Annotated in this window: 44 protein-coding genes and 2 pseudogenes (1 of these 46 running past the window's edge); 22 read left to right on the forward strand and 24 right to left on the reverse strand. The window is 72.4% G+C overall.

The features are described from left to right. The first annotated feature begins 306 nt into the window (after positions 1-306). Both PSEJ31_RS0113025 and PSEJ31_RS0113030 read left to right on the forward strand, forming a co-directional pair. Positions 307-1,488: a class I SAM-dependent rRNA methyltransferase gene (locus tag PSEJ31_RS0113025; protein WP_028915700.1), complete on the forward strand. Its 1,182-nt coding sequence runs from the start codon at positions 307-309 to the stop codon at positions 1,486-1,488. Between the two features lie 97 nt (positions 1,489-1,585). After that, positions 1,586-2,329 (forward strand): SDR family oxidoreductase, encoded by a 744-nt coding sequence (locus PSEJ31_RS0113030; RefSeq protein WP_028915701.1) that lies wholly within the window; start codon positions 1,586-1,588, stop codon positions 2,327-2,329. Between the two features lie 22 nt (positions 2,330-2,351). Here PSEJ31_RS0113030 and putP read toward each other — a convergent pair whose 3' ends face one another. Both putP and PSEJ31_RS0113040 read right to left on the reverse strand, forming a co-directional pair. Next, a complete protein-coding gene (putP, locus tag PSEJ31_RS0113035) occupies positions 2,352-3,839 on the reverse strand; it encodes a sodium/proline symporter PutP (protein WP_028915702.1) in 1,488 nt (495 codons plus the stop codon). A gap of 96 nt (positions 3,840-3,935) precedes the next feature. After that, complete coding sequence (locus PSEJ31_RS0113040; RefSeq protein ID WP_019397485.1) at positions 3,936-4,307, reverse strand: DUF488 family protein; 372 nt, start codon at positions 4,305-4,307, stop codon at positions 3,936-3,938. A gap of 90 nt (positions 4,308-4,397) precedes the next feature. On the opposite strand from PSEJ31_RS0113040, the gene rmuC reads away from it, so the two are divergent. After that, entirely contained in the window at positions 4,398-5,969 is a 1,572-nt protein-coding gene (gene rmuC / locus PSEJ31_RS0113045) for a DNA recombination protein RmuC (RefSeq protein WP_028915703.1), read from the forward strand. Between the two features lie 102 nt (positions 5,970-6,071). Here the strand turns inward: rmuC and PSEJ31_RS0113050 are convergent, their stop codons facing one another. From PSEJ31_RS0113050 to PSEJ31_RS0113080, 7 genes are all read right to left on the reverse strand, one after another. After that, positions 6,072-7,160, reverse strand: coding sequence for a VacJ family lipoprotein (locus PSEJ31_RS0113050; RefSeq protein WP_028915704.1), 1,089 nt, complete (start codon positions 7,158-7,160; stop codon positions 6,072-6,074). After that, positions 7,157-7,465, reverse strand: coding sequence for an STAS domain-containing protein (locus PSEJ31_RS0113055; RefSeq protein WP_019397488.1), 309 nt, complete (start codon positions 7,463-7,465; stop codon positions 7,157-7,159). The genes PSEJ31_RS0113050 and PSEJ31_RS0113055 overlap by 4 nt, the downstream gene beginning before the upstream one ends. Continuing rightward, a complete protein-coding gene (locus PSEJ31_RS0113060; RefSeq protein ID WP_019397489.1) occupies positions 7,452-8,093 on the reverse strand; it encodes an ABC transporter substrate-binding protein in 642 nt (213 codons plus the stop codon). The genes PSEJ31_RS0113055 and PSEJ31_RS0113060 overlap by 14 nt, the downstream gene beginning before the upstream one ends. Beyond that, positions 8,090-8,626 carry an outer membrane lipid asymmetry maintenance protein MlaD gene (gene mlaD, locus PSEJ31_RS0113065; protein ID WP_019397490.1) on the reverse strand — a complete coding sequence of 179 codons (537 nt, stop codon included), beginning with the start codon at positions 8,624-8,626 and terminating at the stop codon, positions 8,090-8,092. Before mlaD ends, PSEJ31_RS0113060 begins: the two co-directional genes overlap by 4 nt. 91 nt (positions 8,627-8,717) lie before the next feature. Then, positions 8,718-9,467: an MlaE family lipid ABC transporter permease subunit gene (locus tag PSEJ31_RS0113070; RefSeq protein ID WP_019397491.1), complete on the reverse strand. Its 750-nt coding sequence runs from the start codon at positions 9,465-9,467 to the stop codon at positions 8,718-8,720. Next, positions 9,467-10,267, reverse strand: coding sequence for an ATP-binding cassette domain-containing protein (locus tag PSEJ31_RS0113075; RefSeq protein ID WP_019397492.1), 801 nt, complete (start codon positions 10,265-10,267; stop codon positions 9,467-9,469). Before PSEJ31_RS0113075 ends, PSEJ31_RS0113070 begins: the two co-directional genes overlap by 1 nt. A 166-nt stretch (positions 10,268-10,433) precedes the next feature. Continuing rightward, a complete protein-coding gene (locus PSEJ31_RS0113080) occupies positions 10,434-12,248 on the reverse strand; it encodes a Na/Pi symporter (RefSeq protein ID WP_028915705.1) in 1,815 nt (604 codons plus the stop codon). A gap of 102 nt (positions 12,249-12,350) precedes the next feature. Here PSEJ31_RS0113080 and recC point away from each other — a divergent pair, with 102 nt between their 5' ends. The 4 genes from recC to PSEJ31_RS0113100 all read left to right on the forward strand — a co-directional run bounded on the left by recC (position 12,351) and on the right by PSEJ31_RS0113100 (position 21,592). Beyond that, positions 12,351-15,758 (forward strand): exodeoxyribonuclease V subunit gamma, encoded by a 3,408-nt coding sequence (gene recC, locus PSEJ31_RS16075; RefSeq protein WP_037035187.1) that lies wholly within the window; start codon positions 12,351-12,353, stop codon positions 15,756-15,758. Next, the gene (gene recB, locus PSEJ31_RS0113090; protein WP_028915706.1) at positions 15,755-19,372 is read left to right on the forward strand and encodes an exodeoxyribonuclease V subunit beta; all 3,618 of its coding nucleotides are present in this window, start codon (positions 15,755-15,757) and stop codon (positions 19,370-19,372) included. The genes recC and recB overlap by 4 nt, the downstream gene beginning before the upstream one ends. Next, a complete protein-coding gene (gene recD, locus PSEJ31_RS16080) occupies positions 19,369-21,237 on the forward strand; it encodes an exodeoxyribonuclease V subunit alpha (protein ID WP_037035190.1) in 1,869 nt (622 codons plus the stop codon). Before recB ends, recD begins: the two co-directional genes overlap by 4 nt. A gap of 118 nt (positions 21,238-21,355) precedes the next feature. Continuing rightward, a complete protein-coding gene (locus tag PSEJ31_RS0113100) occupies positions 21,356-21,592 on the forward strand; it encodes a hypothetical protein (protein ID WP_019398379.1) in 237 nt (78 codons plus the stop codon). A 610-nt stretch (positions 21,593-22,202) separates the two neighbouring features. Here the strand turns inward: PSEJ31_RS0113100 and PSEJ31_RS0113115 are convergent. From PSEJ31_RS0113115 to PSEJ31_RS0113125, 3 genes and pseudogenes are all read right to left on the reverse strand, one after another. After that, positions 22,203-22,697, reverse strand: coding sequence for a nuclear transport factor 2 family protein (locus PSEJ31_RS0113115; protein ID WP_028915707.1), 495 nt, complete (start codon positions 22,695-22,697; stop codon positions 22,203-22,205). 24 nt (positions 22,698-22,721) lie between these two features. Beyond that, positions 22,722-23,459: an SDR family oxidoreductase gene (locus tag PSEJ31_RS0113120; RefSeq protein ID WP_028915708.1), complete on the reverse strand. Its 738-nt coding sequence runs from the start codon at positions 23,457-23,459 to the stop codon at positions 22,722-22,724. A gap of 23 nt (positions 23,460-23,482) precedes the next feature. Further along, positions 23,483-23,737: pseudogene (locus PSEJ31_RS0113125) on the reverse strand (Atu4866 domain-containing protein); the annotation flags it as partial. A 183-nt stretch (positions 23,738-23,920) separates the two neighbouring features. Here PSEJ31_RS0113125 and PSEJ31_RS0113130 point away from each other — a divergent pair. The 3 genes from PSEJ31_RS0113130 (at position 23,921) to PSEJ31_RS0113140 (ending at position 29,008) form a co-directional block, all read left to right on the forward strand. Further along, positions 23,921-24,826, forward strand: coding sequence for a LysR family transcriptional regulator (locus PSEJ31_RS0113130; RefSeq protein ID WP_028915710.1), 906 nt, complete (start codon positions 23,921-23,923; stop codon positions 24,824-24,826). Positions 24,827-24,899: 73 nt separating this feature from the next. Continuing rightward, positions 24,900-27,011, forward strand: coding sequence for a M13-type metalloendopeptidase (locus PSEJ31_RS0113135; RefSeq protein ID WP_028915711.1), 2,112 nt, complete (start codon positions 24,900-24,902; stop codon positions 27,009-27,011). Positions 27,012-27,397: 386 nt separating this feature from the next. Further along, positions 27,398-29,008, forward strand: coding sequence for a DUF4041 domain-containing protein (locus PSEJ31_RS0113140; RefSeq protein ID WP_028915712.1), 1,611 nt, complete (start codon positions 27,398-27,400; stop codon positions 29,006-29,008). A gap of 3 nt (positions 29,009-29,011) precedes the next feature. On the opposite strand, the gene yjjJ is transcribed toward PSEJ31_RS0113140, so the two are convergent. Beyond that, positions 29,012-30,412: a type II toxin-antitoxin system HipA family toxin YjjJ gene (yjjJ, locus tag PSEJ31_RS0113145; protein ID WP_084220868.1), complete on the reverse strand. Its 1,401-nt coding sequence runs from the start codon at positions 30,410-30,412 to the stop codon at positions 29,012-29,014. A gap of 393 nt (positions 30,413-30,805) precedes the next feature. Here yjjJ and PSEJ31_RS0113150 point away from each other — a divergent pair, with 393 nt between their 5' ends. Continuing rightward, entirely contained in the window at positions 30,806-31,024 is a 219-nt protein-coding gene (locus PSEJ31_RS0113150) for a polyprenyl synthetase (RefSeq protein WP_232211023.1), read from the forward strand. Positions 31,025-31,224: 200 nt separating this feature from the next. Here PSEJ31_RS0113150 and dcp read toward each other — a convergent pair whose 3' ends face one another. The 6 genes from dcp to PSEJ31_RS16085 form a co-directional block, all read right to left on the reverse strand. Beyond that, positions 31,225-33,378 carry a peptidyl-dipeptidase Dcp gene (gene dcp, locus PSEJ31_RS0113155; RefSeq protein ID WP_019398368.1) on the reverse strand — a complete coding sequence of 718 codons (2,154 nt, stop codon included), beginning with the start codon at positions 33,376-33,378 and terminating at the stop codon, positions 31,225-31,227. A 295-nt stretch (positions 33,379-33,673) separates the two neighbouring features. Next, positions 33,674-35,575 carry a molecular chaperone HtpG gene (htpG, locus tag PSEJ31_RS0113160; protein ID WP_028915715.1) on the reverse strand — a complete coding sequence of 634 codons (1,902 nt, stop codon included), beginning with the start codon at positions 35,573-35,575 and terminating at the stop codon, positions 33,674-33,676. Positions 35,576-35,689: 114 nt separating this feature from the next. Next, positions 35,690-36,784, reverse strand: a complete 1,095-nt coding sequence (locus PSEJ31_RS0113165) for an ABC transporter permease (RefSeq protein WP_028915716.1) — start codon at positions 36,782-36,784, stop codon at positions 35,690-35,692. Beyond that, complete coding sequence (locus PSEJ31_RS0113170) at positions 36,781-37,743, reverse strand: ABC transporter ATP-binding protein (RefSeq protein ID WP_232211024.1); 963 nt, start codon at positions 37,741-37,743, stop codon at positions 36,781-36,783. Before PSEJ31_RS0113170 ends, PSEJ31_RS0113165 begins: the two co-directional genes overlap by 4 nt. Further along, a complete protein-coding gene (locus PSEJ31_RS0113175; RefSeq protein WP_051403750.1) occupies positions 37,733-38,713 on the reverse strand; it encodes an HlyD family efflux transporter periplasmic adaptor subunit in 981 nt (326 codons plus the stop codon). Before PSEJ31_RS0113175 ends, PSEJ31_RS0113170 begins: the two co-directional genes overlap by 11 nt. Continuing rightward, positions 38,710-39,423 carry a TetR/AcrR family transcriptional regulator gene (locus PSEJ31_RS16085; protein ID WP_232211025.1) on the reverse strand — a complete coding sequence of 238 codons (714 nt, stop codon included), beginning with the start codon at positions 39,421-39,423 and terminating at the stop codon, positions 38,710-38,712. The genes PSEJ31_RS0113175 and PSEJ31_RS16085 overlap by 4 nt, the downstream gene beginning before the upstream one ends. Before the next feature lie 543 nt (positions 39,424-39,966). Between PSEJ31_RS16085 and PSEJ31_RS0113185 the strand changes: the two genes are divergently transcribed. Both PSEJ31_RS0113185 and PSEJ31_RS0113195 read left to right on the forward strand, forming a co-directional pair. Continuing rightward, positions 39,967-40,530 (forward strand): YdeI/OmpD-associated family protein, encoded by a 564-nt coding sequence (locus PSEJ31_RS0113185; RefSeq protein WP_019399302.1) that lies wholly within the window; start codon positions 39,967-39,969, stop codon positions 40,528-40,530. Positions 40,531-40,662: 132 nt separating this feature from the next. Further along, positions 40,663-40,890 carry a hypothetical protein gene (locus PSEJ31_RS0113195; protein WP_019399301.1) on the forward strand — a complete coding sequence of 76 codons (228 nt, stop codon included), beginning with the start codon at positions 40,663-40,665 and terminating at the stop codon, positions 40,888-40,890. A gap of 85 nt (positions 40,891-40,975) precedes the next feature. On the opposite strand, the gene PSEJ31_RS0113200 is transcribed toward PSEJ31_RS0113195, so the two are convergent. Continuing rightward, positions 40,976-42,862 (reverse strand): DUF885 domain-containing protein, encoded by a 1,887-nt coding sequence (locus PSEJ31_RS0113200; RefSeq protein ID WP_028915719.1) that lies wholly within the window; start codon positions 42,860-42,862, stop codon positions 40,976-40,978. Positions 42,863-43,042: 180 nt separating this feature from the next. Here PSEJ31_RS0113200 and PSEJ31_RS0113205 point away from each other — a divergent pair, with 180 nt between their 5' ends. After that, positions 43,043-44,188 (forward strand): alpha/beta hydrolase, encoded by a 1,146-nt coding sequence (locus PSEJ31_RS0113205; RefSeq protein ID WP_028915720.1) that lies wholly within the window; start codon positions 43,043-43,045, stop codon positions 44,186-44,188. 3 nt (positions 44,189-44,191) lie between these two features. Here the strand turns inward: PSEJ31_RS0113205 and PSEJ31_RS0113210 are convergent, their stop codons facing one another. Further along, entirely contained in the window at positions 44,192-46,102 is a 1,911-nt protein-coding gene (locus PSEJ31_RS0113210) for an EAL domain-containing protein (RefSeq protein ID WP_232211026.1), read from the reverse strand. 198 nt (positions 46,103-46,300) lie between these two features. Here PSEJ31_RS0113210 and folE point away from each other — a divergent pair, with 198 nt between their 5' ends. From folE to PSEJ31_RS0113240, 6 genes and pseudogenes are all read left to right on the forward strand, one after another. Then, positions 46,301-46,894, forward strand: coding sequence for a GTP cyclohydrolase I FolE (folE, locus tag PSEJ31_RS0113215; protein WP_019399297.1), 594 nt, complete (start codon positions 46,301-46,303; stop codon positions 46,892-46,894). A gap of 4 nt (positions 46,895-46,898) precedes the next feature. Next, the gene (locus PSEJ31_RS0113220; RefSeq protein WP_028915722.1) at positions 46,899-47,294 is read left to right on the forward strand and encodes a YchJ family protein; all 396 of its coding nucleotides are present in this window, start codon (positions 46,899-46,901) and stop codon (positions 47,292-47,294) included. A 78-nt stretch (positions 47,295-47,372) separates the two neighbouring features. Beyond that, positions 47,373-48,671, forward strand: coding sequence for an ergothioneine biosynthesis protein EgtB (gene egtB, locus PSEJ31_RS0113225; protein ID WP_028915723.1), 1,299 nt, complete (start codon positions 47,373-47,375; stop codon positions 48,669-48,671). A gap of 11 nt (positions 48,672-48,682) precedes the next feature. Continuing rightward, positions 48,683-49,650, forward strand: a pseudogene (egtD, locus tag PSEJ31_RS16090) (L-histidine N(alpha)-methyltransferase). Between the two features lie 187 nt (positions 49,651-49,837). After that, positions 49,838-50,779: a D-hexose-6-phosphate mutarotase gene (locus PSEJ31_RS0113235; protein ID WP_232207930.1), complete on the forward strand. Its 942-nt coding sequence runs from the start codon at positions 49,838-49,840 to the stop codon at positions 50,777-50,779. Positions 50,780-50,885: 106 nt separating this feature from the next. Continuing rightward, entirely contained in the window at positions 50,886-52,115 is a 1,230-nt protein-coding gene (locus PSEJ31_RS0113240; RefSeq protein ID WP_028915724.1) for a tetracycline resistance MFS efflux pump, read from the forward strand. Between the two features lie 36 nt (positions 52,116-52,151). Here the strand turns inward: PSEJ31_RS0113240 and PSEJ31_RS0113245 are convergent, their stop codons facing one another. Next, positions 52,152-52,637 (reverse strand): PepSY domain-containing protein, encoded by a 486-nt coding sequence (locus PSEJ31_RS0113245; protein ID WP_037035195.1) that lies wholly within the window; start codon positions 52,635-52,637, stop codon positions 52,152-52,154. Positions 52,638-52,776: 139 nt separating this feature from the next. Between PSEJ31_RS0113245 and PSEJ31_RS0113250 the strand changes: the two genes are divergently transcribed. Both PSEJ31_RS0113250 and bphP read left to right on the forward strand, forming a co-directional pair. Further along, positions 52,777-53,418: a biliverdin-producing heme oxygenase gene (locus PSEJ31_RS0113250; RefSeq protein WP_028915725.1), complete on the forward strand. Its 642-nt coding sequence runs from the start codon at positions 52,777-52,779 to the stop codon at positions 53,416-53,418. Then, positions 53,415-55,307: a bacteriophytochrome BphP gene (gene bphP / locus PSEJ31_RS0113255; RefSeq protein ID WP_028915726.1), complete on the forward strand. Its 1,893-nt coding sequence runs from the start codon at positions 53,415-53,417 to the stop codon at positions 55,305-55,307. The genes PSEJ31_RS0113250 and bphP overlap by 4 nt, the downstream gene beginning before the upstream one ends. A 198-nt stretch (positions 55,308-55,505) precedes the next feature. Here bphP and PSEJ31_RS0113260 read toward each other — a convergent pair whose 3' ends face one another. Continuing rightward, positions 55,506-56,273, reverse strand: a complete 768-nt coding sequence (locus tag PSEJ31_RS0113260; RefSeq protein ID WP_028915727.1) for an NRDE family protein — start codon at positions 56,271-56,273, stop codon at positions 55,506-55,508. Further along, positions 56,273-56,936, reverse strand: partial view of a methylglyoxal synthase gene (locus PSEJ31_RS0113265; protein ID WP_019399287.1) — the 3' portion only. Its footprint extends 218 nt past the window's final position; the window shows 664 of its 882 coding nt (coding positions 219-882); the start codon falls outside the window, past its right edge; it ends in the stop codon at positions 56,273-56,275. The genes PSEJ31_RS0113260 and PSEJ31_RS0113265 overlap by 1 nt, the downstream gene beginning before the upstream one ends.

Genomic DNA, 56,936 nt, shown 5'->3' on the forward strand with positions numbered 1-56,936 from the left:
AGCATGTGTTCCCCGCGCACGCGGGGATGACCCGGCAGCTAATAACGTTGCTGCGATGACCCGCGCCGCTCTGATGTTGTGCTGTGCGTTGAGTACGTTCCCCGAAAACAAGGGGATAATGACCGCCCGCAATCCGGGGGGGAAGGATGCCTCTTGAGGCCTCGCTTGCGCACCGGATGACTTGCCAGCTCCCGCGGCGATGGTTCCCCCACGCATGGCTCCCCAGGGCTTCTACTTGCCCCTTGAGCCGTCGAAAGCCACGGGTCGGTTGATGTCGGCTCGCGCCAGTACACATACAATTGCGCGATGAATACCCCCTACCCCACCGTGCGGCTGAAGAACGCGTGGCGTTCCAGCCATCCCTGGATCTTCCAGAAGCTCGTCGAGAAGCCGGCCCAGCGGCCGCGCCCGGGCGAGATCGTCGACGCCTACGACGTGGACGGACAGTTCATCGGCTGCGGCTTCTACAACGGCCACTCGCGCATCGCCCTGCGCATCCTGGAGACCGACCCGGCGGTGGCGGTGGACGCGGACTGGTTCGCGCGCCGGATCGGCCAGGCCGTGGCCCTGCGCCGCGAGGTGCTGAAGCTGGACGAGGTGTCCAATGCCTGGCGCGTGGTCCACGCCGAGGGCGACGGCCTCACCGGCCTGGTGGTGGACCGCTACGACGACCTGCTGGTGGTGGAGTTCTTCAGCGCCGGCATGTGGCGCTACCGCGAGTGGATCTACGCCGCGCTGCAGGCGCAGTTCCCCGGCGCGCGCATCTACAGCTTCGCCGAGGACCACGTGCAGAAGCAGGAGAGCTTCGACTACCGCCCGGTGTACAGCGGTGGCGGCTCGCCGGAGCCGGCCATCATCACCGAGCACGGGATCCGCTTCCGCGCCGACCCGGCCGGGGCGCACAAGACCGGCTTCTTCGCCGACCAGCGCGAGAACCGCGAGTGGTTCTCGCGCCAGGTGGCGGGCAAGCGCGTGCTGGACCTGTGCTGCAACACCGGCGGCTTCGCCGTGTACGCAGCGGTGCGCGGCGCCGCCGAGGTCACCGGCATCGACATCGACGAGGCGGTGATCGAGATCGCCAAGGGCAACGCCCGCCTCAACAACGTGCGCCCGCGCTTCGTCCAGGCCGACATCTTCCCCTGGCTGCGCGACGCGGCCGCCCGCGGCGAGCAGTACGACGCGGTGGTGCTCGACCCGGCCAAGATGACCCGCGACCGCGACCAGGTCATCAACGCGCTGAAGAAGTACCTGGACATGAACAAGCTGGCGCTGGGCGTGGTCAGGCCCGGTGGCCTGCTGGCGACGTTCTCCTGCACCGGCCTGGTGGCCGAGGACCAGTTCCTGGACATGCTGCGCCGCGCCGCGTTCTACGCCGGCCGCACCGTGCAGGTGCTGAAGGTGGCCGGCGCCGGCCCGGACCATCCGTTCCTGGCGCACGTGCCGGAGTCGCGCTACCTCAAGGCGGTGTTCTGCCGCGTGCTGGACTGAGCACGCCCCGCCGGTGCGGCCGGCGGGTTGATCGCGATCAAGGTGGCCGCCGCGCCCGGGCCCGAGCATGGGAGCAACCCGCCAGAGGAGCATTGCCATGAACAGGTTCGAAGGACAGGTCGCGATCGTCACCGGCGGCGCATCGGGCATCGGCGAGGCCATCTGCCGCCGCCTGGCGCGCGAGGGCGCGAAGGTCGTCATCGCCGATTACGACGGCGCCGCGGCGCAGGCGCTGGCCGCCGGCCTCGGCAAGGCGGATGCGCTGGCGTTCCAGCTGGACGTGGCCGATGCCGCGGCGGTGGAGCGCATGGTCCAGGCCACGGTGGAGCGCTTCGGCGGCCTGCACCTGGCGGTGAACAACGCCGGGATCGGCGGGCCCAGCCATCCCACCGCCGATTACCCGCTGGCCGACTGGCACCGCGTCATCGACGTCAACCTGCACGGGGTGATGTACTCGATGAAGCATGAGCTGCCGGCGATGCTGGCCAGCGGCGGCGGCTCCATCGTCAACATGGCCTCGATCCTTGGCAGCGTGGGCTGGAGCGGCTCGATCGCCTACGTGGCCGCCAAGCACGCGCTGCTGGGCATGACGAAGACCGCGGCGATGGAATATGCGCCGCAGGGCATCCGGGTGAACGCGGTCGGACCGGCCTTCATCGACACCCCGCTGCTGTCGGGCCTGGAGCCGGCGGTACGCGAGGGCCTGGTCGCCCTGCATCCGGCCGGCCGCCTGGGCACCACGGACGAGGTCGCGGCGCTGACCTGCTTCCTGCTGTCGAAGGAAGCCTCGTTCGTGACCGGCAGCTACCACCTGGTCGACGGCGGCTACACCGCGCGCTGAAGCCGCGCGGCAGCCGCCGCGCTCAGTGGCCCTGCTCGCGCAGCGCCGCGCGCACCTGGGCGTGGCGCGCCTGCACGTCCTGCGCCGGCGCCTTGTCCAGCAGGCTGGCCACCACGATCGCGACGGTGCCGGCGATGAAGCCGGGCACCATCTCGTACAGCGCGCTGCCGGTGTGCTTCCACGCGATCACCGTGATCGCGCCGGCCAGCATGCCCGCCAGCGCGCCGTTGCGGGTCATGCGCTTCCAGAACAGCGACAGCACCACCACCGGACCGAACGCGGCGCCGAACCCGGCCCAGGCGTAGGAGACCAGGCCCAGCACCCGGCTGTCGGGATCGCGCGCGATCCACATCGCCAGCGCGGCCACCGCCAGCACCATGCCGCGACCGAACCAGACCAGTTCGCGGTGGCCGGCGTTGGGCCGCAGCAGGCCGCGGTAGAAGTCCTCGGTCAGCGCGCTGGAGCACACCAGCAGCTGCGCCGACAGGGTGCTCATGATCGCCGCCAGGATCGCCGACAGCAGCACGCCGGCGATCCACGGGTTGAACAGCTGCTCGCCCAGGGCGATGAACACCCGCTCCGGATTGGCGTTCACCGGGCCGGCGACCGCGGGGTGGGCGGCGAACCAGGCCACCCCGGACAGGCCAGTGGCGACCGCGCCGCCCAGGCACAGCACCATCCAGCCCATGGCGATGCGGCGCGCGCGCGGGATGGTGGCCAGGCTCTCGGCGGCCATGAACCGGGCCAGGATGTGCGGCTGCCCGCAGTAGCCCAGGCCCCAGGCCAGCGCCGAGACCACCGCCACCACGCCGCCGGCGCCGACCCAGTGCAGCCGGGTGGGGTCCACCTGCTCGACCAGGGCCACCGCTTCGGTCGGGCCGCCGGCGCCGAGCACCGCGAACACCGGTACCAGCAGCAGGGCGAAGATCATCAGCGTGGCCTGCACGGTGTCGGTCCAGCTCACCGCCAGGAAGCCGCCGACGAAGGTGTAGGCGATGGTCGCCGCCGCGCCCCACAGCATGGCCTGGCCGTAGGGCAGGCCGAACATGGCTTCGAACAGGCGCGCGCCGGCGACGATGCCGGAGGCGCAGTAGATGGCGAAGAACACCAGGATCACCAGCGCCGAGAGGATCCGCAGCAGGCGGCTGCGGTCCTCGAAGCGGTGGCTGAAGTAGTCCGGCAGGGTCAGCGCGTTGCGGGTGCGCTCGGTGTACAGGCGCAGCGGCCCGGCCACCCAGCGCCAGTTGGCCCAGGCGCCCAGCAGCAGGCCGACCGCGATCCAGGCCTCCGACAGCCCGGCCAGGTACAGCGCGCCGGGCAGGCCCATCATCAGCCAGCCGCTCATGTCCGAGGCGCCGGCCGCCAGCGCCGTCACCAGCCCGCCCAGCGAGCGGCCGCCGAGGATGTAGTCGTCGAAGGTACGGGTGCGCCGCCAGGCGACGAAGCCGATGCCCACCATCAGCAGCAGGTAGGCGCAGAAGGTCACGAGCAACGGGGTACTGGCGGTCATGCAGGATCCGGTTGGCGGGTGGCCGCGGGGGCACGAAACCACACAGGCTAATTGCCGCGCCAGCATGGTTGCAATCGCAACCGAAACCCCGAAGGCTTAGCCCGAGCCCTGCAGGATGTAGTCGCGCAGCGCCACCGCGTTGTTGTGTTCCTCGTCCGCCGCGGCGTACACGAAGGTTACCGGCCCCCGCACAAGATAGCTGCGCAATCGCGCCAGTCCCGCCTCGTTGGCGGCGAGTTCGGCGAAGTAGCGCGCGCGGAACGCCTCCCAGCGGGCCGGGTCGTGGCCGTACCAGCGGCGCAGCGCGGTGCTGGGCGCGATGATCCGCAGCCAGGCCTCCAGTTCCAGCGTGTCCTTGCGCATCCCGCGCGGCCAGACCCCGTCCACCAGCAGGCGCAGCCCGTCCTCCGCGTCCGGCGGCTCGTACACGCGCTTCAGGCGCACCGGATAGCGGGCGGGGCGGGCCATGGCCGGCACTGTGTGGGCGCGCGGATTCCCCCGGCGTGAAGCCGCCGCGCGGTCGCAGGGCCTGAGACCGCCGGCCGCTACACTTCGCGCATGACCGAATCCCTGCTCCTGATCGTCATCGCCGGCCTGCTGCTGGCGATCCTGGCCTGCGTGGTCGCCCTGCTGCTGCGTCGCCCCGACGCCGCCTTCGAGCGCCTGCGCGCGCAGCTGGAGGAAGCCCTGCGCGCCGAACAGCGCGATGGCCGCCTGGAGCTGCGCCAGCAGCTGGATGGCCTGGCCACCACCCAGGGCGCGCGCATCGATGGCTTCGCCCGCCACCTGGCCGACCTGGGCACCCGCACCGACGCCCGCCTGGACCAGCTGCGCGACTCCCTCACCGAGGACGCGCGCAAGGGCCGGGCCGAGGGCATCGAGGCGCAGGCCAGGCTGGGCGAGCTGCTGTCGCAGCGGCTGGGCGACATGCGCGCGCAGCTGGACCTGTTCGGCCGCCAGCAGGACACCCGCATCCAGGCCTTCGGCGAGCAGCTGGCGGCGCTGCGCGCCAGCCTGACCGAGGACGCCCGCGTCACCCGCCAGGAGGCGCTGGAATCGCAGCAGCGCTTCGCCGAGGGCCTCAACCAGCGCCTGCAGGAGCTGACCGCGCGCAACGAGCTGCGCATCGGCGAGATGCGCGCCACCCTGGAGCAGCAGCTGCGCGCGCTGCAGCAGGACAACGCCGCCAAGCTGGAGAAGATGCGCGAGACGGTGGACGAGAAGCTGCAGAGCACCCTCGCCACCCGCCTGGATTCGTCCTTCAAGCTGGTGTCCGAGCGCCTGGAGCAGGTGCAGCGCGGGCTGGGCGAGATGCAGCAGCTGGCCACCGGCGTGGGCGACCTCAAGCGCGTGCTGACCAACGTCAAGACCCGCGGCACCTGGGGCGAGGTGCAGCTGGACGCGATCCTGGAGCAGACCCTCACCCCCGAGCAGTACGCGCGCAGCGTGCGCCTGCGCCCGGACAGCGCCGAGGCGGTGGACTTCGCCGTGCGCCTGCCCGGCCGCGGCAACGACGAGGCGCCGCTGTGGCTGCCGATCGACTGCAAGTTCCCGCGCGAGGACTACGAGCGCCTGGTCGACGCCCAGGAACAGGGCGACCCGGAGCTGGTACGCAGCTGCGGCGCGCAGCTGGAGAAGGCGATCCGGATCCAGGCCAAGTCGATCTGCGAGAAGTACATCGTGCCGCCGCACACCACCGACTTCGCGGTGATGTTCCTGCCCACCGAGGGCCTGTACGCCGAGGTGATCCGCCGCGCCGGGCTGACCGACGCCCTGCAGCGCGAGCACCGCATCGTGGTCGCCGGCCCGACCACCGTCACCGCCCTGCTCGGCAGCCTGCAGATGGGCTTCCGCACCCTGGCCATCGAGAAGCGCTCCAGCGAGGTGTGGCAGCTGCTGGGTGCGGTGAAGAGCGAGTTCGGCAAGTTCGCCGGCATCCTCGAGCGCGCGGAGAAGCAGATCAGCACCGTGGGCAAGAGCCTGGGCGATGCCAGCCGCAAGACCCGCACCATCGAGCGCCGCCTGCGCAGCGTGGAGTCGCTGGGCCAGGAGCAGGCGCAGGCGCTGCTGGGCGACCTGGGCCTGGACGCGGTCGAGGCCGGGCTGGACGGCGAGGACGGCGGGTCCTGAGGCCGGAGGTGCGGCGGCCATCGCCGTCACGCGCGGTCGGTTTGATGGATGGAAGAAGGGCCCGGTCTCCCGGGCCCTTCGTGCGCCTGCGTCGCTTCCGGCTCAGGTGCCGGGGATCGGCATCGCGTCCACCGGCACGGTGGGGTCGCGGTCCTCGCGCAGGTATTCGGGCAGGTCGTCGCCCTCGTGCCTGCGGTTGCCGCGGCGGTCGGCCTCGATCTGGTACTGGCGGCGCTGCATCCACGCGTCGCGGATCATCGCGTACTCGTCCACCGCGTTCTCGCGCATGCTCTCGATCGGCAGCAGCGCGGCGCGGCGGTCCACCAGCTGCGCGCCCTGCAGGGCGATGCGGTAGCGGTCGCGCTCGACCTGGCGGGTCGGCGACAGCGGCATGTCGCCGGCCAGGCCGAACACGTCGCGCACCGTGCGCGGGCCGAAGAACGGCAGCTCCACGTAGCGCGAGTTGCGCCAGCCCCAGATGCCCAGGGTCTGGCCGAAGTCCTCGCTGCGGCGCTTCATCTTCAGGTCGGTGGCCGGGTCGAAGATGCCGCCGATGCCCAGGGTGGTGTTGACCACGAACCGGCCCAGGGTCTGCACCGCGTCGCGCGGGCGGCCCTGCAGCAGCTGGTTGAGGAAGATCACCGGCGAGGCCAGGTTGTCGAAGAAGTTGCCCACGCCCAGGCGCACCGGTTCCGGCACCACCGTCACGTAGGCGCGCGCCACCGGGCGGGCGATGGTGCGGTCGACCACGTTGTTGAAGGCGTGGATGCGCCGGTTCATCGGCTCCCACGGGTCGTAGGCCGGGCGCGCGGACGGATCGCCGTCAGCCGGCGCGCCGTACAGCGCGGCGAAGTCGTCCTCGGCCTCGGTCGGCGCCAGGGCGTCGGTATCGGTGGCGGCGGGATCGACGGGATCGACGGGGTCGACGGGATCGACGGGATCGACGGGATCGGCCGGCACCGCGGCGACTTCCGCGCCTTCCTGCGCCGGCGCCAGGGCGCCGGCTCCGGCCTCAGGCGCCGGCTGGGCGGCGGTCGCCGGATCGGTGGGTTCGCCGGCGGCAGCGACGGCCGCCGTGCCGGCCACGAGCGGGGCCGGCTCCGGACCGGTGTCGGCGGACTTCGGCGCGCTGGCGCAGCCGGCCAGCAACAGCAGCGGCAACAGCAGGGCGCCGGTGGGGGCGGGCTTCATGGGGAGGCTCCGGCGTAGTTCAGTTGGGGGTCCAGCCGGTAGGCGGCGCGCAGCTCGGCCAGGCCGGGCGCGTCGCCCCGGATTTCGACCTGGCCGCCGGCGCGCATGCGCGCGGCGGCCTCGGCCAGCAGCGCCAGGCCGGCGCTGTCCAGGGCCTGGATCGCGCCCAGCTCCAGCGCGCGGGCGCCGTCGGCCAGCGCCTGCAGCGTCGGCCACAGCGCCACCGCGGCCGCCCGGTCCAGGCGGCCTTCCAGGTGCAGCACCTCGCCTTCGCGGCGGGCGCGGGCGCCGTCAGCGGCTGCCATTGGTGTCCGGGCGCAGGCTGCCGCTGCGCAGCTCGGCGGCGACCTGGGCGATCGTCTTCTGCCGCAGCGGGGCGTCGAACTGGGTGCGGAAGGTCTGCACGTAGGACACGCCCTCGACCATCACGTCGAAGATCTTCCAGCCGCCGTTGTTGCGCACCAGGTAGTCGACCGGGATCGGGTCGCCGCCGTCGCGCAGGATCTCGGTGGACACGCGCACACCGCGGTTGTTCGGCAGCGGGGTCTCCGACTTCAGGCGGATGCGCGGGCGGCCTTCGAACGCCAGCAGGGCGTCGCCGTAGCGCTGCATCAGGTTGTCGGTCATGGCATCGGCGAACAGGGCCACGTCGGCCTCGCTGGCGCCGCGGCCGTGCGGGCCCAGCACCAGGCGCGCGGCGTACTCGCGGTCGAAGCCGGTGCGCAGTTCGGACTCGATGTAGGCGCGCAGCGCCTTGCGGTCCTTCTGGAACTCGGGGCGGCGCTGCTGCAGGGTGGTCAGGACGCGGGTGCCGGTTTCGACCACCTGGCGGCCCGGGGTCTGCGCGCTGGCCTGGGCCTGCGCCTGGGCGTGGACCGGGGCGCCCGCCAGCAGCGGCAGGGCCAGGGCGAGGGAGAGGATCAGGGGCTTCATGGCGTTTCTTCCGTGGGGGACGGTTCTTCGGTGGACGACGGGGACAGCACCTTGGCCGGGTCGGCGCCACCGCCGCCGGCACCGCCGAACATGTACTTGCCGACCAGCTGGATCAGGTCGATCGCCGGCTGGGTGTAGACGATCTCGTCGCCGGGGCGCAGCGGTTCCGGATCGCCGCCCGGCTGCAGGCCGATGTAGCTCTCGCCCAGCAGGCCGCTGGTGAGGATCGCCGCCGAGGTGTCGCCCGGCAGGTCCTGGTAGCGCTCGTCGATGGCCAGGGTGACGATCGAGTCGAACCGCACCGGGTCCAGCTCGACCTTCTTCACCCGGCCCACGACCACGCCGCCGATCTTCACCGGCGCCTGCAGCCGCAGCTGGCCGAGGTTGGCGAAGCGCGCGGTCAGCTCGTAGCTGCCGCCGCCGAGGCCGAACTGGCGGTTGGTCGAGGCGAAGGCCAGCACCAGCAGCGAGGCCAGCGCCAGGATGAGGAAGGCGCCGACCGCAAATTCAAGCCTGGGACCGCGGATTGCCATGGGGAGCTACCTGTGGGAAACGGATCGGAACAGGGCACCGGAGGATGCCCGGGGTTTTTCTGCAATGCCGGCACCGGGTGCCGGCGCCGGTTCAACGGAACAGCAGGGCCGACATCACGAAGTTCAGCATCAGCACCAGCAGCGAGGCATTGACCACCGCGCGGGTGGTGGCCACCGAGGTGCCCTCGATGGTCGGCTCGGCGTGGAAGCCCACGTAGGCGGCCACCAGCGCGCTAACCCCGCCGAACACCGCGGACTTCAGCAGCGCCACGCCGAAATCGTCCCAGAAATCGACGCTGCCCTGCAGCGCCGCCCAGAACGTACCGTTGTCCAGGCCCAGCACCTTGACCGCCTCGAACCAGCTGGCGGAGATGGCCAGCGAGCAGAAGAAGCCGGTCAGCAGCGGCACGCACAGCACCGCCGCCCAGAAGCGCGGTGCCACCGCCTTGGCCACCGGGTCGATCGCCATCAGCTCCAGCGCCTTGATCTGGTCGGTGGCGCGCATCAGGCCCAGCTCGGCGGCGATCGAGCTGCCGGCGCGGCCGATGAACAGCAGCGCGGTCAGCACCGGGCCCAGTTCGCGGTACAGGGACAGGCCCAGCAGGGTCGACAGCGCGTCCGCGGCGCCGAAGGTGGTCAGGGTGCGGTAGCCCTGCAGGGTCAGCACCAGGCCCACGAACGCGCCGCCGACGGCGATGATCGGCAGCGAGCGCCCGCCGATCTTGTAGATCTCCCGCGCCAGCTCGGCGAAGAAGTCGCGGCTGGGCAGCGAGGCGCGTAGCACCGACAGCGAGAACAGGCCGGCCCGGCCCAGGGAACGGATCGCGGCGACGGCGGCCATCAGGCAGCCTCCGCGCGCGCGGCGCCCTCGCGGGCGCTCTCGAACGGGATCGGGCCGTCCGGCTGGCCGTCCAGGAACTGGCGGATCAGCGGGTCGGTCGAGGCCTGCAGCTGTGCCGGGGTGCCATCGAACACGATGCCGTGGTTGGCGATCACCACCACCTGGTCGGCGATCGGCAGGGTCTCGTGCACGTGGTGGGACACGATGATGCTGGTCAGGCCCAGGCTGCGCGACAGGCGCTGGATCAGGCTCATGATCACGCCCGAGGCGATCGGATCCAGGCCGGTCAGCGGCTCGTCGTAGAGCATCAGCGGCGGATCCAGCGCCAGCGCCCGGGCCAGGGCCACGCGCCGGGCCATGCCGCCGGACAGCTCGCGCGGATAAAGCTCCGCCGCGCCGCGCAGGCCGACCGCGTTGAGCTTCATCTCCACCAGCCGGCGCAGCAGCGGCTCGGGCAGGCGGGTATGGGTGCGCAGCGGCAGGGCCACGTTCTCGGCCACGCTCAGGTCGGTCAGCAGGCCGTTGCCCTGCAGCAGCACGCCGATGCCCTTGCGCATCTCCAGCAGTTCGCGCGCCCCTCGCGGCACCGGGCGGTCGAACACGCGCACGCTGCCGGCGGCCGGCACCAGTTCGCCGGTCAGCGCGGCCAGCAGGGTCGACTTGCCGGTGCCCGAGGGTCCGAGCACGGCGGTGATGCTGCCGGCGGGAACCGTCAGGTCGAGGTCGCGCAGGATGGTGCGTCCGCCGCGGTCGAGGCGGACTCCCTGCAGGGCGACGGCGTTGGCGGCGGGAGCGGGCATGTGGCGCGCGTTTCCTTCGCGGTTGGGGGAACCACAAACCGGCGCATCATGCGTCGGAAAGACTGAATCTTAACCTATCCATTGAACCGCCCAGTACAGGAATTGTCCCGGACGTGGGCCGGATCGTGCCACCGCGTGCACGTTGTCCGGCCCTGCCGCGCGCGGCTCAGGCGGCGGTGGAAAGCTGGCGCAGCTGCTGCAGCGAGCCCGGCTCGCCGGCGCGGTCGAACAGCTGCCGCAGCTGGCGGTAGACCTGCCCGGCATAGCCCTGGTCGTTGAGCAGCGAGCCGGCGTCCAGGCCGTCGATCGCGCCCTCGCGCACCCGCTCGAACAGCTGCTGGCGGAAGCGTGCCTGGAACGCGTCAGCTTCCGCGTCCAGCCGCGCCAGTTCCGTCGCCAGCGCATCCACGTCGCCCAGGTGGCGCAGCGCATGCAGCGCGCGCAGCTGGCCGAACAGGTGCGCGCGCAGCTCCAGGTAGGCCGCGCGCACCGGGCCATCGGGCCCGGCGAGGTGGCGCTGCAGGTTCTTCTGCAGCTGCCTGGCGCTCTTGACCGCGTTGACCATCTGCATCGCCGCCAGCTGGCTGCCGGCCCAGAAGCGCTGGTGCTCCTCGTCCAGCGGCAGCTCCAGCCGGCTCATGAATGCCAGCAGGTCGCCATACACGCCCTTGACCCGCTGCTGGTACAGCAGTTCGGCGTCCACCGCCTGGCCGGGCGCGCAGGAACCGTCGAGCAGGGCCGGATCGGTCCCGGCAGCGGACAGCGCGCGCGGCGGCAGGCACAGCGCCTGGCAGATCACCTCCATGCTCAGTTCGCCCAGGTGGCGCAGCTCCAGCGCCACCGCGGCCGCGGCCGCATCCACCGATTCCAGCGCCGGGTCGCTGAGGTGGCGCGCATGCACGCGCCCGATCGCCACATCCGCTTCGTGCGCCTCGGGCAACGCTGGATCGGGACGGTCCGGCAGCCAGCGCCGCAGCAGCGCCTCCAGCCGCCGCTGCCAGGGCCAGAACAGGGCCACGCCGCCGGCGTTGAACAGGGTGTGGAACAGGGCCAGCTGCAGCAGCGCGTTGCCGCCGAAGCCGGAGAACCCGGCCACGGCCTTCACCAGCCAGGTCAGCGGCAGCAGCAGGACCAGGGCCGCGCTCGCGGTAACGATGTTGAACAGCGCGTGCGCCAGGGCCAGGCGCTGGCCGCTGCGGTTGCCGCCGAGCATGCCGACGAAGGCGGTGCTGACGCTGCTGCCCACGTTCGAGCCCACCGCGATCGCCAGGCCCTGCTCCAGCTGCAGCTGGCCGCCGGCCAGCGCCGCCAGGGTCAGCATCAGGGTGGCGTGGCTGGACTGCAGGACCACGGTCACCGCCAGCCCGGCCAGCACGAACAGCGCGGTGCCGGCCACGCCGCTGCCCTGCACCGCGGCCAGGTCCAGGCCCGCGCCGAACTGGTCGAAGCCCAGCTTGAGCTGGTCGATGCCCAGGAAGATGAAGGCCACGCCCAGCACCACCCGCCCGGCCGCCTTGCCGCGCGCGCCGGCGAAGCCGCCCAGCACGCCGAACACCAGCAGCGGCAGGGCCAGCGGCGACAGGCTGAGGTCCTGCCCGGCCAGGGCCAGCAGCCAGATGCCGCTGGTCGCACCGAGGTTGGCACCCAGGATCACCGCGATGCCGCCGGCCAGCTGGATCAGCCCCGAGCCGATGAAGGCGATGGTCAGCAGCGAGACCAGGGTGGTGGACTGCAGCAGCGCGGTGCCGGCCATGCCGAACAGCAGCCCGCGCAGCGGGGTGCCGGTGCTGCGCGCCAGCAGCCGCTCCAGGCCGCCACCGGCCAGCTGGCGCAGGCCTTCCTCCAGGCACTGCATGCCGAACAGGAACAGCGCCAGGCCGGCGCACAGCTGCAGCCAGCCGGCGCTGCGCCAGAAGCTCCAGCCCAGCAGCAGCGCCAGTGCAAGCGCAAGCAAAGGTCCCAGCAGCGGCGGCAGCCGCATTGCGCGCATCCAATCCCCCTGCGGCCATCCGCGTCGGCGCGATTCTAGCCAGCGCCGGCCGCCGTCTCGCCTGTTGCGATGGCGCTGCGGCAAGATGGCCGGATGCCCGAGCACCATCCCGACGCCCGCCCCGACTTCCGGCTGTACCACTCCAACTCGCTGGAGATCCTGGCCGGGATCCTGGCCAGGGTGCTGCGCGAGCCGGCGCCCGGCCAGCCGCTGCTGGCGCCGGAGGTGGTGCTGATCCCGCAGGTGGCGATGCGCCGCTGGCTGCAGGCCACCCTGGCCGCCGAGCACGGCGTGGCCGCCAACATCCAGTTCCTCACCCCGGGCGAGTTCGTGGGCCAGGCGCTGGCCGCCAACCTGCCCACCGACCCGGACGGCGACGAGCTCGACGCCGAGACCCTGCGCTGGCACCTGTACGCCGCCCTGTGCGACCACGCCCTGCTGCGGGAGCCGGCCATGGCCCAGATCGCCGCCCACGTCGAAGGGGACGACCCGCTGCGCGCCTGGGCGCTGGCCGGCGAGCTGGCCAACGTGTTCAACAAGTACCAGGCCTGGCGCCGCGAGTGGCTGCTGCGCTGGGAGGACGGCGCCGACCCGGACGACCCGCAGGCCATCCTCTGGCGCCGCGTGGCCCGCGGCCGCCCGCACCGCGCGCGCCGCATCCAGCAGTACCTGGAGCGCTACGCGCCGGCCGGCGGCCCGTTGCCGCAGGGCCTGCCGCCGCGGCTGTCGGCCTTCGCCACGCTCAACGTCTCGCCCGACGTGCTGCGGGTGATCGCCACCCAGGCCCGGGTCGGCACCCTGCACCTGTTCGTGCCCTCGCCGGTGGCCGACTACTGGGGCGACCTGCAGCGCCTGCGCCGCGGCGAGCCGCGCGCCGAGGCGGAGGAGAACCGCCTGCTGCAGCTGTGGGGCGCGGCCGGCGCCGACTTCATGGCCCTGGTCGGCGGCTACGAGGTGGTCCATGCCTCGGCCGAGTTCGAGGTCCACGCCGACCCCGGCGAGGGCGGCGGCGCGCTGCGCGACAGCCTGCTGCGCCGGCTGCAGTCGGACATCTTCCACCGCCGCCCGCGGCCGGGCGCGCCGCTGCGCGCGGAAGTGGACCGCACCGACCCCAGCCTGCAGCTGCACGCCTGCCACACCCGCCTGCGCGAGCTGCAGGTGCTGGCCGACCAGCTGCGCGGGTTGTTCGACGACCCGCGCTTCGATCCGCCGCTGCAGCCGCGCGAGGTCGCGGTGCTGGCGCCGGACATCGATCCCTACCTGCCCTACCTGGAGGCGGTGTTCGGCCGCCGCGGCGAGGCGGACGCCATCCCCTACGCCTTGGCCGATGCCAGCCCGCTGGCCAACGAACCGTTGGCCGGGGTGTTCCTGCGCCTGCTGGCGCTGCCGGTGTCGCGCTTCGGCCTGCACGAGGTACTGGACCTGCTGGCCAGCCCGGCGGTGGCCGAGGCCAATGGCCTGGACGCCCCGGCACTGGACCGCCTGCGCGCCTGGCTGGACGCGGCCGGCGCGCGCTGGGGCCTGGACGCCGCCCACCGCGCGCGCCTGGATGCGCCGGAGGACGACGCCTACACCTGGGCCTTCGCCCTGGACCGCCTGCTGCTGGGCCACGCTTCCGGCAGCGACGCGCCGATCGAACTGGACGACGGCCGCGTGGTGGCGCCGCTGCCGGACCTGGAAGGCAGCGCGCTGGAGGCGCTGGACACCCTGCTGCGGCTGCTGCGGGTGCTGGAACGCAACGCCGGCGCGCTGGCCGGGGCGATGCCGCCGGCGCAGTGGCGCGAACGCCTGCTGGACCTGCTCAAGGCGCTGCTGCCGCGGCCGCCGGCCAGCCCGGCCACCCAGCGCGCGCTGGATCGCCTGCGCAGCCTGGTCGACGCCTTCGCCGACACCGCGCGCCGTGCCGGCTACGAGGCGCCGGTGCCGGCCGAGGCGGTGCGCGCCCACTTCGCCGCCGCCCTGGCCGAAGCCGATACCCGCGCCCCGCTGCTGACCGGCGGCGTCAGCGTCGCGCGCATGGTGCCGATGCGCCTGCTGCCGTTCCGGGTGATCTGCGTGCTGGGCATGAACGACGGCGAGTTCCCGCGCCGCGACCCGGCCGCCGGCCTCAACCGCCTGACCGCCGAGCTGGGCACCGGGAAGCGCCGGGTCGGCGACCGCTCCACCCGCGAGGACGACCGCTTCCTGTTCCTGCAGCTGCTGGCCGCCGCCCAGGACGTGTTCTACGTCAGCTGGATCGGCGCCGACCCGCGCGACGGCAGCGAGCGCGAGCCCTCGGTACTGGTGTCCGAGCTGCTGGAAGCGGCGGTGGAACAGCACGCGCATCCGCCGGGCGAGACCGCCGGCCTGGCGGATGCGCTGGTGGTGCGGCATCCGCTGCAGCCGTTCGCCGCGGCCGCGTTCGGCGCCGGCGGCGAGCCGCGCCGCTTCTCCTACCGCCGCGACTGGCGCGAGGCCGCGGCGCAGCCGGCCGCGCGCCGCAGCGTGCTGGGCCCGTGGTTCCAGGGCCAGGCCCTGCCGCCACCCCCGGATCCGGACGAGCCGGGCGAGCCGGTGCTGCCGCTGGAGGCGCTGCGCCGGTTCCTGCTCAACCCGGCGCGCGAGTTCCTGGCGCGGGTGCGCGTGCGCCTGCCGGAGCTGGAGGAGCACGGCGACGACGTCGAACCGCTGGCCGCGCCGGAAAGCGCGCTGGACCGCAGCCGCATGCAGCGGGCGGTGTTCGAGGCCGCCCTGCGCGGCGAGGAACCGCGGCGCATGCACGCCCTGCTGCGCGCGCGTGGCCTGCTGCCCTCCGGCGAACCGGGGCGGCGCCTGCTGGAACGCCAGGTGGGCGAACTGCAGCCCTGGCTGGAAGCCTTCGCCGGCTGGCGTGGCGACGCCGGTCCGCGGTCGCTGGTGGCCGAGGTGGTGGTCGACGGCGTGCGCCTGCGCGGCCGCATCGACGACGTCTACCCGCAGGGCATCGCCCGGGTGCGCCTGGGCAGGCCCGGCGGCCCGGCCACCATCCGCCACGGCCTGGACTGGCTGCTGGCGCGCGCCGCCGGCCTGCCGCTGGAACTGGTTGAGTTCCACGAGCTCAGGCTCGAGGACGGCGTGCGCCATGGCCCGTTCCCGCGCCCGCCGCTGGCGCCGGAGCAGGCGCGCGCGGTGCTGGCCGCGCTGCTGCGCCTGCGCGCGGCCGGCCTGTGCGAGCCGCTGCCGTTTGCCCCGTACAGCGGCTGGGAGATCTACCAGGGCCAGGGCGACTACCCCCGCAGCGTGCCCAGGGCGCGCACCTGCTGGCATGGCGGCGGACCGCGTCCGCCCGAGTCCGCCGATCCGGCGCTGCGCCTGGCCTTGCGCGGCCGCGATCCGTTCGCCGACCCGGCCCTGCTGCACCGCTTCGTCGAGACCGCCGAGGCGGTGTACACCGCGGTGGCCGACGGCCGCCTGGCGCCGGGCGTGGACCCGGACCTGCTGTTCGGCCTGGCCGGGGTGCACGACGCGGAGGACGCGGCATGAGCGGCGCCCGCGATCCGTTCCTGGAGCTGGACCTGCACGGCGTGCGCTCGATCGAGGCCTCCGCCGGCACCGGCAAGACCTTCACCCTGGCCACCCTGGTGGTGCGCCTGGTGCTGGAGCGCGCGCTGCCGGTGGAGAAGATCCTCGCGGTCACCTTCACCGAGGCCGCCACCCAGGAGCTGCGCGCCCGCGTGCGCCGGCGCCTGGTGCTGGCCGCGGACGTGGCCGCCGGCGTGGTGCCCGGCACCGGTTCGGCCGATGCCGAACTGACCGCGCGCCTGCTGCAAGCCCACCTGGCCCGTAGCGGCGAGGACGCCGCCGCGGTCGCGCGGCGCCTGCGCGCGGCCGCCGACGGCATCGACCAGGCCGCGGTGTTCACCATCCACGGCTTCTGCGCCCGGGTGCTGCGCGAGCACGCGCTGGAAAGCGGCCAGGGCTTCGAGCCGCCGGAGCTGTTGGCCAACGACCAGGGCCTGCGTGAGGCGGTGGCCGCCGACCTGTGGCGTGCCCACGCCACCGATGCGGCAACCGCCGCCGACCTGGAGGAACTGTGGCGCGGTGGCCCGAAGGCGCTGGCCGCCGACCTGCCGGCGCTGGCGCGGCAGCCGCGCCTGCGCCCGCAGCCGCCGGACCCGGCGCAGCCGGATCCGCAACCACGGCTGGAGGCGGCCGCACGCGCGCTGCTGGAGGCCGGCCTGGCCCATGGCGACGAACTGCGCGAGGCGCTGCTGGCCGCGGTGGCGGGCAAGGTGCTCAACAACAACAGCTACCGCGCGGCCTGGATCGGCGAACTGTTCGACCAGCTGCGGCGCTGGTGCCAGGCCGGCCGCCCGGAGGTGCCGTTCCACCACGACAAGCTGGGCCAGCTGCAGCGCGCCACCCTGCTCAAGTGCACCAGCAAGGCCGGTGCCGGCAAGACCCCCGATTCGCCGCTGTGCGACGCGGTGCAGGCCTATGCCGAAGCCATGGAGGCGGTCGAGGCCTGGCGCGAGGCGCGCCGGGTGGCCCTGCTGCACCGCCTGCGCACGGACGCGCGACGCAGGCTGGCCACGCTCAAGCGCCAGCTGCGGGTGCAGACCTACGACGACCTGATCGACGGCGTCGCCGCCGCGCTCGACGGCGCCCACGGCGAGGCCCTGGCCCGGCGCCTGCGCGAGCAGTACGCGATCGCCCTGGTCGACGAGTTCCAGGACACCGACCCGCGCCAATGGCGGATCTTCGACCGCGTGTTCGGTGCCGCCAGCGGCGAGCCGGCGCTGTTCCTGATCGGCGATCCCAAGCAGGCGATCTACCGCTTCCGCGGCGGCGACGTGGAAACCTACCTGGCCGCCTGCGCCACCGCCGAGGCCGCGCCGGCGCTGGACCGCAACTTCCGCTCGCGGCCGAGCGTGCTGGCCGCGATCGAGGCGCTGTACGCGCAGGCCGGCGCCGCCGCCTTCGCCGATCCGCGCATCGCCTTCCACCCGGTGCAGCCGGGCGGGCGCCGCGGCGACGGCGACTTCCTGCGCGACGGCAGTCCGGCCCCGGCCCTGACGGTGTGGCAGGCCCCGCCGCCGCCGGTCGACGCCAAGGGCAAGCGCAAGCCCTGGCCGGCCGGGCGCTCGCGCGAACTGGCCACCGATGCCTGCGTGGCGGCGATCCATGCCGTGCTCAGCGATGCCCGCGCCGGCCGCGCCAGCATCGACGGCCGCCCGGTGCGGCCGGGCGACATCGCGGTGCTGGTGCGCAAGCACCGCGAGGCGACGCAGATCCGCCAGGCCCTGGCCGCGGTCGGCATCCCCGCGGTGGCCGCCGGCAGCCAGAGCCTGTTCGAGACCGGTGAGGCGCTGGAGGTGCTGGTGCTGCTGCAGGCGCTGCTGCACGGCGACGACGACGCCCGCCTGCGCGCCGCCCTGGCCACCGTGCTGGTCGGCCAGGACGCGCACCACGTTGCCGCCCTGGATGGCGACGGCGAGGCCATGCGCCAGTGGCGCCACGCCGCGCTGGGCTGGCGCGAGCGTCTGGACCAGGGCGGCCCGCTGGCCCTGCTGGGCGAACTGTGCGCGGCCCAGGCCACCCGCCTGCTGGCCCTGGTCGACGGCGAACGCCGCCTGACCAACTACCTGCAGCTGGCCGAGCAGCTGCAGGAAGCGCAGCGCCAGGCGCTGGGCCTGCACGGCCTGGTCCACTGGCTGGAACGGGCCATCGCCCAGGCCAGCAGCAACGACGAGACCCAGCTGCTGCGCCTGGAGTCGGACGCGCACCGGGTGCAGATCGTGACCCTGCACAAGAGCAAGGGCCTGGAGTACCCGCTGGTGTTCCTGCCGTTCGTCGGCATCGGCGCCAGGCCGGACACGCCCTCGCGCTGCGTGGTGGTGCACGACGCCGAGGGCCCGCTGCTGCAGTGGCGCCTGCAGGAGCAGGCCAGCGGCTGGGGTGATGCGGTCGCGCGCCACCAGGAAGCCTGCAGGGCCGAGGACGCGCGCCTGCTGTACGTGGGCCTGACCCGCGCGCGCGACGCGCTGTGGCTGGCCAGCGGCGAGTTCTACAACCACCACGCCACCCCCCTGTGGCCGATGCTGCGCGATCCGCAGGTGCTGGCCGCCGCCCTGCCCGGCTCCATCGTGCTCGATGCCACCCCGCCGCCGGCCAGCCTGCCGTGGCTGCCGGCCGAGGCCGAGGGCGAGGTGCCGCCGGCGCGCACGCCCGGCCGCTCCCTGGCCAGCGACTGGTGGGTGTACAGCTTCACCCAGCTGGCCCGCGCCGACGGCGCCGGCGACACCTCCAGCGCCGCTACCCAGCCGCCGCCCGGCGGCCGCGACGAACCCGCCGCGCCCGAGGCCGAGGCCCCGGCCGACGAGGGCCACGATCCGCGCTTTGCCGGCTCGCGCTTCGGCGTGGTCCTGCACGAGGTGCTCGAGTACGCCGACTTCGCCGCCTGGCGCGACTGGCGCCCGGGCGATCCGGCCCCGCCCGGCGAGGAGGCGCGCATTGTCCGCGCGCTGCGCAATGCCGGCTATGCCGAGGCCGAGCTGGACGACGGCATCGCCCTGCTGGCCAGCCTCGCCGGCCACACCCTGACCGTGCCGCTGCCGGAGGGCGTGCGCCTGGCCGAGTTGCCGGAGGCGCAGCGGCGCGCGGAGATCGAGTTCCAGTTCGCCCTGGCCCCGACCCGCAGCGAGCAGCTGCTGGCCCTGCTCCACCGCCACGGCCTGCTGCGCGGGCGCAGCGGCTTCGGCGGCCGGCGCACGCTCGAGGGCCTGATGACCGGCCTGATCGACCTGACCTACCTGCACGACGGACGCTGGTACGTGCTCGACTACAAGTCCAACCGCCTGCGCGGCTACGGCCCGGCGCAGATGGCCGAGGCCATGGAACACAGCGAATACCCGCTGCAGGCGCTGATCTACACCGTGGCCCTGCACCGCTGGCTGCGCTTCCGCCTGGGCGGGGCCTATGACTACGCGTGCGACTTCGGCGGCGTGCGCTACCTGTTCTGCCGCGGCCTGGACGCGGCCGCCGCGGCACCCGACGGTAGCCGCCCGGGCGTGCAGGCCTGGCGCTTCGAGCCAGCACTGGTGGAGGCGGTGGACGCGCTGTTTGCCGGCCGCGAGCCGGCGGGAGCGGCGGCATGAGCCTGCTCGAGCGCCTGCGCAGCGAGGGCCACCTGCGCACCCTGGACCACGCCCTGGCCGTGGGCCTGCGCCGGCTCGACCCGGGCACCGCGGACGAGGTCGTGCTGGCTGCGGCCCTGGCCTCGCTGGCGGTGTCCGCCGGCCACGCCGGCTTCCGCATCGACCAGCCGCGCGCCCTGCTCGACCTGGACCTGGACTGGCCGGACCCGGCGCAGTGGCAGCGCGCGCTGCAGGCCTCGCGCTGGGTGGCCTGCCCCGGCGCGCGTGCGGACGAAGCCCCCGGCGCGGCGCCGCTGGTGCTGGAGCACGGCCTGCTCTACCTGCGCCGCTACCGCGAGTACGAGCGCCGCCTGGCCGCGGGCCTGCAGCGGCTGGGCAGCGGCGCCGCAGAGCCGGAAGGCATCGCCGCCCTGGCGCCGCTGTTCGCGCGGCTGTTCCCTCAGGCGGCCGGCGGCGGCGACCACCAGGCGCGCGCCGCCGCGGTTGCCCTGCTCCACCGCCTGCTGCTGGTCACCGGCGGCCCCGGCACCGGCAAGACCACCACCATCGCCCGCCTGCTGGTGCTGCTGGCCGCGCGCGCCGCCGCCGCCGGCCAGCCGGCGCCGCGCATCGCCCTGGCCGCGCCCACCGGCCGCGCCGCCGAGCGCATGGCCGAGAGCCTGCGCCGCGCCGCGCGGCTGCTGGCCGAGCAGGGCATCGAACCGGAGCTGCTGGCGCCGCTGGCCACCGGCGGCCGCACCCTGCACCGCCTGCTCGGCACCATCCCCGACTCCCCGCGCTTCCGCCACGACGCCGCCAACCCGCTGGACGTGGACATCGTGGTGGTGGACGAGGCCTCGATGATCGACCTGCCGCTGATGGCCAAGCTGGTGGAAGCGGTGCCCGACGGCGCGCGCCTGGTGCTGCTGGGCGACCCCGACCAGCTGCCCTCGGTGGAGGCCGGCGACGTGCTCAGCGGCATCCTCGCCGCCGCCGGCGACGGCATGCGCCTGGCCGCCGCCGACGCGGGCGCGCTGCAGCCGCTGCTGGGCGAGGTCGACCCGGCCGCGATCGCAGCCGATGCCGCCGTGCCCTTCCCTGCCCGCCACGTGCACCTGGTGCGCGGCTGGCGCCAGTCGGCCGCGCTGGACCTGGCGCCGCTGGCCGCCGCGGTGCGCAGCGGCGACGGCGAACGCGCGCTGGCGCTGCTGCGCGAGGGCAGGCTCGACGGCGTGCACTACCACGCCGACGCCGCCGACCTGCTGCAGGACCCGGCCCGGCGCGAGCACTTCCTCGCCCACTGGACCGCCCTGGCCCAGGCGCCCACGCCCGCCGAGGCCCTGGCCCTGGCCGGACGCCTGCGCATCCTCACCGCGGTGCGCGAAGGCCCGCAGGGCGCGCGCGGGCTCAACACCCGGATCGAGGCGTTGCTGGCCGAGCGCCTGGCCCAGCAGCAGCCGCGCACGCGCAGCGACGGTTTCTTCCACGGCCGCCTGCTGCTGGTCACCGAGAACCACTACCGCCACGGCTTGTTCAACGGCGACATCGGCATCTGCCTGCGCGACGACCGCGGCCAGCTGATGGCCTGGTTCCCGGGCGCCACGCCCGACGCTCCGCGCGCGTTCCATCCGGCCACCCTGCCCGCCCACGACAGCGCCTTCGCCATGACCGTGCACAAGGCCCAGGGCTCGGAGTTCGACGAGGTGTGGCTGGTGCTGCCGGGCAAGGACAGCCGCGTGCTCTCGCGCGAACTGGTCTACACCGGCCTGACCCGCGCCCGCGATGCGCTGCACCTGTGCGCCGACCCGGCGATCCTGGCCCTGGCGCTGTCGCGCCACGTCAGCCGCGTGTCCGGGCTGGCCTGGCGCCTGGGCGCCGGGGACTGAACGCGGCGCGCCCCAGGCGCGGCGGCGTGCCATCGCCCGGCGCGTCCTGATCCGGCCTGCACGCGCCACGTGCTGGCATGGGCGCGTGCCCGGGCGGCGGGCGTGCGAGGAGACGGCCATGAAGCCATACCGCGGCAACGACGGGGATTCGGGCGTGGACGCCTACGAATGCGGGCCCGGCTGGATCGAGGTGCGGTTCCGCCGCGGCGGCACCTACCGCTACGACGCGCGCCACCCCGGCAGCGAACACGTGCTGGAGATGCAGCGCCTGGCCGAGGCCGGCGACGGGCTCAACACCTATATCAACCAGTTCGTGCGCGACGACTTCGCGGCCCGCCAGTCGCTGGACCCCTGAGCGGCCCCCCCATTGCGCGGCCCCCGGGACTGGAGGAACATCTGTGAACTACGTCACGGATATGCCCCGGCCGGGGCGACGCATAGCGATCAGGGGGAGATCGTCCATGGAACGCCTGTCCAAGCTGCTGTGCCTGCTGGGGATCCATCGCTACACCAAGCCGACGCATGACGGTGGCCTACGCTGCCGTTGCCGCCGGGTCCGCTACCAGCTGCGCTAGGACGCGCTGCCGCCGCTTCCGCGGCGCGGGCAAATTGAGACAAAGCCGATTCCGTGACGCAGCGGCGGACGCGATGCTCGTCCCATGCACGGCGGTCACCCGTCACGGTCCGGTGGGCCGGGCGGGAGCGTGGCCGGGCGTGCGCCAGGGGATCGCAGCCATGTTGCGCCTGATCTCGACGGTACTTTGCCTGCTGGGTTTCCATCGCTACGAGCTGCCGACCCGCGACGGCGGGATGCGCTGCCGTTGCCGGCGCGTGCGCTACCTGCTGCTTTGACGGCGGCACGCGCGTAGCGGGATCCAGCCGTGGGCGGGGAAGGCCATTGCCGGCGCCCGGCGCCGGCAGGGGCCTTTGCACGCACGCCCATGCGCGCCAGTCACGCCGCGGCCTCAGCGCAACAGTTCCGCCAGCGCCCAGGTGTCGAGGAAGGCGATCACCCGCACGATCCGGCCTTCGCGCAGCTGCATGTGCCAGGCATAGCGATTGCGGTAGGTCCCGCCATCGCGGGTGGTGGCCTGGCCGGACCAGACCACCACCACCATGTCGTCCTGCGCCAGCACCTGTTCCACCGTCGGCACGATCGGCGTGGCCAGGCGCGCGCCGATCGGCGCCACCGCCTGTTCCAGGAACTGCGCGCGCGAGCGGTACACGCCGGAAACCGGGCTGGTGCCGGCCACGGTCCATTCCACGTCCTCGTGCAGCAGGTCGAACACGCTGCCGCGGCCGTCGCGCCAGGCGGCAAAGGCCTCGCGCACCCGCGCGGCATTGGCCGCCGCATCGGAGGCGGGGGGATCGGCCACCGGCGCGGCGGCGGCGGGCACGGCGGACGCCAGGGCAAGCGCGCAGCCGATGGCCAGGCGCCAGGGCAGGGAGCGGATGGGCATGGGGATCCTCCTGTGCATGCATGCTCAGGCCGGGTGCGCCACCGGGCGCACGACGATGTCGCTGGTGTCCACGTCCTCCGGCTGGGCGATGGCGTGGGCAATGGCGTTGGCGATCGCCTCGGGCCGGAGCGCGACCTTGCGGAACTCGGCCATGGCGCGGGCCGCGTCCGCATCGGTGATGGTCGCGGCCAGCTCCGACTCGACCACGCCCGGATAGACGCAGGTGACGCGGATGCGGTCGTTCTCCTGGCGCAGGCCCTCGGAGATCGCGCGCACCGCGAACTTGGTGCCGCAGTACACCGCCGCGGTCGGCATCGCGTACAGCCCGCCGATCGAGGAAACGTTGATGACGTGGCCGCTGCCTTGCGCCTGCATCGTCGGCAGCACCGCGGCGATGCCGTACAGCACGCCGCGCACGTTGACGTCGAGCATGGCGTCCCACTCCTCGACCTTCAGCGCCGCCATCGGCGACAGCGGCATGATGCCGGCGTTGTTGACCAGTACGTCGATGCGGCCGAAGCGCTGCAGCGCGTGTTCGGCGAAGGCCTGCATGCTGGCGCGGTTGGCCACGTCCAGTTCGCGGGCGCTGGCGCTGCCGCCGGTGGCGGCGATCGCCTCGGCCAGCCGTTGCAGGCGGTCCAGGCGGCGCGCGCCCAGCACCACGCGCGCGCCACGCGCGGCGAGCACGCGCGCGGTGGCCTCGCCGATGCCGCTGCTGGCGCCGGTGACCAGCACCACCTTGCCGTGGATGTTGTCGTTCATGGCGGGAACTCCGGTTGGGGGTGTCAGTCCGCGCGGAAGGCGGAGGCGGCCGGCACCCGGCGCAGGACCATGCCGGCGTGGTACAGCACGCCGTCGATGAACTCGCCATCGGCGGAAAAGCCGGTGTCGTCCAGGTAGTCGATGTGGTTGCCGCGGATCGTGTAGCGGCCCTGGTAGGCGCTGCGGCGCAGGCCGCGGGCCTCGTCGTAGCGGCCGTCGGCGCGCAGTTCGTGGCGGATGTAGCCGTCGTCGCTCACCCACATCCCGACGTAGGGGTGGGGCACGGACGGGGCCGTGGAGGCGGACGCAGGGACGCGGTGGGAAGCGGGAGAGGGAGCAGGGGCCATGGGGATTCTCCGTCGGGGGGTGGAACCACCCTAGGCCGGCGCCAGTGTCCACGGAATTCCCCCGGAACTGGACGTGGTGGTTAGATTGGCTAACCAATCCCCCAGGAGCCCGCCATGCAGCCGGACCTCAACCTGTTGCACCTGTTCCGGGCGGTGGCCGAGTCGCGCAATTTCCGCGCCGCCGCCGACCGCCTGGGGGTGACCCGCTCGGCCGTCAGCCAGGGCGTGCGCCGGCTGGAGGATGCGCTGGGCGTGGCCCTGGTGCAGCGCTCCACCCGCAGCGTGCGCCTGACCGAGGCCGGCGAGCGCCTGCACGCCCAGGTGGCCGGGGCGTTGTCCACCCTGGCCACGGCGCTGGAGGAGGCCGGCGGCGACGCCAGTCCGCGCGGCGTGCTCAGGGTGGCGGTCGCCTCGATCGCCGAGCCGTTCCTGTCCGGCCCGCTGGTGGCCTCGTTCGTGCAGGCCTACCCGCACATCACCCTGGACGTGACCGTGACCGACGAGGAGTTCGACATCGTCGCCGCCGGCTTCGATGCCGGCGTACGCCTGGGCGAGGTGATCGAGCAGGACATGGTCGCCGTGCCACTGGGCGGGCCGCAGTGCGAGCTGGCGGTGGCTGCCCCGTCCTACCTGGCCGCGCACGGCGTGCCGGTGCATCCGCGCGAGCTGGTGCGGCACCGCTGCATCGGCTGGCGCGCGCGCCCGGAGCTGGCGCCGTACCGCTGGGAGTTCGTCGAGGACGGGCGCCCGTTCGACGTGCAGGTCGAGCCGCAGCTGACCACCAACGACCTGTCGCTGATGATCCGCGCCGCGCTGGCTGGCGCCGGCATCACCTTCGCCCCGGAGGCCTGCTTCCGCCCCTGGCTGGAGCGCGGCGAACTGGTGCCGCTGCTGCGGGACTACCTGCCGCCGTTCCCCGGTTTCTACCTGTACTTTCCCGCCCGCCGCCACACCCCGCCGCGGCTGCGCGCGCTGGTGGACCACGTGAAGGCCGCCGCGACGCGGCGCGACCCAACCTAAGGCACCCGCGTACGCCCGCCCCGGCCACTATGCTGGGCGATCGCATCCGTGCGACCCCCGAATGGAGACTGCCTTGAAGAAGACCCTGCTTAGCGCCGCGACCCTGGTCGCCCTCGGCCTGGCCGCCACGGCCGGCGCCCATGACGCCCATGCCTGCCTGGACGACGCCTGCACCCTGCAGCTGTTGCAGCCGGCCGGCGACGCCGCCGGCGGTGGCGCGATCGAGACCCCGCGCTTCGGCAGCTGGGGCTTCGACGTGGCCGGCATGGACACCAGCGTGGCCCCGGGCAAGGACTTCTTCGCCTATGCCAGCGGCACCTGGGCCAAGAACACCCGGATCCCCGCCGACCAGTCCAGCTACGGCGCCTTCCGCGCCCTGCGCGACCTGTCCGAGGCGCGCGTGCACCAGCTGGTGGAGAGCTACAAGCTGGGCGACCCGGCCACCGGCGGCGACGCCGCCAAGATTGCCGCGGTCTACCACGGCTTCATGGACGAAGCGACGATCGAGAAGCTCGACGCCGCCCCGCTCAAGCCGCTGCTGGAGCGCGTGCGCAAGGCCGGCTCGCACCTGGAGATCGCGCGCCTGATGGCCGCGTGCGACACCTTCAACGCCACCCTGTTCGGGCTGTCGGTCAGTGACGACCAGCGCGACCCCGAGCACTACACCCTGTACATGAACCAGTCCGGCCTGGGCCTGGGCGACCGCGAGATGTACCTGCGCGACAACTTCGCCCCGCAGCGCGAGCGCTACCTGGCCTACATCGCCCAGCTGCTGGAGCTGGCCGGCTGGAAGGACCCGCAGGCCGCCGCGCAGTCGGTGCTGGCGTTCGAGACCAAGATCGCCGAGGCGCACTGGACCCGCGCCGAAAGCCGCGACCGCGACCGCACCTACAACCCGGTGCCGTTCGAGCGCTTTGACGCCTACGCCCCGGGCTTCCCCTGGGCCGAGCACTTCAAGGCCGCCGGCGTGGACCACGGCAGCGTGGCCGTGGTGCGCCAGGGCACCGCCATCCCGAAGATGGCCAAGGTCTTCGCCGACACCGACGTGGCCACCCTGCAGGCCTGGCAGGCGTTCCACGCCGTCGACGGCGCCGCGCCGCTGCTGTCCAGCCGCTTCGCCAACGCCCACTTCGAGTTCCGCGACAAGTTCCTCAACGGCCAGCTCGAGCAGCGCGAGCGCTGGAAGCGCGCCGTGTCCCTGGTCGAGGCCAGCCTCGGCGAGGCCGTGGGCCGCGACTACGTGGAGCTGTACTTCACCCCGGACGCCAAGGCCAAGATGGACGCCCTGGTGGCCAACGTGAAGGCGGCCATGGCCGCGCGCCTGGACCAGCTGGAGTGGATGAGCCCGGCCACCAAGGCCGAGGCCCACGCCAAGCTCAAGGGCTTCGGCCTGAAGATCGGCCACCCGCCGAAGTGGCGCGACTACAGCGGCCTGCGCATCGCCAATGGCGACGTGGTCGGCAACGCGCTGCGCGCGCGCCAGTTCGAGTGGGACTACCGCCGCGCCCGCCTCGGCAAGACCGTGGACAAGGACGAGTGGGGCATGACCCCGCAGACCGTCAACGCCTACTACAACTCGGTCAAGAACGAGATCGTGTTCCCGGCCGCGATCCTGCAGCCGCCGTTCTTCGACCCGGACGCCGACCCGGCGGTGAACTACGGCGGCATCGGCGGCGTGATCGGTCACGAGATCATCCACGGCTTCGACGACCAGGGCCGCAAGTCCGACGGTGCCGGCGTGCTGCGCGACTGGTGGACCGCCGAGGACGCGGCCAAGTTCGAGGCCCAGGCCGCCAAGCTGGCCGCCCAGTACGAGGCCTACGAGTTCCCGCAGCTGCCGGGCCTGCACATCAACGGCCGCACCTCGATGGGCGAGAACATCGGCGACCTCGGCGGCCTGACCATCGCCCTGGAGGCCTACCGCCGCTCCCTCGGCGGCAAGCCGGCGCCGGTGATCGACGGCTTCACCGGCGAACAGCGCTTCTTCCTCGGCTGGGCCCAGGTCTGGCGCACCCTGTGGCGTGATGACGCCCTGCGCCAGCAGCTGGTCAACGGCACCCACTCCCCGGGCCACATCCGCGCCTTCGCCCCGCTGCGCAACATCGACGCCTGGTACGACGCCTTCGGCGTCAAGCAAGGCGACCCGCTGTACATCAAGCCGGAAGACCGCGTGCGGATCTGGTAAGCCAAGCCAGGCGCTGTAACCCCAAGGGCGGGGCCGCTTCGGCGGCCCCGCCAAGCCGAAGGGCTGGCTTGGCTTCCCTGCACCCGTGCGGGATTCGGGTCTCGCCAGAACAGCCGCGGCTCAGCACTACTCCGTATGTGATGCGCATAACTGGCGGGCCTTTCGTGCCTGTGTCAGGCGTTACGGGGAGCTTCCTCTATTCGAAGCACAGCTGGACTTATCCGCGCTCGTGGTCTTGATGCCGAAACGGGATCGTGTGCTCCCTTGGACCAGAACTGTTGGCTACTACCGCCTGAGTGTTCAAGGAGGCCGCCAGCTAACTCCGGCGCTCCCTATTGGAATAACCTGCTCGTAAGATTGGCTCGTTTCTCTGGTTGGGGATAACCATGGGATGGCTGCTATTTCTTGTAACGGCAACTGTCTTGGCAGTTGTTCTCATTTCCAAGAAGACCGAAGCAGCCAGAGCCAAGGCTGCTTCGGATGAGCTAGAGAAGACGAAGGCCTCGCTGCAGGAGGAGATCAGATCCCTCCTGGCAGAAGTAGCCAGCCTTGAGCGCTTCAAATCTGTACGTGACGCCGAGCAGGCCGCATCGCAGCTCCGGGAGCAGGCCGAAGCATTGCTGGTACGAGCAAGAGTAGAGGCGGAAGAGGTTCGCGCTGGTGCTCAACGTGAAGCGGAGGAGCTTAGGAGGGCTGCACGCACGGCAAATGCCGAGGCGCGTAGCAAAGCAGATTCCTTGTTGAAGGATGCGAATATCCGCGCTGAGAGGTTAATTAGGGACGCGGAGTTGCGGGCCGAAAGCATTGCAGGGGATGCGTACAAGGCTCTGCAAGAGGCCAAGGGCCTTGAGCAAGCGGTTGCGGCAATGCGCAACCTTATCGAAGGCTATGGCGACCGCTACTTGATCCCGACCTACAGCTTCCTCGACCAACTTGCCGAGGCCTATGGATTTGAGGAAGCCGGCCGGGAGCTAAAGCATGCTCGTGCTCGTTCCCAGATCCTCGTTACGTCAGGGCGTGCGGCAGCTTGCGACTATGTAGAGCGGCAGCGCAAGGAGACGGCGCTAAGGTTTGTATTGGACGCATTCAATGGAAAGGTCGACACAATCTTGTCACGAGTTAAATCGGACAACGTTGGTACCCTGGAGCAGCAGATCCGTGACGCGTTCGCACTTGTGAATCACAACGGAGCGGCTTTCCGCAGCGCGCGCATCACTCCAGAGTATTTGGAAAGTCGGCTTGAGGAGCTGAAGTGGGCTTCAGCCGTAATGCTGCTGAAGGAGAAGGAGCGTGAGGAGCAGAGGCGTATCCGTGAGCGGATGCGCGAAGAGGAGCGAGCAAGAAGAGAGATTGAAAGGGCGTTGAAGGAGGCTGCCAAGGAAGAGGAAGCCATCCAGAAGGCCATTGCTAAGGTGCAGGAGCAGGCTTTGAGGGCAACGGAGGAGCAGCGTGCTCAGTACGAACTCAAGCTTGCGGACCTACAGGCTAGACTCGCCGAGGCGGAAGCCAAGAATCAACGTGCCATGTCCATGGCTCAGCAGACAAAGGCCGGGCACGTTTACGTCATATCCAACATTGGATCGTTCGGGGAGAACGTGTTCAAGATCGGTATGACGCGGCGCTTGGATCCATTTGACCGCGTCAGGGAGCTGGGCGATGCGAGTGTCCCCTTCCCCTTCGACGTGCACGCAATGATTTGGTCGGAAGATGCCCCGGCACTTGAGAACTCGCTCCACAAACGTTTCGTTACTGCGCAGGTTAACAAGGTAAATCCGAGGAAAGAGTTCTTCCGGGTTGCGATCTCAGAGCTTCGTGATGTCGTGGAGGCTTCGGGTGCGCATGCGGTATGGACGATTGCGGCACAGGCTGCCCAATACCGTGAAACCCTTGCCATCGAAAGAAGTCTCCTGAGGCAGGACGAAGAATCGAAGAAGTGGCTTGAGCATCAGCTGTCGGTTACACCGGAGGAAATGGCAACGGATGAAGATGCTGGCTAACGGTTAGCTCGCAAACGTCTGCACGAAGCGGGCCACGGCGTCGCGGTTGGCGCGCGCCACCGCGCGCACTTCCTCGCCACGGATCCGGGCCGAGTCCGTGACCGCTTCCCAAAAGTCGATGGCTGCCGCGGCCGCGCGCGCGATGTGCGTCGCCTGGCCGCCGCGTTCGGGCGACGCGAGCACCAGCGGTTCGGCGGGCCGCACGGCGCCGGTGCGGGACGGGGCCAGGTACGTCGGCAGCATGTCGTAGGCGGGCGCCAGCGGCAGCGGGCCGGCGTCGACAAGGTGGAAACCGAGGTTGCCGGGGTGCATGTCGCTGTTGCCGATCAGGCGCCCGAACCAGTGCAGCACGGCCATGTCCCGCGCCGTGTCCGGCGTGATCCAGCCGGACTGGAGCAGCTGTTCGCCGACCAGGCCCCAGTCGCGTTCGCCGCTGCCCAGGAACGCGGCATCAAGCGACTGCAGCGAGACGAAGCCGTGGCGGCCCAGGTGGCCGGGCGTGCGGTCGAAGCGGCGCACCTCCAGGCACAGGTGGCGCTCGGCCTCGACCAGCTCCGAAGCGGCGGCAGCCAGGCCATGGGCGGCCAGGCTCTGCAGGGCCAGGTGCTCGCACACCAGCAGGTCCGCCCAGCGCGTGGTGGCCTGCTGCCCGTCGCGCAGCGCGAACTTCACCAGCGCGGCGTAGCGTTCCCCGGCGTCGAGCACGGTGCTGGTGAACTTGGGCTGCTCCCCGCCGGGGGAGGATCCGACCTCCTCGCCCGCCAGGGCGTCCTCGGCCCAGGCCGAGTAGCGCTGCGGCCGTTCCCCGGCCGCGAGCGCATCGGAGGGCGAGTTGGCTTCCGCCAGCGCCAGCTGCAGGGCGGTGCTGCCCAGCAGCAGGTCACCGATGTGGGTGCCGCCGGTGCGGGTAATGGCCAGCAGTACGTCGCGCTGGCGCCAGCGGTTGAGGTCGGTCGGCACGCCCAGCGTAGGGCCCAGGCGATGGGCCAGGTTGCGGCCGAGGAAGCCCTGCGGGCGCAGGTCGTCCAGGAACCAGGGCAGGCCCGGGAAGTGGCCGGGCATGGCGTCGACCGGATGCAGCAGGTTGGGGCGCTCGCCGGCGGCGAGGAACTGGAAGCGTTCGCCCCGCAGCAGGTACACGCTGCCCAGTTCCTCCACCGTGCCGTCAGGTCGCATCCGCCACAGGGGCCAGGCGTTGCCGGCATCGCTGTCGGCGCGCGCTAGGTAACGGGTGGCGCGGGCGTTGCCGACCTGCAGGACGCGGTCGCCGGCCTCGCGCAGCAGGCGCAGCACCACCGGGCGGGTGACGCCCAGCTGCTGCACCAGGGTCGAGGCAGCCATCGGCTCGCCGGAAGCGAGCAGGGCCAGCAGGTCTTCCACGGTGGCGGAAGGGCGGCGCGCCATGGGCATCCGTTTCTTTACGATTCCGTTGACGATATCCGGGAGGCAATCCGGGCGCAATACCCGGAAGGATCAACGACTTGGGTCCTGCGCCCGGCGGATTTATTTACGATTTCCCCGGCGCTCCCGGGAAAGCATGAAGGCCCGCTCGCGCGGGCCCTCGTGGGGGACTGCCGGAAGGGCACCGGGTCCGGCAGTTCGCCGGTCCCGCCTCAGCCCTGCTTGCCGTCCTCCGGGGCGGGGAACTCGAGGCTGACCGGCACCGCCAGCAGGTACTTGCTGCGGTACTGGCCGTTGAAGTTGTCCTCTTCCTTTGCCTTGCCCGGCTACGGAATTGCCATGGGGAGGGGCGGCATCAGGCAGAATGGCCGCCTCCCCCGCATGATCCGGATGGCCATGGACGTTGAAGCTGTAATGCGCGCCGCGCTGGTCGAAGCCGGCTACGGCCCCGATGCGGTGGGCTCGGCGCTGCCGCGGATCATGCGCATCCTGCAGGCCGAGGACGTGCGCCTGGAGGTCGGCCGCCCGCTGTCGCGCAAGGAGCGCGAGTACGTGCGCCTGCAGCTGGAGATCGGGCTGAGCGTTCCGGAGATCGTTGCCGCCCTCAAGCGCTGAGGGCGCGGGCGTTCCCGCGGTGATGCCACGACATGCGTGGCCCGGACAAGGCCGAAGGCCGCTCCGGGTTGGGTGCCGGGAACGCGCCACCGGCAATGCGCCGGCTTCCTGGCCCCCTCCCGTGCGCCCGTTGGGAGGAACCGGAGCAGCAAAGAAGAAGGCCCGCTTGCGCGGGCCTTCCTGTCGCTGCAGCGCGCGGCTTACTTGAGGCCGCGGAACTCCAGCAGCGGCTCGACGCTGGGATCCTTGCCGCGGAACTCGCGGTAGGCGCTGGCCAGGTCGCGCGAGTGGCCGATGGAGAGGATCTTCTCGCGGAAGACCTTGCCGTTCTCGCGGGTCAGGCCGCCGTTCTCCTCGAACCACTTGAAGGCATCGTGGTCCAGCACCTCGGCGCCGAAGTAGGCGTAGTAGCCGGCCGCATAGCCGCCGCCCCAGACATGGGCGAAGTAGTTGCTGCGGTAGCGCGGCGGCACCGCGGCCAGGTCCACCTTGTACCTGGCCAGGGCCTGCTTCTCGAACGCGTCCACGTCCTCCACCCTGGCGTCGGCCGGCAGCAGGTGCCAGGCCAGGTCCAGCAGCGAGGCGGCCAGGTACTCGGTGGTGGCGTAGCCCTGGTTGAAGGTGCGCGCGCGCACGATCTTCTCCACCAGCTCCTTCGGCATCGGCTCGCCGGTCTGGTAGTGGCGGGCGTAGTTGGCGAACACCTGCGGGTAGAGCGCCCAGTGCTCGTTGAACTGCGAGGGGAACTCGACGAAGTCGCGCGGCACGTTGGTGCCGGACAGGCTCGGGTAGGTGGTCCTGGAGAACAGGCCGTGCAGGGCGTGGCCGAACTCGTGGAACAGGGTGGTGACGTCGTCGAAGCTCAGCAGCGCCGGCTGGCCGGGCGCGGGCTTGGTGAAGTTCTCGACGTTGTAGATCACCGGGATCGTGCCGGCCAGGCCGTCCTGCTCGACGAAGTTGCCCATCCAGGCGCCGCCGCGCTTGCTCGGGCGCTTGAACGGATCGAGGTAGAACACCGCCAGCTGGGTGCCGTCGGCGTCGAACACGTCGAACACGCGCACGTCCGGGTGGTAGACCGGCAGGTCGGTGCGCTCCTTCAGGGTGATGCCGTACAGCTCTTGGGCGGCGTAGAACACGCCGTCCCTGAGCACGCGGTCCAGCTCGAAGTAGGGGCGCACCTGGGCCTCGTCCAGGTCGTACTCGGCCTGGCGCACCTGCTCGGCGTAGAAGTCCCAGTCCGCGGCGCCGGCGCTGAAGCCGCCACCCTGGCGCTCGACCACCGCCTGGATCCTGGCCAGCTCGGCGCGCGCGCGCGCGGTGGCGGCCGGCACGGTGTCGTTGAGCAGCTTCAGCGCCGCTTCCGGGGTGCCGGCCATCTGGTCGGCGATGGCGTAGGCGGCGTAGTTGTCGAAGCCCAGCAGCTGCGCCTTGCGTGCGCGCAGCTTGGCCAGGCGCAGGATGGTGGCGCGGGTGTCGTTGTCGTCGCCCCGGGCGGCGCGGTTCATCGACGCGGCCAGGATCTCCTCGCGCAGGGCGCGGTCCTTCAGCTTGCCCAGCACCGGCTGCTGGGTGGTGTTCTGCAGCTCCAGCAGCCAGCCCTCCTTGCCGGCGGCCTTGGCCGCCTCGGCTGCGGCGGCGAGGGTGCCCTCGTCCAGGCCTTCCAGGCGGGCCTTGTCGGTCACCAGCACGGCGCCGGCATTGGTGGCCGCCAGCAGCTTGGCGCCAAACGCGGTGGTCAGCGAGGACTCCTCGGCGTTGAGCTTGCGCAGCTCGGCCTTGTCCGCGTCCGAGAGCAGGGCGCCGGCGCGCACGAAGGCGTCGTAACGGTGCTCGACCAGGGTCTTCTGCTCGGCGTCCAGGCCCAGCGAGTCGCGCTGGTCGTAGACGGCCTTGACCCGGGCGAACAGTGCCGGGTCGAGGTGGATGGCATCGCTGTGCTCGGCCAGCTTCGGCGCCAGGACTTCCTCGGCCGCCTGCAGGGTCGGGTTGGTGTGCGCCGAGGTCATGGCCTCGAACACCAGCATCGCGCGCGAGAGCAGGGCGCCGGCGCGCTCCATCGCCTCGATGGTGTTGGCGAAGCTCGGCGGCTCCGGGTTGTCGGCGATGGCGCGGATCTCGGCCAGGTGCTGGCGCATGCCCTCCTCGATCGCCGGCTGGTAGTCGGTGTCGCGGATGCGGTCGAACGGCGGCGCCTGGAAGGGCAGCGGACTGGGCGCCAGCAGGGCGTTGTCGCCCTGGGCGGCGCCGGCGGGGGTGGCACTGGAATCGGGCATGGCGTTTTCGTTGGCGGTACGTTCGCCGCAGGCGGACAGGGCCAGGGCGATCGCCGAGGAAAGTAGCAGCTTGCGCAGCATGTAGGGCTCCGGAGGGGCCGGTCAGGATCGCCGGCCATTGGTCCCAGCATGCGCCCGGGGCCCGGGGCAGGGCAGTGCCGGAGGTCCCGGGGGCGGGGCAGTCCCGGCAAAGCAGGGCCGCCCGGCGCAGCTGCCGGTGTGGCTGGGCGGCGCCAATGCGCGCTACCTGGGCGAGGCCCTGGGCAGCGCGCGGGTGGAGGCGATCACCGATCCGCAGGCGCTGGCGCGGCGCCAGCGGCAGAGGCGGCCGCCGCACGGCGCCTGCGGGGGGCAGGCGGCGGCGGGCGCAAGGCGCTCAGCCCGCCAGCAGGCGGTTGATCCGCTGCACGAAGGCGGCCGGATCGGCCAGCGGCGCGCCGGCGGTCAGCTGCGCCTGCTCCAGCAGCAGGGTCGCCAGGTCGGCGGCCTGGGTGTCGTCCCCGGTGGCCGCGATCCGTTGCAGCAGGGCGTGGCGCGGATTGACCTCCAGGGTCGGCAGGCTTTCCGGCACGGCCTGGCCGGCCTCGCGCAGCAGTCGTGCCAGGTGCGGTGCCATCTCGTACTCGGCCAGGGCCAGGCAGGCCGGCGAATCGGTCAGGCGCGCGGACACGCGCACCTCCTGCACCTTGCCCTCCAGCAGCTTCTTCAGCCGCTCCAGCAGCGGCGCGGCAGCCTGCGCGGCTTCCTCCTGCTGTTTCTTCTCCGCCTCGTCCAGCGGCAGCTCGCCCTTGGCCACGTGGCGCAGCGGCTTGCCGGCGTACTCGTGCAGGTGGCCGACCATCCACTCGTCGATCCGGTCGGACATCAGCAGCACTTCGATGCCCTTGCCGCGGAACGCCTCCAGCTGCGGGCTGCCGGCGGCGGCGGCGTGGCTCTCGGCGGTGACGTACCAGATCGCGTCCTGGCCCGGCTGCATGCGCCCGATGTAGTCGTCCAGCGACACCGTCTGCGCCGCGCCCTCGCCACGGGTGGAGGCGAAGCGCAGCAGCCTGGCGATCCGCTCGCGGTTGGACGGATCCTCGACGATGCCCTCCTTGAGCGTGTTGCCGAAGGCCTTGAGGAAGGCGGCGAACTTCTCCGGCTCCTCGCGCGAGAGCCTGTCGATGAGGTCCAGCACGCGCTTCACGCACGCCCCGCGGATCCGCTCCAGCTGGCGGTTCTGCTGCAGGATCTCGCGGCTGACGTTGAGCGGCAGGTCGTCGGCATCGACCACGCCGCGCACGAAGCGCAGGTAGTTGGGCAGCAGCTCCTCGGCCGCGTCCATCACGAACACGCGCCTGATGTACAGCTTCAGGCCCTTGCGCTCGTCGCGCCCGCCCATCAGCAGGTCGAACGGCGGCTGCGAGGGCAGGTAGAGCAGGGTGGTGAAGCTCTGGCTGCCTTCCACGCGGTTGTGGGTCCAGGCCGCCGGATCGTTGAAGTCATGGCCCAGCGACTTGTAGAAGCCGCGGTAGTCCTCGTCGCTGATCTCGTTCTTCGGCCGGGTCCACAGCGCCGAGGCGTCGTTGACCGTCTCCCACTCCGGCGCGTCCTTCTTTTCGTCCTTGCCGGTCTCCTTCGGCATCCGGATCGGGAAGGCGATGTGGTCGGAGTACTTGCGCACCAGCGCGCGCAGCTTCCAGCCATCGAGGAACTCGTCCTCGCCCTCCTTCAGGTGCAGCACGATGGTGGTGCCGGTGTGCTCCAGCATGGCCGGCTCCAGGGTGTACTCGCCGCGGCCGTCGCTTTCCCACTTCACGCCGGCCTCGGCCGGGGTGCCGGCGCGGCGGGTGAGCACGGTGACCCGGTCGGCGACCACGAAGGCCGAGTAGAAGCCCACGCCGAACTGGCCGATCAGGCGCGCGTCGGCCTTCTGGTTCTCGCCCAGCGCCTCGAGGAAGCGGCGGGTGCCGGAGCTGGCGATCGAGCCGATGTTGGCGATCACCTCGCCGCGGTCCATGCCGATGCCGGTGTCGCGGATGGTCACGGTGCGGGCATCGCGGTCGTGGCTGATCTCGATCCGCAGCTCGCCCTCGCCGGCCAGCAGCTCCGGCTTGCCGATGGCCTCGAAGCGCAGCTTGTCGCAGGCGTCGGAGGCGTTGGACACCAGCTCGCGCAGGAAGATCTCCTTGTGCGAGTACAGCGAGTGGGTCACCAGGTGCAGCACCTGGGACACCTCGGCCTCGAACCGGCGGGTCTCGGAAGCGGGGGCGGACGTTTCGGTGGTCTCGGTGGTCATCGGAAGGTCCCCTGGGACACGGATTGCAGGGGTCCGATGTGTTGGCGCGGCGGCCGTTTTCAAGGTGGCCGGCGCAGGGGCGGGCGGGCGCTGCAAGCGCCGTCCCGGCGGTGGCTAGTCCAGCCGCTTGCGGAACCGCAGGATCGCGGCGGTCATCATCACCGCGGTGAAGGCCGCCAGCGCCGCCACCGAGGGCCACAGCTCCCACAGGCTGGCGCCACGCAGCATCACCCCGCGCACCAGGCGCAGGAAGTGGGTCATCGGCAGCACCTCGGCCACCCACTGCGCCAGCTTGGGCATGCCCGCGAACGGGAACATGAAGCCGGACATCAGGATCGAGGGCAGGAACACGAAGATCGTCATCTGCATGGCCTGGAACTGCGACTGCGCCCGGGTCGAGATCAGCAGGCCCAGCGCCAGGTTGGCCACGATCAGCAGCAGCGCGGCGATGTACACGTCCAGCAGGCTGCCCAGCAGCGGCACGTCGAACATCCAGATGCCCAGGGCCAGGATCAGCGTGGTCTGGACCAGGCCGATCACCGCGTAGGGCAGGACCTTGGCCACCATCAGCTCGCTGCGGTCCAGCGGGGTGGCGATCAGTAGTTCCATGTTGCCGTGCTCGCGCTCGCGCACGATGGCCATGGCGGTGAACATCACCATGGTCATGGTCAGGATGATGCCGATCAGGCCCGGCACGATGCTCACCGCGCTGCGCCGCTGCGGGTTGTAGAAGCTCACCACCTCGATCTGCGGCGTGGCCCGCGCCGGGCGCCCGCCGGAGGCGCGTTCCAGCGGCGTCTGCGCGATCTGGTTGGCCGCCGCCTGCACCACCGTGTCGGTGCCGTCGACCATCACCTGCAGCGCCGGGCGGCCGTCGGCCAGGCGCCGGTCGAAATCCGGGGGCACTGCGATGCCCACGCTGACCTCGCCCCGGCGCAGCATGTCCACCAGTTCCTGCGGGGTATCGGCCACGGCCGTGGTGCGGATGACGCCGGTGGCGTTGATGTCCATCACCGCCGCGCGCGAGGTCGCGGTCATGGCCTGGTCGGCCACCGCCGCCGACAGGTTGCGCGGGTTGAAGTTGATCGCGTAGCCGAACAGCAGCAGGTCGATCACCGGGATCACCACGATCAGCGCCATGCTGATGCGGTCGCGGCGGATCTGGCGCAGCTCCTTGAGCACCACCGCCCATACCCGGCGCAGGTTCATGCCGCGTCCTCCATGCCGGCGCGGCCGCGGGTGGCGGCGACGAACACGTCCTCCAGGTTCGGATCGGAGGCGCCCACCTCGCCGGCCACGCCCGCGCGTCGCAGCGCATCGCGCACCGCATCCTCGGCCTGGCCCGCATCGGCGGTGGCCAGCACCCGCAGGCTGTTGCCGATCTGGGCCACGCTGATCACCTGCGGCAGGCCGACCAGCACCTCGTGCGCGCGCCGCGGCTGCGGCGCCAGCACTTCCACCGTGCGTCCGGACAGCTGGCCGGCCAGTTCGCCGGGGCTGCCGTCGGCCACCAGCCGGCCGCGGTCGAGGATGGCGATGCGATGGCAGCGCTCGGCCTCGTCCATGTAATGGGTGGACACCAGCAGGGTGGTGCCCGCATCGGCCAGCGCGAACAGCGCTTCCCAGAAATCACGCCGCGATTCGGGATCCACCGCGCTGGTGGGTTCGTCCAGGAACAGCAGCTCCGGGTCGTGGATCACCGCCCCGGCCAGGGCCAGGCGCTGCTTCTGGCCACCGCTGAGGGTGCCGGCCAGCTGCTTCTGGCGGTCGCCGAAGCGGTAGCGCTCGACCAGTTCGTCCACCCGCTGGCGGCTGTGCTGGCGCGGTAGGCCGTACACCGCGGCCAGGAACTCCAGGTTCTCGCGCACCGACAGGTCTTCGAACAGCGAGAACCTCTGGGTCATGTAGCCGATGCGCAGGCGCAGCGCGTCGGCTTCTTCCGGGATGCGCAGGCCTAGCACCTCGATCTGGCCCTCGCTGGGCGTCAGCAGCCCGCACAGCATGCGGATGGTGGTGGACTTGCCCGAGCCGTTGGGCCCCAGGAAGCCGTACACATGCGCGCGCGGCACGGTCAGGTCCACGCCGTCGACCGCGCGCAGCGGGCCGAAGCACTTGCTCAGGCCGCGCGCGCGGATCGCGATCCCCTCCTCGGGCGCTTCAGCGTGCATCGCCGAATTCCACCCGCAGCGGCAGCCCTGCCGGCAGCACGCCGGCGCCCTCGCCTTCCAGCTCGACCTCGGCCAGGTAGCTCAGGCGCGCGGCGTCCTTGCCGGTCAGCGCGTAGTACGGAGTGAACGCCGGTTCGCTGCGGACCATGCGCACCCGGCCCGGGTAGCTGCGTTGGCCATCGGCGCCCACGTGCACGCGCACCGCTTGGCCCACCTGCACCCGCGGCCGCAGCGGTTCGGGCACGTAGATGCGCGCGTAGGGACGCTCGCCGACCAGCAGCACCGCCAGCGGCGCGCCGACCGGGGCCTCGTCCCCGGCGCGGTAGGGCAGGCTGTCCACCCGTCCGGCGCGCGGGGCAACCACGTCCAGGCGGCCGGTGGTCTCGGCCTGGCCGCGCAGCTGGGCCTCGGCGGCGGCCAGCGCGGCCTCGGCCTGGGCGACCTGCTCCGGGCGCACGCCGTTCTCAAGCTCCTGCAGCGCCGCGCGCGCGGCGGCGACCTGGGCCTCGGCATTGCCGGCGGCGGCGCGGGCGCGGTCGACCTCGGCGGCCGAGACCAGCTGGCGCGCGCCCAGCGGCTGCACGCGTTCGAAGTAGGCGCGCGCGTCGCGCGCCTGGGCCTGGGCGGCCGCCAGGTTGGCGCGGGCCTGGGCGATGTCCTCGCGGCGCGCGCCGTTGCGCAGTTCCTCCAACGCCTGGCGCTGGCGCGCGACCTCGGCCTCGGCCGCGGCCAGCTGCGCGTCGCCGCGGGTGCGTTCCAGCACCAGCAGGCGCTGGCCGGCCCCGACCCGCTCGCCCTCGCGCACCTCGATGCTGGCGATGCGCTCGGCGGCCGGGGCGGGCAGGGTGATGCGGTCGTACTCCAGCGTGCCCAGCGCCTGGTCGGTGGCGGGCCTGCAGGCGCCCAGCACGAGGACGGAAACGGCCAGCACCGCGGTGCGTGCCAGGGCCGGCCACGGGAAGCGGATCATGCGGGCAGCTCCAGGCCGCGCTCGAGCAGGGCCAGCGCGTGGTTGCGGATGGCGTCGATGCCCAGGTCCTCGGCGTCGAACAGCTGCCGCCAGATGGGCGTGCCGGAAGCGGGGAACAGGGTCAGCCCGACCAGCGAGACCATCAGCAGGCGCGGGTCCAGCGCGGGATTGAGCCGCCCGGCGGCCTGCTCGGTGGCAAAGCGGGCGGCCATCACCGCCGCCAGCTGCGGCGCCAGGCGTGACACCAGCAGGTCGCGCAGCTCGCCGCCCTCGCTGACCACCTCGCGGATCCACAGCGGCGGCAGCCATTCGTGGCGCCGCACCTGCGCGCAGATCACGTCGACGAAGGCGACCACCACCTCGCGCAACGGCGCCTCGGGCATGCCCAGCAGGGTGTCGCGCACCTGCTGGAACACCGGCATCAGGCGCTCGCCGATCACCGCCTCGCGCAGGCCGGCGGCGTCGCTGAAGTAGTAGTGCACCAGCGCCGGCGTGACCGCGGCCTCGGCGGCGATGTCGCGCAGCCGGGTGGCGGCGATGCCGTGGCGCACGTAGCAGGCCAGGGCGGCATCGAGCAGGCGCTGGCGCTGGTCCAGGCCGGCGCCCTGGGGCGGGCGGCCGCGGCTGCGGCGGGGGGCTTCGGCGGAGGCCGCGGCGCGGCCGGCGGGGCGCCCGGGACGGGGCCGCGCGCGCTTCGTGATAGCGGTCACGGGTGGATCCTGGGTTTCGGGAGGGGTGTCCGGGCTCATGGCCCCGGATTTAATTGATGCATTAATTAAATTGCAACTGCTTGTCGCGTGAAGGTTTTGTGGGGATTCAGTGCGGTGAAACCGGGGTCAAGGCGCGGCCCGGGCCGCGGCCGCGTTGCGCCGCACCATACGCACCTCTACTGGTAGCGTTCCCAGAACCGGAAAATCACGTTATGTTCAGCCCCGGGAGTGGCGCGCGACTCGGGGGAGCGCAGCGCCTCAGCCAGACCGCGGGCCCCATTGGCCGCGGAACCTGGCCTCCCCCTGGCCTGCATACGCAGGTCGGGACAGGGGTCCAAAGGGGGTTCGGATGTACCGAACAATTGGCAGGCTGGTTCCGTTCCAAACCAGCAGCCATGCGGTCGAATGTGGCGCCGTGACGGGGGTCGCGGCTGCAACGACCTCCACCTGGTGACCTGCTGGCCGTGGCCGCGTCCCGGGGGGAGGGACGCGGCCACGGTGATTTACAGTCCCGGCCGTGACCGGCCGGTGTAGGGTTGGGCCATGGCCCGCAAGACTTCCGCCCCGTCTCCCGGCCCGGTCCGCTTCCGGGCCCGCCTGGCCCGGCCCCTGCGCCCGGCCGATGCCGACTGGACCTTCCTCGTCCTGCCCGCCGCCGCCAGTGCCCGCCTGCCCAGCCGTGGCCAGGTAAGCGTGGCCGGCACCTTCGCCGGACAACCCTTCCAGGCCACCCTGCAGCCGGACGGGAAGGGCGGCCACTGGCTGAAGGTGGAGCCGGCCCTGGCCGCGGCGGCCGGGGTCGCGGCCGGGCAGGAGGTCGCGCTGGAGATCGCCCCGCTGGAGCAGGAGCCGGAACCCGAAGTGCCGGAGGACCTGGAGCGCGCGCTGGCCGCGCAGTCGCGGGCGCTGGCCACCTGGCGCGACATCACCGCGGCGGCGCGCCGCGACTGGATCCACTGGATCAGCTCGGGCAAGAAGGCCGAGACCCGCGCCCGCCGCATCGCCAGCGCCTGCGACATGCTGGCCAAGGGCAAGCGGCGGGCCTGCTGCTTCGACCGATCCGGGATCTACAGCAAGGCCTTCGCCGCGCCCGAACCGGCGCCCTGAGCGGAGGCGGGCGCGCGCCGGTCGCCGCTGGCGGGGTTCCGTCGGCGCATTCCCGGTTCCGTCGCAGCGCGCTTGCGGCTCCGTCCGCGGCCGCCGAGGCTTGCCTGGCATGACCGAGGAGGACTGCCGCCGATGAACACCCTGTTCGCGCTTGCCGCCTGGTGCCTGCTGCTGGTCCTGTGCTGGCCGCTGGCGATCCTGGCCCTGTTGCTGTGGCCGCTGGTGTGGCTGCTGTCGCTGCCGCTGCGGCTGGTGGGCATCACCTGCTCGGCCCTGTTCGAGCTGCTGCGCGCGCTGCTGATGCTGCCGGCCCGGCTGCTGGGCGGCGGGCGGCGCGGGGCCGTGGTTCGGGATTGCTGATTGGTGCCTGCAAGGCCCTGTCCCGCCGCCATGTGGTGCAAAAAGGCCCGGCTTTCGCCGGGCCTTCCTGCTTCCCGGGCCGGGGTCAGGCCTGCTTGCGCGAGGCGATCCAGGCGTCGACGCGACGCTCCAGCAGGTCCAGCGGCATCGCGCCGCCGCCCAGCACCGCGTCGTGGAAGCCGCGGATGTCGAAGCGCTCGCCCAGTGCCTCCTCGGCCTTCCGCCGCAGCTGCTGGATGCGGATCATGCCGACCTTGTACGCGGTGGCCTGGCCGGGCATCACCAGGTAGCGCTGGATCTCCGAGCGGATCGCCGCGTCCGGCACCGAGCTGTTGGCGCGGAAGTATTCCACCGCCTGTTCCTCGGTCCAGCCCTTGGCGTGCATGCCGGTATCCACCACCAGGCGGATCGCGCGCCACATCTCCGACATCAGCCGGCCGTACTCCGAATACGGATCCTCGTAGGTGCCCGGCATCTCCTTGGCCAGCCATTCCGCGTACAGGCCCCAGCCCTCGGCGTAGGCGGTGTCGAACATCTGGGTGCGGAACTGCGGCACCCCGGTCAGCTCCTGGGCGATGGAGATCTGCATGTGGTGGCCGGGCAGGCCCTCGTGGTACGCGATCACCTCCAGCTCGGTCCTGGGCATGGAGTTCATGTCCGACAGGTGCGCGTAGTAGATGCCCGGGCGCGAGCCGTCCGGGGTGCCGGGGTAGTAGTGCTGGGCGGCGCCGTCCTGCTCGCGGAACGCCTCCACGCGCTTGACCACCAGGTCGGCCTTGGGCAGCAGGCCGAAGTACTCCGGCAGGTGCTGCTTGATGTTCCCGATCTTGGCGGTGGCGTCATCGATGTAGGCCTGGCGGCCGGCGTCGGTGTTCGGGTACAGCCGCTTGGGATCGGACTGCACCTGCCGGAAGAACGCCTGCAGGTCGCCCTCGATGCCCAGCTGCTTCTGTACCTGCTCCAGCTCGCCGCGCAGGCGCGCGACCTCGGCCAGGCCCAGCTCGTGGATCTGCTCGGCGGTCATGTCGGTGGAGGTGTGGCGCTTGAGCTGGGCGGCGTAATAGGCCGCGCCGTCCGGATGGGTCTGGCCGACGCCGGTGGGGTTGACCAGGGCGTTGGGCAGCTCGGCCTCGGCGAAGGCGATCACCCGCTCGTAGGCCGGCTTCACCGACTCCAGCAGGGCGGCGCGCGCCTGCTGCTTGAGCTCACCGGCGCGGGCGGCGTCGATCTTCCCGGCCTGGACCAGGGCATCGGCCTTGGCCTGGGCGTCGGCCCACAGCGCGCTGTCGGCGCCGGCGCCGAACGGCGCGCCGGTGATCACCTTGCGCGACTGGTCGATCACGCCCTCCAGCGCGAACCGCGGCGGGCGGATGCCGGCGGCGGCCGAGGCGCGGGAGCGCTCCAGCAGCTGGTCGAAGGCCACGCCCACCTTCTGCAGGCGCGAGACGTAGGCCAGGTAGTCCTGCTCCTCGTCGACCTTGTGGAAGCCGATCAGGAAGGTCGGCAGTTCGCTCTGGCGGCCGCCCATCTGCTCGAACGGATAGTCGTGCGCCAGGTACTGCAGCTCGACCCGGGCGCGCTCGGCCTGCTTCTTCCACAGGTCCCAGGACAGCTGCGCCTCCGGGTCCAGGCGCGCGTAGTCGAACTGCGATTCCATCTCGCGCACCGAGGCCTCCAGCCACTCCACGCGCTGGCGCAGGCCGGCCTCGGACATGTCGTCGAGCTGGTTGTACAGCTCCTTGCGGCCGAGGAAGGTCAGCTGCATCGGGCTGAAGCGCAGCGCCTCCTCGTACTTGGCGTCGAACCAGGCATTGAGGCGCTGGGTCTCGGCCTGGACGGCCGCCGCGTCCGGCGCGGCGGCCTGGGAGGTGCCGGCGTTGCCGGTGTCTCCCTGGCTGCAGGCGGTCAGGGCCAGCGGCAGGGCGAGGCCGAGGGCGATGGCGAGGGTGCTGCGGGCAAGGGCAGGACGCACGGGACAACTCTCCGGAAGTGGGGACAACCGCCGCATTCTGCTGCATGCGGGGGGCGCGCCGCACCGTGGCCCTGGTCATGGCGGAGCGACGGCGATCACGCGCCCCGGGACCTGTGGCATATGCCGCGCCGGCGGCGGCTGCCCACAATCGCGCCGGCCCGTGCCGAACCGGAACCGCCCATGCATCGTGCCGCCCTCCTCCTGCTTGGTTGCCTTGCCGCCTGGATCCCCGCCGCCGCGGTGGAGGACTGCGCCGACCACGCGGCCTACGCCCCGGGGCGCGAACTGCTCGCCGAGCTGGAGCGCATCGTCGCGCCGGAAGGCGTGCAGGAGGCGTACGAAGTGCCGGTCAACGGCGTGCGCCACTGGGTCCACGTGCGCGGCCAGGACCGCGCCAACCCGCTGCTGCTGTTCGTGCACGGCGGGCCTGCCTCGCCGGTGATCCCGACCCTGTGGCAGTTCCAGCGCCCGCTGGAGGAGTACTTCACCGTCGTCCACTACGACCAGCGCGGCGCCGGCCGCACCTTCCGGCTCAACCCGCCGGAGGCGATCGACGGCACCCTGCGCATCCAGCAGTACGTGGACGACGCCATCGCCCTGGCCGAGCACCTGCGCCAGCGCTACGGCAAGCGCAAGCTGGTGCTGGCCGGGCACAGCTGGGGCACGGTGGTCGGCATGCACGCCGCGCTGCAGCGGCCGGACCTGTTCCATGTCTACGTCGGCATCGGCCAGGTGATCCATGCCCGGACCAACGAACGCCTGAGCTTCGAGTACGGCCTGGCCCGCGCCCGCGCCGAGGGCAATGCCGCGGCGGTGGCGGAGATGGAGGCGATCGCCCCCTATCCCGGCGACGCGCCGCTGACCCGCGAGCGCATCGTCACCGCGCGCAAGTGGGCGCAGCACTACGGCGGGCTCAGCGCGTTCCGCGACAACTCGCGCTGGTTCTTCCACGGCGCCCTGCTGTCGCCGGACTACGACGACGCCGACCGCTGCGCGATCGACGCCGGCAGCCTGTTCACCCTGGGCCGGGTGCTGGAGGAGTTCCTGCAGGTCGATTTCCGCGGCGTGCGCGAGTTCCCGCTCCCGGTGGTGATGTTCATGGGCCGCCACGACTACACCACGCCCTCGCAGCCCACGGAGGAATGGCTGCGGCAGGTGCGCGCGCCCTACCGCCACGGCGAGTGGTTCGAGCGCTCCGCGCACCTGGTCCCGTGGGAGGAACCCGGCCATGCCCTGGTGGCGCTGCTGCAGCACGTGCGCCCGCTGGCGGTCGCCGGCGAGGAGGGCGGTGCCAATGACGGCGCCGGCGTCGGCTCCGTGCGCTGAGGCTCAGGCGCCGGCGGGTGCCGGCGCGCGCTGCGCGCTCTCCAGCCAGGCGCGCACCGCTTCGGCCGGCATCGGCCGCGCGAACAGGTAGCCCTGCATCAGGTTGCCGCCCAGCTCGCGCAACACCGCCAGCTCCTCGCGCGTCTCCACCCCCTCGATCACGCAGCCCAGCTCCATGTCGCGGCTCAGCGCCAGCAGCGAGCGCACGATCTTCATGCTGGTGGGCTTGTCCGGGATGCCGGTGACGAAGCGGCGGTCGATCTTGATCTTGGTCAGCGGCAGCGCCAGCAGCTGGCTGAGGCTGGAGAAGCCGGTGCCGAAGTCGTCCAGCGACACGCCGCAGCCCAGCCCGCGCAGCTGCCCGGTCGCGCGCTGCAGCTGGGCGGTGTCGTGCAGCACCGCCGTCTCGGTGATCTCCATGTCGATCCGCGCCGGGTGCACGCCGCTGAGCTCGATCAGCTCCAGCAGCCGCGCCAGGTCCTCGCCCGAACCCAGGTCGTGCATCGACAGGTTGAACGACAACCCCACCGGTTCCGGCCAGTGCGCGGCCTCGGCCAGGGCCTTGCCCAGCAGGATGCGGGTGATCCGGTGCACCAGGCCGGCGCGCTCGGCCACCGGGATGAAGTCCGCCGGCGAGACCGGGCCCAGTTGCGGGTGGGTCCAGCGCGCCAGCGCCTCGAACGCCAGCGCCTTGCCGGTGGCCATGCACATGATCGGCTGGAACGCGACCGACAGCTGCGCCTCCAGGTCGGCGTTGCGCAGCGCCTGCTCGATCGCTGCCTCGTGCTGGATGCGGTGGTGGTGGTCGGCCGAGAACAGGCTTACTCCGCCCCGGTGCTGGCGCTTGCCGTGGTACAGGGCGTAGTCGGCGCGCTCGTACAGGTCCTCGGCATGGCCGGCCAGGTCCGGGTACAGCACCAGGCCCATGGTGGCGGTTACCTGCAGCGCCATGTCCTGCAGCTGGAACGGCTCGCGCAGCTGCGCGCAGACGTGGCGGGCGAAGGCCACGTAGGCGGCGTCGTCGCCCAGGTCCTCGGCGATCAGCGCGAACTCGTCGCCGCCCAGGCGCGCCAGGTGCACGCGGCCGTCGGCCAGCTTGGCCAGGCGCCGGCCGACCTGGCGCAGCAGGCGGTCGCCGGCCAGGTGGCCGTGCAGGTCGTTGATCGGCTTGAACCCGTCCAGGTCGATGATGCCCACCGCCAGGCGCGTGCCATTGGCGTCGGCGCGCGCGCAGGCCTCGGTGAGCGTGGCGAAGAAGGCGCGCCGGTTGGGCAGCCGGGTGAGGCTGTCGATGTTGGCCAGGCGCAGGTTCTCCGCGCCCAGCCGCTCGGCGTGCAGGCGCGCGCCGACCAGGGCGGTGAAGCGCCGGTACTGGCGCAGCAGGGTGGAGACCACGCCGAAGGTCATCAGCGCCACGCCCAGGGCCATGGCCACGAAGGTCGGCTCCCCGGTGGTGGCGAAGAACAGGATGAAGCCGCCGTTGAAGATGATCGCCACCCCCAGCATCGCCGGGCGCAGGTGCATCATGTACAGCTGGATCACGGTGGCGGACGTGGCCATGTAGAAGGCCACGTGCGAGCGCGCGTAGGCGTCCCCGTACGGGAACAGGGCCAGCGCCCAGAGGGTGAACGCCAGCGCCAGCGGCCAGGCCAGGCGGGTGCTCCAGACCAGCGCGCGGCGGGCCTGGGCCGGGTCCGGGACCTGGCCGCGCCCGCGCCACCACTGCGCGAAGCGGACCAGGCAGCTGAGGGTCAGCAGCGCCGGCGCGCCCACGGTCAGCCAGGGCGGGGCGTGGGCCATGTGGGTCCAGGCCAGCAGCCAGGTATTGGCGACCAGCAGCGCGTACATGAGCGGGAGTTGGCCGGCGAACGCGCGGTACTGCGCCTTCAGCAACGCCGGGTCACCCGACGTCACTGGGATCAGCTCCCGCAGCCTGGCGATGGGTCCTGCTGGCGGCATGTGGCTCCCGGCCTCGGGCCCCCGCGCGCCGCGACCGCTCGGCGAGGGCGTGTGGTCCCCGGATAGAACGGCGGCAGCCGGAAAAAGTTGAGCGGGGCGGGGCGGCGGCCGGTCGGGTACGATTTCCACCTCCCCCGGACCGTATCGCCGCCCATGACTTCCAGTTCCCCCACCCCCGCCGTCACCCGGGAGCAGGCCGAGGAGGCCGTGCGCACCCTGCTGCGCTGGGCGGGCGAGGACCCCGGCCGCGAGGGCCTGCTGGATACCCCGCGGCGGGTGGCCGAGGCCTATGGCGACTGGTTCAGCGGCTACCGCGAGGACCCGCGCGAGTACCTGGCCCGCACCTTCGAGGAGGTGGCCGGCTACGACGAGATGATCGTGCTGCGCGACATCGAGTACGAAAGCCACTGCGAGCACCACATGGCCCCGATCATCGGCCGGGTCCACGTGGGCTACCTGCCGGCGGGCAAGGTCGTGGGCATCAGCAAGCTGGCCCGGGTGGTGGACGCCTACGCGCGCCGCTTCCAGGTGCAGGAGAAGATGACTGCGCAGATCGCCCACACCATCCAGGACGTGCTGCAGCCGCAGGGCGTGGGCGTGGTCGTGGTCGGCGCGCACGAGTGCATGACCACCCGCGGCGTGCACAAGCGCGGGGTGAGCATGGTGACCTCGTGCATGCTCGGCAGCTTCCGCGAGGACGCGCGCACCCGCTCGGAGTTCCTGCGCTTCATCGAGGGCCGGCGCTGAGGCCATGGCCGCGCTGGAGACCCGCGACTGCCCCTGCGGCACCGGCCGGCCCTACGAGGCCTGCTGCGGCCGCTGGCACGGCGGCGAACCGGCCCCGGACGCGCTGGCGCTGATGCGCTCGCGCTACAGCGCCTACGTGCTGGGCCTGCCGGACTACCTGCGCGCCACCTGGCACCCCTCCACCCGCCCCACCGCGCTGGACCTGGACGATCCGGACGGCCTGCGCGTGGTCTGGCTGGGCCTGGCCATCAAGTCCCACCGCGCCGCCGGCGACCGCGCCGAGGTCGAGTTCGTCGCCCGCTACCGTGCCGGCGGCCGCCCCGCCGTGCGCATGACCGAGCGCAGCCGCTTCGTGCGCGAGGGCGGCCGCTGGTACTACGTCGATGGCGACGTCTCGTGAACGCGGGTCCCTCCCTCTCCGCATCCGCCTAACGCTTCCCTGACGCAGCGCTCATGGGCGCCCGGCTAGCGTGCCGCGATGGACCTGGCCACCCAAGTCGCCATCCCCGCCCGCCACTGCCAGGCCACGGCCGCCCGCTACGCCGCCGTACGTGCCGCCAGCGTGGCCCTGGCTGCGCCGCTGTCGCCCGAGGACGCCATGCTGCAGAGCATGGCCGACGCCAGCCCGGCCAAATGGCACCTGGCCCACACTACCTGGTTCTTCGAGCACTTCGTGCTGGCCCCGGCGGGCCTGGAGCCGCTGCAGCCGCACTGGCACTACCTGTTCAACAGCTACTACGACAGCGCCGGCCCGCGCCAGCCGCGGCCGCAGCGCGGGCTGCTGTCGCGGCCGTCGCTGGCTGCGGTGCTGGCTTGGCGCGAGGCGGTGGACGCGCGTGTGCTGCGCCTGCTCAAGGCCGGCACCCTGGCGCCGGCGCAGCTGCGCCGGCTGGAGCTGGGCCTGCACCACGAGCAGCAGCATCAGGAGCTGCTGCTGACCGACCTCAAGCACGCGCTGTGGAGCCAGCCGCTGCGCCCGGCCTACCGCCCGGACCTGCCGGATCCGGCCGCGCGCCCCGCCTCCGCGTTGCCGCTGCACTGGATCGGCAGCGGCGAGCAGGTGGTGGAGATCGGCGCCCCGGCCTGGCCGCAGGCGCCGGACTTCGCCTACGACAACGAGTCCCCCATGCACCGCGTGCTGCTGGCGCCGCATGCCCTGGCCAGCCGCCCGGTCAGCAATGCCGAGTACCGCCAGTTCGTCGAGGAGGGCGGTTACCGCGAGCCGCGGCTGTGGCTCAGCGACGGCTGGGCACGGGTGCAGGCCGAGGGCTGGGAGCGCCCGCTGTACTGGGAGCCGGACCTGGAGCAGGCCTTCACCCTGGGCGGCCTGCGCGCGCTGGCCCCGCACGCGCCGGTCTGCCACCTCAGCTATTACGAGGCCGACGCCTTCGCCCGCTGGGCCGGCGCGCGCCTGCCGACCGAGGCCGAATGGGAACACGCCGCGCGCCAGCTGCCGCCGGACGGGCACTTCGCCGACGACGGCGTGCTGGAGCCGTGCCCGCCATCGGCCGGGGCCGGCCAGGGGCCGCTGCAGCTGTACGGCGATGCCTGGGAATGGACCGCCAGCGCCTACCTGGCCTACCCCGGCTTCCGCCCGTGGCAGGACGACACCGGCGAGTACAACGCCAAGTTCATGAGCGGCCAGTTCGTGCTGCGCGGCGGCAGCTGCGCCACCCCGCGCGGCCACGTCCGCGCCAGCTACCGCAACTTCTTCCCGCCGCACGCGCGCTGGCAGTTCTCCGGGCTGCGCCTGGCCCGCGACCTGGCGCGCAGCTGAGCGGAGCCCTGATGCCGCCCGCCGCGCTCGCCGCCAATCCCGTGCCCGCCGGGCCGACCCTGCGCGAGGACGTGCTGGCCGGGCTTTCGGCACGGCCGCGGCGGCTGCCGTCCAAGTACTTCTACGACGCCCGCGGCTCGGCCCTGTTCGAGGCCATCACCCGGCAGCCGGAGTACTACCTCACCCGGGTCGAGCTGGCCCTGCTGGCCACGCACATGCCAGGCATCGCGGCGGCGGTCGGCGCCGGCGTGCACGTGGTCGAGTACGGCAGTGGCAGCGGCCTGAAGACCGAGCGCCTGCTGGCCGGCTGCGCGCGCCGCTGGCCTACACCCCGGTGGAGATCTCGCCGGCGGCGCTGGAAGCCTGCGTGGCGCGCCTGCGCCCGCGCTTCCCCGGGGTGGCGATGCTGCCGCTGCAGGCCGACTTCACCCGCCCGCTGCGCTTGCCGCCGCCACCGCGCGCGCCGGCCCGCACCCTGGTGTTCTTCCCCGGCTCGACCCTGGGCAACTTCGTCGAGGCCGAGGCGGTGCGGCTGCTGGCTGCGATGCGCGAGACCATCGGCCGCGACGGGCGCGCGCTGGTGGGCATCGACCTGGTCAAGGACCCGGCGCTGGTCGAGGCCGCGTACAACGACGCCGCCGGGGTCACCGCCGAGTTCACCCTCAACCTGCTGGTGCGGCTCAACCGCGAGCTGGCCGCGGACTTCGACCTGTCCGGCTTCGCCCATGACGCGCGCTACGTCCCGCAGCGCGAGCGCATCGAGACCCGCCTGGTGAGCCTGCGGCCGCAGCGGGTGCACGTGGCCGGCCTGGCGTTCGACTTCGCCGAGGGCGAGGCGATCGAGGTCGAGTACAGCCACAAGTACACCGACCGGGGCTTCTCCGCGCTGGCCGCGCGCGCTGGGCTGGAGGTGGTCGACGGCTGGGGTGGCGAGCCGGAGGGTTTCGGCCTGCGCCTGCTGCGCCAGGCCGCGCGTTGACCGAGGGCAGGCCACGTGCGCCGGGTATCATGCAGCGGATTCCACGTTCGCATACCGCATGAGCCGAGCGACGTCCCGCATCCGCCTGGTCCTGTGCTGCCTGCTGGCAACCGCCTGCAGCGGGCCGGAGGCGCGTGCGCCGTTGCCGGACGCGGCGCCCGCCCCTCCCACAGCGACCGCTACCACCGTGACCAGTCCCACCGTCTTCGGCATGCCTCCCGACTTCGCCGCCTGGCAGCAGTCGCCCGCCACTACCGCCAGCGACACGGCCATCGATGTACCTGGCGTACGCCTGGGCCGGTTCGAGGGCCTGGACGCGGTGCTGGTGGAAACCCCGCACGCCAGCGCGGCGATCGCGCTGTTCGGCGGCCAGGTGCTGTCGTACGTGCCGCGCGGCGGCCAGGACGTGTTCTGGCTGTCGCCGCTGCGCGCGGAGCTGCCCACGCCGATCCGCGGTGGCACCCCGGTGTGCTGGCCGTTCTTCGGCCGCCAGGGCCAGGGCAACGACGTGCCCTCGCATGGCTTCGTGCGCACCCTGCCGTGGCGCCTGGTGGCGGCACGCGCGGCGGACGATGGCATCACCGTGGTGCTGGAGCCGCCGGCGCTGCAGGGCCTTGACCTGCGCCTGCGCACCGAGGTCCACGTCGGCCGCCACCTGCGCCAGGCGCTGCTGACCACCAACGCCGGCAGCGCGCCGGTGGTCTTCACCGAGGCGCTGCACAACTACTTCCGCGTCGCCGACGTGGAGCAGGTACGGGTCGAGGGCCTGGACGGGCGCACCTACCTGGACAAGAACGACGGCTACCGCGCCCACGCCCAGCACGGCGACTGGATCCTGGCCGATCCGCGCGACCCCGGCCGCAGCGACCGCACCTATCCCGCCGCCGGCGGCCGCTACCGCCTGGTCGATCCGGGCCTGGGCCGCGCGATCGAACTGCAGGTGGAGGGCGGTCGCAGCGCGGTGGTGTGGAATCCCGGCGCGCAGGCGGCGGCGAAGATGGCCGACGTCGGCCCGCACTGGCGCCAGTTCCTGTGCGTGGAGGCGGCCAATGCCGGACCGGACCTGGTCGCTCTGGCGCCCGGGCAGGCGCACGCGCTGGTGCAGACCATCGCCGTGCAGCCGCTTTGACCGGGGCCGGCCGCGTGCGTGCCTGCGTGGTTGTCGGCACCCATCGCCGCGCGCCCGCGCGGCGTCTGCCCGATAATGCGCGCCTGTCTCCAGCCGGCCACCCCGCGTGAGTCCAATCGCTTCCCACCGGCGCACGGCCGCGCTGGTCTTCATCTTCGTCACCGTGCTGATCGACGTGCTGTCGTTCGGCGTGATCATCCCGGTGCTGCCGCACCTGGTGCAGGAGTTCACCGGTGGCGACCTTGCGGCCGCGGCGCACTGGGTCGGCATCTTCGGCATGGTGTTTGCCGCGGTGCAGTTCCTGTCCACCCCGGTGCAGGGCGCGTTGTCGGACCGCTACGGCCGGCGTCCGGTGATCCTGGTCTCGTGCCTGGGCCTGGGCCTGGACTTCGTGGTCATGGCCCTGTCCACCTCGCTGGGCATGCTGCTGGTGGCGCGCATCATCTCCGGCGTGGCCTCGGCCAGCTTCACCACCGCCAACGCCTACATTGCCGACGTGACCCCGCCCGAGCGCAGGGCCAGGAGCTACGGCATGATTGGCGCCGCCTTCGGCCTGGGCTTCGTGGTCGGGCCGATGATCGGCGGCTGGCTGGGCGGGATCGACCTGCGCCTGCCGTTCTGGTTCGCCGCCGGGCTGGCGCTGCTGAACTTCCTCTACGGCGTGTTCGTGCTGCCCGAATCGCTGCCGCCGGAACGGCGCACGGCGCGCTTCGACCTGGCCCATGCCAACCCGTTCGGGGCGATGGTGCTGCTGCGCAGCTACCCGCAGGTGTTCGGCCTGGCCGCGGTGGTGCTGCTGGCCAACCTGGCGCACTACGTCTATCCCAGCGTGTTCGTGCTGTTCGCCGAGTACCGTTTCGCCTGGGGCCCGCGCGAAGTGGGCTGGGTGCTGGCCGGCGTGGGCGTGATGAGCATCATCGTCAACGCCCTGCTGGTCGGGCGCGTGGTGCGCGGCCTGGGCGAGCGCACCACGCTGCTGCTGGGCCTGGGCTGTGGCGTGACCGGTTTCGCGATCTACGGCTTTGCCGGCACGCCCTGGCTGTTCCTGCTGGCGCTGCCGGTCAGCGCACTGTGGGCGCTGGCCTCGCCGGCCACGCAGGCGCTGATCACCCGCCAGGTCGGGCCGGAAGCCCAAGGCCGCATCCAGGGCGCGCTGATGAGCCTGGTGAGCCTGGCCGGCATCGTCGGCCCGGTCCTGTTCACCAGCGTGTTCGCGCTGTTCATCGGCGAGCGCGCACCGGCGCACCTGCCGGGCGCGCCGTGGCTGCTGGCGGCGCTGCTGCTGGGCGCGGCGTTCGCGGTCGGCTGGCGTTACGCGCGCCCGCCTGCGGAATAAGCGGCGCGGCCACCCGAAGGTGGCCACGCCGGTGGATCAGTCGTTCTCGACGTTGAGGATGCGGCCATCCTTCGGGTCGACGCGCAGCTCGACCTTCTGCCCGTCCTTGCGCTCACCCTCCGCCTTCCAGATGCCGTCGTCGAAGTCCACGTCGTGGATCTTCGAGTAGCCGGCGGCGGCCAGGCGCGCCTTCACGTCCTCGGCGCTGAGGCTGGACACCTGGTCATCGGCATGGATGCGGCCCTCGGCGTCCACCCGCACGTCGACCCGCTTGCCGTCGGCGCTGGTGGCGTCGGCTTCCCACATGCCGTCGTCGAACTCCACGTCGTTGATCCGGGTGTAGCCGGCGCTGGCCAGCAGCGCGCGTACCTGGACCTCGGTCAGGGCCTGGCTGGCGGCCTGCTGGCGCTCGGCGCCCGGTGCATTGGCCGGCTTGGCCTGGTCGGTCTGCTGGGCGGTGGCCGGCAGCGCCAGCGCCAGGGCGACCATCGCGGGGAAGTAAAGGCGGGCGGTACGCTTCATCGCAGTCTCCTGCTTCGGGTGTGGCTGCACCCTGCCGCGCCGCGGCTCAGTGGCGGGTGAACGGCACGGTTCTGGCGCCGCCGGCGTTCAGCGCGGTGAACGCGTCGTGGCCCGCGCTGCTTTTGCTAGGCTGCACCCCATGGATGGAACCACCCCGCTTTCCGACGGCCCCGGCGCCGCGCCCGGCCGGCCGCGCGAGGACGCCGCGTGGCGCACCCTGCAGGCTGCCACCGCCGGCCTGCACGCGCAGGTCGAGTCGGTGCCGCTGATGGCGGCGTTGATGTCGCCGGCGGTCGACGAGGGCATCGTGGCCGAGGTGCTGCAGGCGCTGCTGCGCATCCACGCCGGCTGGGAACAGGCCAATGCCGCGCGCCTGCAGGCGCTGGACTGGCCCTGGCGTCCGCGTGCCGAGGGCCTGCGCTACGACCTGATGGCACTGGGGGTGCGTCCCGATACCGGGCAGGTGCCGGGACCGGTCGCGGCCTGCGAGGCCGAGGCCTGGGGCATGCTCTACGTGGTCGAGGGCTCGGCCCTGGGCGGGCAACTGATCGCCCGCCACCTGCGCGCGCATCTGCCCGGGGTGGGCGCCGCGGTGCGCCACTTCGAATCCGCCGAAGGCCCCGGCTGGCCGGCGTTCCGCGCGGCCTTGGAACAGGCGCTGCCCGATGCCGGCCGCCGCGCCCGTGCCGTCGCCGGCGCGCAGGCGATGTTCACCCACTTCCATGGCCAGCTGGCCCGCAACAGCGTCGTCCACGACGACGCAGGAACCGTTCCCGCATGAGCCTTGCCCCCGAAGCGCCGGACCTCGACGCCTGCGCGCGCGAGCCGATCCACATCCCCGGTTCGATCCAGCCGCACGGCATCCTGCTGGTGGTCGACCCGGCCGACGGCCGCGTGCTGCAGGCCAGCGCCAATGCCGCCGCCGAGCTGCTCGGCGGCCAGGGCCAGGTGCAGGGCCAGCGCTGGGAAGAACTGCTGCAGCTGGCGCCGGCGCAGGCCGCGGCGCTGCGCCCGGTGGAGCAGGCGGTGCACCTGGCGCATGCGCCGTGCACCGTGGTGCGCACCGGCCTGTCGCGTTGGACCGCCGCCTGGCACCTGTACCCGCAGCGCTGGCTGCTGGAACTGGAACCGGCCCAGGGCGCGCAGTCCCTGGCGCTGGGCGATGCCCTGCGCGCGCAGCGCGAGATCGACCGCGCCCCGGACATCGCCGAGGCCGCGCGCCACGCCGCCGCCGAAATCCGCGCGCTGGCCGGCTACGACCGGGTGATGGTCTACCGCTTCGACGAGGAATGGCACGGCGACGTGATCGCCGAGGTGCGCCGTCCCGGCCTGGAGAGCTACCTGGGCCTGCACTACCCGGCCAGCGACATCCCCGCGCAGGCGCGCGCGCTGTACCTGCGTACCCGCATCCGCCAGATCGTGGACGTGGGCTACACCCCGGTGCCGGTGGAGCCGGCGCTGGACCCGCGCGACGGCCAGCCGCTGGACCTTAGCGACGCCGCCCTGCGCAGCGTCTCGCCGGTGCACTGCGAATACCTTTCGAACATGGGCGTGGCCGCGACCCTGGTCACCTCGCTGGTGGTCAACGACCGCCTGTGGGGCCTGGTCGCCTGCCACCACTACCAGCCGCGCTTCGTCGACCAGACCGTGCGTGAGGCCTGCGAGGCGGTGAGCCAGGCCCTGGCCGCGCGCGTGGGCAGCCTGGAGGCGATCGCGCGCGCGGAGGTGGAGCTGTCGCTGCTGACCGTGCGCGAGAAGCTGATCACCGCCTTCTCCGAGGCCGAGGGCTTCACCCCGGAACTGCTCACCGACCTGGCCGGCGACCTGCTGGACGTGGTCGACGCCGACGGCGTGGCGGTGTTCCATGGCGAGCAGCTCAGCCGCCTGGGCCACACCCCGGACGAGGCCGGCCTGCGCCGCATCCGCGCCGCGCTGGAGACCAGCCCCGGGGTGCGCCGCGAGACCGACCACTCCGGCATCCTGCACGTGTCCGAGATCGGCGCCCTGTTCCCCGAACTGGGCGACCTGGCGCCCGATGCCGCCGGCTTCATCTACGTGCCGCTTCAACCACAGGCGCGCAGCGCCCTGCTGTGGACCCGGCGCGAGCAGGTGCGCACGGTGAACTGGGCCGGCAACCCGCAGCTGGCCAAGCTGGAGGACATCCCCGGCCGGCTGTCGCCGCGCAAGAGCTTCGAGCTGTGGCAGGACACCGTGCGTGGCCGCTCGCGCGCCTGGTCGCCGCTGCACCTGGACTCGGCGCGCAGCCTGCGCGTGCTGATCGAGCTGATGGAGCGCAAGCGCGACCGCCAGGACCTGGTGCTGCTGGAGGCGACCCTGGCGCGCATGCGCCACGGCGTGGCCATCATCGAACGCACCGGCGAACCGCCGCGCAGCCGCCTGGTGTTCGTCAACCCGGCCTTCGCCCGCGCCAGCGGCACCGTGGCCTCGGCCGCGCTGGGCCTGGACCTGCGCGAACTCGACCCGGCGCTGGCCGCCGCGATCGCCGAAAGCGACCTGGAAGGCCGCCTGGCCAGGGGCGAACCGCTGCGCGAACTGCTGCCCCTGTGCGGCGAGGACGGCCGCCGCACGCCATGGATCTTCGAGTTCGAACCCCTGCCCGAAACCGGCGCGCACTGGCTGCTGCAGCTGCGCCCCGCCGGCGACCTGTAAGCAGGGAAGGGGAGAGGGCCAGGCTGCCGACGTCTTCCCGGGTGCGGGCGTCCACCACACCACGGATGCGCCTCCGGCCTTGTCCGGGTTACGCAAGCCAGAGCGTCGCGCCGCAACGGCGCAGGCCATGGCGACGGCCCGGACGTTCGTCGCATTTCAACCGCGCAGGGGCGCGATGCGCCTCCGGCCTTGGCTGGGCTACGAAGCCAGCTCCATCCGCGTCTCGCCCAGCGCTGCACCCATCGGCCCCCAGCGCCGTTCGACGATCAGGCCGCCGCCGTCGCGCGCCAGCAACACCACGGTGCTGGCGCGGGTGCCGTATTCGGCGCCGCGGATGAAGGCGGCCGACAGCCAGCGCTCGCGCTCCAGGCCGATGCCGGTGTCCGGCAGCGCTTCGTCCGGATGGATACGGTCGTCGGCCAGCGCGTCGAACAGGGGCGCGAGGTTGCCGCCATCGCCGCCGGCATCCAGCCATGCCTGCAGGCGCGAACCGAGTGCCATGGCCTTCGGCCAGGTCGAATCCAGTGCCGCATTGGAAAGCGTGTGCACGCCGGGCCCGACCACGGCGCGCCGCGGCGCCGGCCGGTTGCTGGTCCACGTGCAGTGTCGGCGATCGGCCAGCAGCAGGTTGAAGGGGCGATAGGTACCAGCGCACGGGAGCAGGTCGCGCGAGGCGCCATCGGCATCCTGGCTGCCGCGCAGCCAGTCGCTGGCCAGCAGGCCGCGCGAAAGCCCGTCCTGCGGCGCGCGCAGGTCGCGCACGTTGGTCACCAGCGCGCAGCGTCCGGCATCGTCCACGCCCAGCCAGGTACCTCCAGCCTCGAGGTCGCGCCCGGCAACGATGCCCGGCGCATCCTCCCAACGCGCCAGCGCCGCGGTCGGGCGTGCATGGAACTCGTCGCGGTTGCCGGCCAGCACCAGCCGCCAGCGCGGATGCGCGTCCCAGGCGAAGGCGACGACGCACATCAGGCCGGCCTCAGCGCCTGCCGCTTGCGTACCGCGGCGATCCAGCGCGCCGCCACCGCCGGCGAGGTGATGCACACCGCCTCGTCGGTGACCGTGGTCACCGCGCGCTCCAGCAGCTGGATGTCGGCCTCATGCTGGCGCGCCACGTGCGGGTCCTCGAAGAACACCGCGCGCTGGCAGCGGCGCTCCAGCACCAGGTCGGCGATCTGGGCGTCGCCACCCATCGGGCCGCTGAGGAAGCGGTGCACCCAGGGCGTGTCCTGCGGCCAGCCGCGGCTCCAGGCCATCTCGTTGAGGCGCTGGCCGGTGGTGCCGGTGGCCACGCGGCGGCGGAAACGCGACAGCACGTCGTAGTTCTCGGCGGCGAAGGCCAGCATCTGCGGCTTCATCGCGTCGTGCGCGATCAGCGCCAGGGTCTGCGACTCGAAGGCGTGGAAGTGGTCGGCGCCCGGATCCGGCGCCAGCCCGGCATGGATGCGCTCGACCTCGATCCAGTCGCGCGCGCTGGCCACGGTGGAGATGAAGGGCTTGCCGTGGATCACGCACTGGCGCTTGAGCGCGATCGCCTCGGGGAACACCGAGGACGGATCGACCGGGTCGATCAGGTAGATCGCCCCGTCCAGGGTGCGCGCATCGCCCTCCATGCCCACGACCTCGGCCACC

The sequence above is a fragment of the Pseudoxanthomonas sp. J31 genome, from assembly GCF_000510725.1.
GTDB lineage: Bacteria > Pseudomonadota > Gammaproteobacteria > Xanthomonadales > Xanthomonadaceae > Pseudoxanthomonas.

Coding starts and splice junctions, on each gene's coding strand:
- PSEJ31_RS0113055 (WP_019397488.1), bottom strand. CDS start 7,465: ATGGCAGCCGCTGACGGCGCCCGCGCCCGCCGCGAAGGCGAGGTGCTG.
- PSEJ31_RS0113245 (WP_037035195.1), bottom strand. CDS start 52,637: ATGAAGCGTACCGCCCGCCTTTACTTCCCCGCGATGGTCGCCCTGGCG.
- PSEJ31_RS0113100 (WP_019398379.1), top strand. CDS start 21,356: ATGAAGCCATACCGCGGCAACGACGGGGATTCGGGCGTGGACGCCTAC.
- PSEJ31_RS0113170 (WP_232211024.1), bottom strand. CDS start 37,743: ATGCACGCTGAAGCGCCCGAGGAGGGGATCGCGATCCGCGCGCGCGGC.
- bphP (WP_028915726.1), top strand. CDS start 53,415: ATGAGCCTTGCCCCCGAAGCGCCGGACCTCGACGCCTGCGCGCGCGAG.
- PSEJ31_RS0113030 (WP_028915701.1), top strand. CDS start 1,586: ATGAACAGGTTCGAAGGACAGGTCGCGATCGTCACCGGCGGCGCATCG.
- PSEJ31_RS0113220 (WP_028915722.1), top strand. CDS start 46,899: ATGGCCGCGCTGGAGACCCGCGACTGCCCCTGCGGCACCGGCCGGCCC.
- htpG (WP_028915715.1), bottom strand. CDS start 35,575: ATGACCACCGAGACCACCGAAACGTCCGCCCCCGCTTCCGAGACCCGC.
- PSEJ31_RS0113130 (WP_028915710.1), top strand. CDS start 23,921: ATGCAGCCGGACCTCAACCTGTTGCACCTGTTCCGGGCGGTGGCCGAG.
- PSEJ31_RS0113040 (WP_019397485.1), bottom strand. CDS start 4,307: ATGGCCCGCCCCGCCCGCTATCCGGTGCGCCTGAAGCGCGTGTACGAG.
- PSEJ31_RS0113205 (WP_028915720.1), top strand. CDS start 43,043: ATGCATCGTGCCGCCCTCCTCCTGCTTGGTTGCCTTGCCGCCTGGATC.
- PSEJ31_RS0113165 (WP_028915716.1), bottom strand. CDS start 36,784: ATGAACCTGCGCCGGGTATGGGCGGTGGTGCTCAAGGAGCTGCGCCAG.
- mlaD (WP_019397490.1), bottom strand. CDS start 8,626: ATGGCAATCCGCGGTCCCAGGCTTGAATTTGCGGTCGGCGCCTTCCTC.
- recC (WP_037035187.1), top strand. CDS start 12,351: ATGCCCGAGCACCATCCCGACGCCCGCCCCGACTTCCGGCTGTACCAC.
- rmuC (WP_028915703.1), top strand. CDS start 4,398: ATGACCGAATCCCTGCTCCTGATCGTCATCGCCGGCCTGCTGCTGGCG.
- PSEJ31_RS0113140 (WP_028915712.1), top strand. CDS start 27,398: ATGGGATGGCTGCTATTTCTTGTAACGGCAACTGTCTTGGCAGTTGTT.
- PSEJ31_RS0113060 (WP_019397489.1), bottom strand. CDS start 8,093: ATGAAGCCCCTGATCCTCTCCCTCGCCCTGGCCCTGCCGCTGCTGGCG.
- PSEJ31_RS0113195 (WP_019399301.1), top strand. CDS start 40,663: ATGAACACCCTGTTCGCGCTTGCCGCCTGGTGCCTGCTGCTGGTCCTG.
- PSEJ31_RS0113120 (WP_028915708.1), bottom strand. CDS start 23,459: ATGAACGACAACATCCACGGCAAGGTGGTGCTGGTCACCGGCGCCAGC.
- PSEJ31_RS0113260 (WP_028915727.1), bottom strand. CDS start 56,273: ATGTGCGTCGTCGCCTTCGCCTGGGACGCGCATCCGCGCTGGCGGCTG.
- PSEJ31_RS0113150 (WP_232211023.1), top strand. CDS start 30,806: ATGGACGTTGAAGCTGTAATGCGCGCCGCGCTGGTCGAAGCCGGCTAC.
- dcp (WP_019398368.1), bottom strand. CDS start 33,378: ATGCTGCGCAAGCTGCTACTTTCCTCGGCGATCGCCCTGGCCCTGTCC.
- putP (WP_028915702.1), bottom strand. CDS start 3,839: ATGACCGCCAGTACCCCGTTGCTCGTGACCTTCTGCGCCTACCTGCTG.
- recD (WP_037035190.1), top strand. CDS start 19,369: ATGAGCCTGCTCGAGCGCCTGCGCAGCGAGGGCCACCTGCGCACCCTG.
- PSEJ31_RS0113050 (WP_028915704.1), bottom strand. CDS start 7,160: ATGAAGCCCGCCCCCACCGGCGCCCTGCTGTTGCCGCTGCTGTTGCTG.
- folE (WP_019399297.1), top strand. CDS start 46,301: ATGACTTCCAGTTCCCCCACCCCCGCCGTCACCCGGGAGCAGGCCGAG.
- yjjJ (WP_084220868.1), bottom strand. CDS start 30,412: ATGGCGCGCCGCCCTTCCGCCACCGTGGAAGACCTGCTGGCCCTGCTC.
- PSEJ31_RS0113075 (WP_019397492.1), bottom strand. CDS start 10,267: ATGCCCGCTCCCGCCGCCAACGCCGTCGCCCTGCAGGGAGTCCGCCTC.
- PSEJ31_RS0113175 (WP_051403750.1), bottom strand. CDS start 38,713: ATGATCCGCTTCCCGTGGCCGGCCCTGGCACGCACCGCGGTGCTGGCC.
- PSEJ31_RS0113185 (WP_019399302.1), top strand. CDS start 39,967: ATGGCCCGCAAGACTTCCGCCCCGTCTCCCGGCCCGGTCCGCTTCCGG.
- PSEJ31_RS0113115 (WP_028915707.1), bottom strand. CDS start 22,697: ATGCCCATCCGCTCCCTGCCCTGGCGCCTGGCCATCGGCTGCGCGCTT.
- PSEJ31_RS0113070 (WP_019397491.1), bottom strand. CDS start 9,467: ATGGCCGCCGTCGCCGCGATCCGTTCCCTGGGCCGGGCCGGCCTGTTC.
- egtB (WP_028915723.1), top strand. CDS start 47,373: ATGGACCTGGCCACCCAAGTCGCCATCCCCGCCCGCCACTGCCAGGCC.
- PSEJ31_RS0113250 (WP_028915725.1), top strand. CDS start 52,777: ATGGATGGAACCACCCCGCTTTCCGACGGCCCCGGCGCCGCGCCCGGC.
- PSEJ31_RS0113025 (WP_028915700.1), top strand. CDS start 307: ATGAATACCCCCTACCCCACCGTGCGGCTGAAGAACGCGTGGCGTTCC.
- PSEJ31_RS0113080 (WP_028915705.1), bottom strand. CDS start 12,248: ATGCGGCTGCCGCCGCTGCTGGGACCTTTGCTTGCGCTTGCACTGGCG.
- recB (WP_028915706.1), top strand. CDS start 15,755: ATGAGCGGCGCCCGCGATCCGTTCCTGGAGCTGGACCTGCACGGCGTG.